The following is a 48,568-nucleotide window of genomic DNA, read 5'->3' as shown; positions in this document are numbered from 1 at the left end:
CGGCGGGACGGCCGTCGAGGGTTGCGTCATCGGTGGTTCCTCAGGTGCGAACGGGCGGCTGGACGCCGAAGTCGATGCCTGCATCAGGCATGGGTCAGCGGAAAAGACCAGTTCAGGGCGGCCGGATTGGGCGCGGCGCTCAAGCTATCTGGTATACCGAATACCAAGCAAGGGTGTACGGAACCTTTCCGGAATCTGCGATGATCACGGCACGGGAGCCGGAAGAGACCGGCTCCGACGGGCAGGAAGCGAGTCCATGAGCAGCAGCCGAACCGCCGGCCTCACCGCCACCATCGGTGCGGCACATCAGTCGCTGCGCGACCAGGTCTATGTGGAACTGCGCGAGAGGATCATCGACGGCCGCTACCCCTCCGGGCACCGGGTCGTCGAACGGGAACTCGCGGACGAGCTGGGGGTGTCCCGTATCCCCGTACGGGAAGCCATCCAGCGACTGGAGACCGAGGGATTCATCGCCGCCCAGGCACGAAAGGGCGCGTTCGTCGCCCCGCTCGGCCCGGCCGAGGCCGCGGACTTCTTCGACATCCGCGAACACCTGGAGGCGCTGGCGGCCTCGCTCGCCGCCCGGCGCGCCGACCGGGACGGCCTGCGCACCCTGGAAAGACTCCTGGACCGCGCCCGCCGCGTCGCGGGCTCCTCCCGCCGGACCCGCGAACTGGGCTCGGTCCATGCCGACTTCCATCAGCAGATCGTCGTCATGTCCGGCAATCCGCTGCTCCAGGGCCTGATGGCGCCGCTCGACGGCCGGTTGCGCCGGCTCTTCAGCCTCACCTCCGAGCCGGGCGACGGTCCCGTGATGTGCGGCGAGCACGAACTGCTCTACGAGGCGATCAGGAGCGGCGACGCGGATGAGGCGGAACGGATCGCCCGCCGTCATGTGGCCGGAACGCGCGAGACCGCGATGCAGATGCTCGCCGCCGCCACCGCCACCGATGAACCCACGGATCCCGGTCCCCGGCGCCGACCCTGACCAAGACGCCCATCCAGCGCACGACGTCGCGCACCACCGAAGGAGCCCCCGCCCCATGGCGACGCCCGCCCCCGCCTGCCCCCATGTCCTGTTCACCACCGTCCGTTCCCTCGACGGGCGCACCCGTGACCTGCTGGTCTCCGACGGCCGGATCGCCGCGTACGACCCGGCGGAGCTGCCCGACGGCTGCGTGACCGTGGACGCCGCGGGAACCCTCGCCCTGCCCTCGCCCGTCGACGCGCACATCCACCCCGACAAGTCGACCTGGGGCGGGCCCTGGCTGAGCCGCGAACCCGCCGGGACGCTCCGTGACCTGATCGAGGGCGATGTACGGGCCAGGACCGCCCTCACGACCCCGGTGGAGGAGCGGGTCGGGGCACTCATGGACCGGGCCATCGCCCGTGGCACCCGCGCCATGCGGGCCCACGTGGATGTCGCCCCCGTCCACGGCCTCTCCGGGGTGCACGGGGTGCGGGCGGCGGCCGATGCCCGCAAGGACCTCGTCGACGTCCAGATCGTCGCCTTCCCCCAGCTCGGCCTGTTGAGCGAGCCCGGAACCGCCGAACTCATGGAGCAGGCCCTGTCCGAGGGGGCCGACGTCGTCGGCGGCCTCGACCCGATCGGCATCGACGGCGACATGGACGGCCAGTTGGACTTCGTGTTCGGGCTGGCCGCCCGCAAGGGCGTACCGGTCGACATCCATCTGCACGACGGCGGGCCCGCCGGTCTGCGCCAGGTCGCCGAGATCGCCCGGCGTACCGTCGCCGCCGGGATGCAGGGACGCGTCACCCTCGGCCATGCCTTCGCCGTGGCCGAGCTCGAGGGTGACGAACGCGACGCCGTGGCGGCGCGGTTGGCCGACGCCGGCGTCTCCCTGGTCACCTGTGCCCTGGGCGGTGACCCGGTCCTGGACCCCGCACGGCTCACCCCGCACGGCGTGCGAGTGGCCGTCGGCTCGGACGGAGTGCGCGATGCCTGGACGCCGTTCGGTGACGGCGACATGCTTGCCCGGGCCCATCTGCTCGCCTACCGCACGGATGCCCGCACCGATGCCGAACTCGCCTCCTGTTACGAGGCGGTGGCCCAGGGCGGCGCCTCCCTGCTCGGTCTGCCCGCCTCCCGGCTGGAGACCGGGGACCCGGCCGACTTCGTCCTGGTGGCCGCCGGTTCGCTGCCCGAGGCAGTCGTGGACCGCCCGATTCCGTCCATGGTGGTACGGGCCGGCCGGGTCATCGCCCGCGGGGGCCGGCTGATCTAGGGCATCTCGTTCGGATCAGGCCGGGCTCGTGTGCCCCGGCACCGCACCTCGCCGCGTTGTCGTCGGTCTTCTCCGAGCTCTCGGCTCCGCTCGAGCAAGGGAGACCCCAGCGGCTCCGCCATGACTCCTTCGTCCGCCTTGCGATGCACGGCACCACGGTGGCATCAGCCGCTCCGCGGCGGGCCGCTCCCTGATCCGGCCTGATCCGAACGAAAGACCCTGGCCAGGGTCTACCGGGCCGGTCAGCCGCGGTCGAGCGCGCGGTCGGTGAGCGGGCCCGCGCAGCCGGTGTAGCGAGCGGGATCGGCCAGTTCGGACAGGTCGAGACCGGCGAGTTCGGGCTCCTCGTCCAGCACGTCGGCGAGGACGTCGGCCAGATCCGTGGTCTCCGCGCGGGCCCGGGCGGCGGCGTTCAGCAGGACCTCCTTGGCACGCTTGCGGCCGATCCGCTCGGCGAACACGGCGGCCAGCCGCTCCGCGACGATCAGCCCGTCGGTGAGCTGGAGATTCTCCCGCATGGCGTACGGGACGACCCGCAGCCCGTCGGTGAGTTCGGCCGCCGCGTACGCGGCCCCGCCGACGAGCCTCAGCAGCTCGCGCAGCGGCTCCCATTCCGCGTGCCACGCCCCGGCCGGCCGCTCGTCCTCGGCGACCAGCGAGCCGTACAGCGTCGCCGCCAGGGCCGGAGCGCGACGGGCGGCCGCCACGATGAGGGTGGCGCGCACCGGGTTGGCCTTCTGCGGCATGGTGGACGAGCCACCGCCCTGCCCCTCGGTCACCTCGCCGATCTCGGTACGGGACAGGGTGAGTACGTCGGCCGCCAGCTTGCCGAGCGCACCTGCCGTGAAAGCGAGCGCGCCCGCCAGGTCCGCGATCGGGGTCCGCAGACTGTGCCACGGCAACAGCGGTTCGGCCAGACCGAGTTCGTTCGCGAATGCCTGGAGCAGGGGTAGCCCCCGGCCGTCGTCCTCGGCGGCGCCGGACGCATCGGTGCCGGAAACGCCCGCATCGGCTACGCCGACGGGCGTGAAGGCGTCGAAGACGGCCAACGTGCCTGCCGCGCCGCCGAGTTGTGCGGGAAGTGACTCCCGTACGGCGGACAGGCGGTCCCGTGCGTCGAGGATCAGCGCACGCCACCCCGCAGCCTTCAGTCCGAAGGTGGTCGGCACGGCGTGCTGGGTGAGCGTACGGCCGGCCATCGGGGTGTTGCGGTGCGCGACGGCCAGCCGTGCCACCGCGTCCGCGGCCCGCACCAGATCGTCGAGAACCGGGGCCAGCGTCCGCGCGGCGACCAGCATGGCGGCCGTGTCGAGGATGTCCTGGCTGGTGGCGCCCCGGTGCACGTACGGCCGGACGCCCGGCTCCACCGCGGCGGCCAGGTCGACGACCAGCGGGATGACCGGATTGCCGTCCGTGCGGGCGCGCAGCGCCAGACTCCGCACCTCGAACCGGCTCGCGTCGCCCGCCGCCGCGGTCACCGCCCGCCCGGCCTCGGCGGGCGCGAGTCCGCAGCCGGCCTGGGCGCGGGTGAGCGCGGCCTCGGCGTCGAGCATCGCCTGCAGAAAGGCGCCGTCGCCGGTGGCGGCCTCGGCGGGGGAGCCGGCCCGCCCGGGGGCGAGCAGTCCGGCATCGCTCTCGTACATCAGCTGAACTCCAGGAAGACCGTTCGCCGTTCCCGCCGGCAGGCGGATGTCGAACCGATGGATACGCGGGTCCGTGGGTGTCGCGATCAGTGGGGCACCAGGGTCTGTCCGGCCGTGATTCCCCGGCCAAGATCCTCAGCGCCCTCCTAGCCTTCGTCGCCCGCCCGGTGGATGCCGAACGCAGCGCCCTGCGGGTCCCGGACCACCGCGATCCGGGGACCGCCCGGAACGTCCGTCGGCGGCATCAGCAATTCGCCGCCCGCCCCCTGCGCGGTGGCCGCCGCCGCGTCGACGTCCGGCACGGCGAAGTACGGCAGCCAGTTCGGCGGCGCCTCCTGCGGGAACCTGTCGTCCATGACCAGCAGGCCGCCGAAGTCCTCGCCGTCCACGCCCCACTGCGGGTAGCTCGCGGAAGCGGCGTTCACCGTCCACCCGAAGACCGCGGGATAGAAAGCGAGCGCCGGGTCGGCCTGTCGGGTGACGAGTTCGACCCAGCCGAGCGCGCCGGGGGCGTTCATCAGCTCGGCACCGGCGAAAGCGCGCCCCTGCCACAGCGAGAACACCGCGCCCGACGGATCCGCGACCACCGCGAACCTGCCCTGGTCGAACACGTCCATCGGGCCGACCAGCAGCGAGCCGCCCGCCGACCTCACCTTCTCGACCGTGGCGTCGGTGTCCTCGGTCGCGAACGAGACCGTCCAGGCGGGTGGCTGCCCCGGCTGGTAGACGGGACTGAGCGCGGCCACGCGCGCGTCTCCGAGATGCGCCATGGTGTAGCCGCCCGCCTCCTCGCGCGGGTCCGTCTCGGGGCGCCACCCGAAGAGCGCCGCGTAGAACGACTTGGCCGCGGGGATGTCGGGGGTACTCAGCTCGACCCAGCAGGGACCGCCGGGCACCGGAGACGTGAGCTTCATTCGGTTTCCTCCATGGACGGGCGGATGCGTGGACGTACCGATGCGTGACTCTCTGTCCTTGTGCTGAACGTATTGCCTAGCGGAGAGGTCAGCCATCGGTGTCGTACGGCAGGGGCACCGGGAAGAGGGGATGTTTTACAGGTGTAATACCTGCTAAAGTATTTGGGTGAGTGATACAGCCATCCGATCTCGTCAGCCCTCCGTCCGCAGACTCCCGCTGGCGGCCCCGCTGCGCCTCGCCCGGCCCTCGGACATGTGGTTCAAACCGGCGCTGAGCGTGGTCGTCGCCACCGCCGTACCGGATCTGGTGCTGTTCGCCATGGACCGGCTCGACCTCGTGATGTACACGATGGCCGGTTCGCTCTGTGCGCTCTACGGCCACAATCTGCCGTATGCCCGCCGGGCCCGAGCCGTCGCCGGGGTCGTCCTCTCCATGGTCATCGGCATGGCGATATCCCTGGTCGCGGCCTCGCTCACCGGATCGACCGCCGTGCTGATCGCGGTGGGCGCACTCCTCGCGGCCGGACAGAAGGTGCTCTGCGACGCCACCCGCATCGGCCCGCCCGGACCGTTGATCTTCACGTTCATCACCTCGGCCGCGCTCTTCGCCCCGCAGCACCTCGGACAGGTCCCGGGCCACCTCGCGCTGACCCTGGCCGCGGGCGCGGTCTCCTGGCTGGTCGCGGTCGGCCCCGCGGCGATCCGCAGGGAGGGCCCCGAGCGCCGGGCGACCGCCCGCGCACTCGACGCGGCCGCGGCATACGTCACGGCACCCGGCCACCGCACCCGGCACGCCGCGGTCGCCGCCGTGCACGCGGCCTGGCAGACCCTCCTCGCCGCCGGACGCCCCACCCCCGTACGCCGGGCGCTCGAACGCCTCGTCGTCCACGCCGAAGCCGTCCTCGCCGGCGGCGCCCTCGGCGGCTCCCCGGCCGACCCCCTCTCCGCAGCCGCCCCCACCTCGGCCGCCGATCCGGACCTGCTGCGCGCCTGGGCCGGGCAGACCCGTGCCCGCGGACCCGTCCCCATCGCGCCGCCCGCTCCGGGTACGGCGGCGGAACTGTTCGGCATCGACGCCGAACGGGCCGCCCGGCGTACCGGAAGCCGCCGCGACGCCCGCCGCGCACTGCTGCGCAGCCTCGCCCCGGGCTCCCCGCTACTGCCCATCGGCGCCCGCGCGCTCATCGGCTGCGCCCTCGCCGGATACGTCTCCCAGGCGGCCGGCGTCGGCCGCCCCTACTGGGCGATCGTCACCGCGGCCTCCCTCTACCAGGCCAATGTGACCCTGACCTGGAACCGGGCCCTCCAGCGGACCCTCGGCAATCTGCTCGGCGTTCTCGTCTTCGCCGCCGTCCTCCCGGTCAGCCGCACCGGCCCCCTGGCCCTCATCGGCTTCTGTCTGCTCTTCGGCTTCGCGGCCGAGGCCCTGATCACCCGCAACTACTGGCTCGGCTCCATCGCCGTCACCCCGATGGCCCTGCTGGTCCTGGAATTCGGCGGCACCCACCCGGCCGGTGAACTCATCGGTGACCGGGTCCTGGACACCGTGATCGGCGCCGCGGTGGGCCTGCTCGCCGCCATGCTGGTGACGAACCGCCGGGCCTCCGGGCGCCTGGAGAAGGCCCTCGCCGCCACCGATCGGGCGCGCGCCCACGCCGTGCACGCGCTGGCCGCCCCGCAGCCCACGCCCGCCGCCCTCGACGCCGCCCGTCGCAGGCTGACCGGTTCGCTCGTCGAGTTGCGCGAAGCCGATGACACCGCGGCGGGCGAATGGTGGCAGCGCGCCCTGCCCCAGGAGCAGGTCCTCGCGGCCGAGCAGGCCGGACACCGTACGCTCGCGGCGACAGCAACGCGGCAGGGGCTCATCGCCCCTGCCCAGGAGAACGGAGCGGTGTGACCGACGACATCGTCGCCTCGGTGGTACGGCAGTGGCAGGCCGTCAACCCGGAGCTGGACACCGGACCGATGGAACTCATCGGCCGCATCAACCGCTGCGCGGCCCTGCTCCAGCAGGCGGAGGACGCTCCGTTGCGCGCCGCCGGCCTGACCCGCGCCGAGTTCGACCTGCTCGGTGCGGTACGCCGTACCGACCGCGAACTCACCCCCGGCGAGCTCGCCAGGGAGACGTTCTCCTCCGGCGCCGCCGTCACCAAGCGCCTGCGGGTCCTTCAGGAACGGGGCCTCGTCGAGCGCCGCAGCGACGCCCGCGACCGGCGCGTCGTTCATGTCCGCCTCACCGAGGAGGGACGCGAGATGGTCGATCGGCTGCTGCCGCGCCAGCTGGCGTACGAACGCACGGTGCTGTCCGGTCTCGACGAGCAGACCCGCAGCCGACTCAGCGCCCAGCTCAGCGAGTTGCTGGTGCAGCTGGAGGGGCGCATCGGCGGCGCCGGACGCTGAACCGGTGGCCGGCGCCGAACCGGGGCCGGGCGGCCCGGCGAATATTCCCGCGCGGACATCGGTACGCCGCTGCTAACGTCCCCCGCATGAAGCGCGCTGCCATGACGACGACGCCGGAGAGTGTCCCGGCGCGCTGACAGCTGTTCAGTCCGAAGCCCCGGGGCGAGTGCCCCGGGGCTTCGCCTTGCGGTCACCCGCCCGACGACCGCGAGGAGACCGCCATGCACGACCACCGCAAACTCGGCCGCGAGCTGGACCTGTTCGACACCGATCCGCTGATCGGCGCCGGGCTGCCGTACTGGCTGCCCGACGGCGCTGTCGTACGCCACACCCTGGAGGAGTACATCCGCACCGCCGAGCGGCGGGCGGGCTACCGGCACGTGTACTCACCGGTGCTCGGCAAGCGGGAGCTGTACGAGATCTCCGGGCACTGGTCGCACTACAGCGACGACATGTTCCCGCCGATGGAAGTGGGCGGGGAACAGGTCGTGCTCCGGCCCAGTCTGTGTCCGCACCACGCACTCATGTACCGCTCCCGCTCCCACAGCTACCGCGAACTTCCCTTGCGGATGGCCGAGTTGGGAGGCATGTACCGCTCCGAACTCTCCGGGGTGCTCGGCGGACTGACCCGGGTGAGGGCCATCCAGCTGAACGACGCGCACATCTTCTGCACCCTGGACCAGGCCGCCGAGGAGGCACGGGCCGCGCTGGAACTGATCCGCCGGGCGTACGGGGCGCTGGGCATCGGCCCGGCCCGCTACCGGCTCTCCCTGCCGGGGCCAGGCGGGAAGTATGTCGCCGCCCCCGAACTGTGGCAGCGGTCCACCGCTCTGCTGACCGACGTCCTCGACCGCTCCGGGCTGCCCTACGAGGCGGCCGAGGGAGAAGCCGCGTTCTACGGCCCCAAGATCGACGTCCAGCTCGTCGACAGCGCCGGCCGGGAGTTCACCCTCTCCACCATCCAGGTCGACTTCCACCAGCCGGCCCGGTTCGACCTGCACTACATCGGTGCGGACGGTGCGAAACACCGGCCGGTGATGATCCACCGCAGCATCATCGGCAGCGTGGAGCGTGCCGTCGCCCACCTCATCGAGGAGCACGGCGGGGCCTTCCCCGCCTGGCTCGCCCCCACCCAGCTGGCGATCCTTCCGGTCTCCGAAGCCGAACTGCCGGACGCGGAGGCGTTCGCCCGGCGCTGCACCGGCCTCGGGCTGCGGGCCGAGATCACCGGACCGGACCGCGGCACCCTGGGCGCCCGCATCCGGGAAGCCCGCCTGGTGCCCTACCAGGCCGTCATCGGTGCCAGGGAAGCCGCCGACGGCCAGGTCGCCCTGCGCCTGCGCGACGGACGCCGGCACGATCCGCGGCCCGCCGATGAGGTCCTCGCCCGCATCGCCGCCCTCATCGACGCCCACAGCACCGACCTCTGGACCTAGTGCCGTGACCGGCGGTGTCTGCCCGGAAGGAGCGTCGTCCGGTGCGTGCGATCGCGAGGCGGCCGGAAGTCCTTGGCTGGGTCTCCCCTGCTCGAACGGAGTTGAGAGCTCGGGGAAGGAGCTACCAGGGCTTTCGGCCAACGCGGAAGGGGGTCCCCCTGGCCCTCAAGGCCTTGGGGGAGTGCGTGCTGGGCGGCGCGACGGGGCAAAGCCTGCCGGGAGGGGCACCAGGGTCTTCTGTTCGGGCCCGGCCGTCATCAGGCCCCGCCGAACAGCGCGGCCGACCGGCGCAGTTCGCCCACCAGGCGGGCGAGCGCCGCGTCGTCGCCGCGGTCGGCGGGTGCCGAGGTCACCAGGGCGAGCCGGTCCCGGCGGCTCGACGCGGCCAGCGCAACGGCCACGGCGTGCAGGCCCGGGACCGACTCCCCACGGCTGAGGGCGTATCCGAGGGAGCGGATCGCGTCGAGCTCCGCGAACAGCGCGGACCGTGAGGTGAGGGAGTTCGGCGCTGCCTTTGGAAGTCCCTCCTGCGGATAGAGGGCGTGGAGCTCTTCCGCTGACATCCGGGAGAGCAGCATTTTGCCGCCGGCGGTGGCGTGGGCGGGGTGCGTACGGCCCCTCTCCGGCATCACCCGGACCGGGTGCGGCGACTCGCGGCCGTCGGTGATCAGGATCCGGTCGCCGATGAGCGCCGCGCTCTGCACCGTCTCGCCGGTGCGCCGTAGCGCGTCGTCCAGTACGACTCCGAGCTGTTCGCGGACGGCCGCGCCGAAGCCCGCCGGACGGCCGAGCCGCGCCAGCTCCGGACCTGCCGAGTAGCCGCGTCCGGAGGATTCCCGGACCGCGAAGCCGCGTCCTTCGAGGGTGCTGAGTACCCGGTGGGCGGTGGACCGGCCGATGGAGAGCAGCCCGGCCGCCTCGGAGACGGTCAGCGTGTCGTGCGTCAGGAACAGCCGCAGCAGCCGGAGTCCGGTGTCGAGCGACTCGATGGTGTACCCGCGCGCCGGCCCCGTACCGCTCGTGTCCTCCGTACCGCTCGCGTCCGCCGTACCGCTCGCTTCCCCCGTACCGCTCGTGTCCTCCGCACCGGCGCCGGCCGTATCTTCCGCACCGCCCGCACCGCCCGCACCGTCCGTCGCTGGGGCGACGTTGCCGTACATCCGTCCTTCGGTCATCAATGCGCTCCTTTTGATCCGCTTCGATCACGCGTGCGCGCGTCCCTCGTCGCGGGACGACTGGCATGGCGCGCGGGGCAATTCCCCGCGCAGTTGTGAAAACGTCCCGTACCGCGGGACGGCAAATGCTCCGGGTTGGGGATCTCCCTTGATCGTCACTCCCTGCGTACGCGTGGAGGCGGTGCGTACAAAAACTCGTGAGTGTATTACCGCGGGAGCGCTCGCGCAGGGGGTTGGGTGAATGCGCCGAAGCCCTGATTCGATCTGGCTAAGCTCACGCGCAGCGAAGTCGAGTTGAGACGAATTCGAGCGCTTGTTCCTGGATGTCCTGCAAGCGCGTTTACCTCCCGAATCAACCGCCAGAGGTTTTAGATGGTTCGTGTTGAATCACCGCCGATCGAACGAGAAATCCGCGTCGTCCGCGCCATGTTGCTGCCCGTGCTTCTGATGGGCGGCGCAACCACCGCCGCGGTGGCGCTGGTTTCCGCGGCCGCGCGGATGCCAGTCGTCTGGTGCGGCGCGCTCGCCACCGTCGTGGTCACCGCACTCACCGTTCGACTCGCCCGCCGGGCACGCGATATGCGCGCCCAGCGCGCGGCGTACGAACGGCGCTTCGCCGACCTGGAACGGCGCATCGCCGCCCACGACGACGAGACCGTGCGGATCAGCAAGGAACTCCTGCCGGCCGCCATCCACCGGCTGCGGGTGGGCAATTCACCCGAAGAGGTGCTCCGGGACGTCGTCGACGCGGACGAGGCGTACCGCGACCTGCCCGACTCCCAACGCACCCTCGTCTACACGGTGCTGAACATCATCGACAACGAAGAGGCGATGCGCGACTCCGCGCAGCGCGCCTTCGTCAACGTCGCCCGGCGCGTCCAGGCGATCGTTCACCGCCAGGCGAGTGAACTGCGGGAAATGGAGGAGCACCACGGGCGCAACCCCGACGTCTTCGACGACCTGCTCCGCATCGACCACGGCACCGCGCTGATCGGTCGTCTCGCCGACTCCATCGCGGTACTCGGCGGCGCCCGCCCCAGCCGCCAGTGGCCCAAGCCCGTACCGCTGTTCAGCGTGCTGCGCGGCGCCATGTCGCGGATCCTGGAGTACCCGCGGATCGATCTGCACTCGATCGCCAAGGTCGCCGTCATCGGCACGGCCGTCGAGCCGCTCATCCACGCCTGTGCCGAACTCCTCGACAACGCCACGCGCTACTCGCCGCCGCAGACCCGGGTGCACGTCACCGCCGTCGAGGTGCAGACCGGCATCGCCATCGAGATCGAGGACGGCGGCGTCTCGCTCAGCGAGGAGGCCCGGTCACGGGCCGAGAACATGCTCGCCCGGGCCCAGGCCGGCTCCAACATGAACGACCTCGGCGAGTCCCCCCGGCTCGGCATGGCCGTCGTCGGACGGCTCGCGCGGATGTACGACCTCCAGGTCTCGCTGCGGCAGTCCGCGTACGGCGGTGTCCGCGCCGTGCTCATCGTGCCCCGCGCGATGATCACCACCGGCCCCGCCCCCGGTATCGCCCACGGCATCGGCGCCACGTCGAGGCCCACCAGCGACATCGACCAGGAGGCGATGAAGCACGTCGTGCCGCCCCGCCGCAAGCCCCGTCCCGTGGCCCAGCGCCTCGCCACCGGCCCCGTCGCACCCGTCACCCGGCCGGTGCTCCCCGCGGCCGCCGTGGAGGAGGACGTCCCCGTGGTGACCGAGTGGACCGCCGGGGGGCTCCCGCAACGCCGCAGCCGCGGCCGCGCCCCCCTGGGCTCGCACAACCTCCCCGCACAGCCCGTCGACCCCACCGCAGGACAGCGCAACGGCCACGGCGGGACCGACGGCGGCAAGGAACAGCCCCCCGGACTCTGGCTGGAGGCCTTCACCAACGCCGTCAACGGCGTGCCGCAGGACCCGAAGACCGACGAAGACTCTGACGATGCCTGGGACAAGGGAGACCTGAAGTGATCCAGCAGCGGGGAAATATGGACTGGATGCTCAAGGAACTGGCCGACGACGTGCCGGACATCCACCAGATCGTGGTGCTCTCCGCCGACGGCCTGCGCATCGCCCGGCACGGCGGCGATCCCGATGTCGCCGACCGCCTCGCGGCGGCCTGTGCCGGACTGCAGAGCCTGGCCGCCGCCGTCGCCTCCGAAATCCCCTACAGCGACGGACTGATGCGCCTCGTCGTCATCGAAGTCACCGGCGGCTTCTTCTACTTGATGGCCGCCGGAACGGGCGCGTACCTCGCCGTCCTGGCCGGTGACACGGTCGACGCGGGGCTCGTCGGATCACGGATGCGCGACATGGTCGTCAGGATCGGCGCCCACCTGACGAGCCCTCCGCGCCATGACGGGCAGACCGGATGAAGGCTCCCCGACGAGAACGCCGAATGGCCGATCCGGCACCGAGCGATCCGGAACGGCTGTACGTGATCACCGGCGATCCCGACGGCAACGAGCGGGCGCCGCTCGACCTGGTCACGATGGTCGTCGCGCAGGCCCAGCCGACGCCGACGGTCCAGCCCGAGCAGGCCGTGATCATGAGGCTCTGCCAGGCGCCCTTATCCGTTGCCGAGATCTCGGCGTACCTCGGTCTGCCCTTCAGCGTGGTGACATCGCTCCTCACGGAACTCCTCGCGGCCGACCTCATCGAATCGCGCGCGCCCATCGTCCGCGCCACCCTCCCGGACAGGTCCCTTCTCGAAGCGGTGATGCATGGACTTCAGAAGCTCTGACACGATCACCGGCCCCCGGCGCGAGGATGTCCTTCCCACCACGGCGACCGCCGCGGTGAAGGTCGTGATCGTCGGTGGGTTCGGGGTCGGCAAGACGACCATGGTCGGATCCGTCAGCGAGATCCGGCCACTGACCACCGAAGAGACCATGACCCAGGCCGGCGTCGGCGTGGACGACAACTTCGGGGTGGAGAGCAAGACCGCCACCACCGTCGCCATGGACTTCGGCCGGATCTCCATCAGTGAGGAACTGATCCTCTATCTGTTCGGCACCCCGGGCCAGGAAAGGTTCTGGTTCCTGTGGAACGGCCTGTTCGAAGGTGCCCTCGGCGCGGTGGTCCTCCTCGACACCCGCCGCCTCGAAGTCAGCTTCGACGTCATCGGGCGGCTGGAGGAGCGCGGAGTCCCGTTCGTCGTCGCTGTCAACACCTTCCCGGACGCCCCGAAGCACCCGGTCGAGGCGCTGCGCAGCGCCCTCGACCTTCCTGAAGAGGTTCCGATGATCGACTGCGACGCCCGGCTGCGCGCCTCCAGCCGCGACGTACTGATGACGCTGATGCGCTATCTGCACAGTCTGGCCCTCCCGCTCGCCTGACCGCAGTACACATCCCCCGCGCGTCCCATCCGCTTGGTCCTTGGAATCCTGATCCCTGGAGCGATTGTGACAACCCCATTCCACTACGAGCCCGGAGCGGCCCAGGGGCCGGTTCCGCCCCCCGAGTGCCCGGCCCACGGCCTCGGTACCGGCCCCGGCGGGCTACGCCGGATCTACGGCCCGGAGGCCGAGCGAGACCCCAACGGGCTGTACGACAAGCTGCGCGCCGAACACGGCAGCGTGGCCCCCGTCCTGCTGCACGGGGACGTGCCCGCCTGGCTGGTCCTCGGCCACAGCGAGAACCTGCACATGACCCGGACCCCCTCGCAGTTCTCCCGCGACTCGCGGCGGTGGCGGGCCCTGCAGGACGGCACCGTCGCCCCGGACCACCCGCTCGCCCCGATCTTCACCTGGCAGCCGGTCTGTGTCTTCGCCGACGGCGCCACCCACGAGCGCCAACGCGGCGCGGTCACCGACAGCATGAGCCGCATCGACACCCGCGGGGTGCGCCGCCACGTCAACCGCTACAGCAACCGGCTCGTCAACGACTTCTGCCAGGAAGGCCGCGTCGACCTGGTCAGGCAGTTCGCCGAGCGGCTGCCGATGATGGTGATGTGCGCGATCCTCGGCATGCCCGAGGAGTACAACGACCGGATGGTCCAGGCCGCCCGCGACATGACCCGTGGCACGGCGACCGCCGTCGCGAGCAACGCGTACGTCCTCGACGCGCTGACCCGGCTCGTCCGGCGCCGCCGGCGCGAACCCGCGGACGACTTCGCCACCTGGCTCGTCGAGCATCCGGCGGGGATGACCGACCAGGAGGTCAGCGAGCATCTGCGGCTGGTCCTCATCGCCTCGTACGAGGCGACCGTCAACCTGATCGCCAACGTCCTGCGGATGGTGCTCACCGACCCCCGCTTCCGGGCCCGGCTCAGCGGCGGTCACATGACGGTGCCCGAAGCGGTCGAGCAGACGCTGTGGGACGAGCCGCCGTTCACCGCGGTCTTCGGCCGCTGGGCGGTCGGCGACACCGAACTGGGCGGTCAGCAGATCAAGGCGGGCGACGCCCTGATCGTCGGCATCGCACCGGCCAACACCGATCCCGTCGTACGGCCCGATCTCAAGGCCGACATGGAGGGCAACCGCGCCCACCTCGCGTTCAGCGGCGGCCCCCATGAATGTCCCGGGCAGGACATCGGACGCGCCATCGCCGACGTCGGCGTGGACGCCCTGCTGATGCGTCTCCCCGATCTCGAACTCGCCGTCGACGAGAGCGAGCTGAGCTGGATCGGGAACTTCATGAGCCGGCATCTGGTGGAGCTCCCGGCGGACTTTGCCGCGCGTCCGCCCCAGGACGACAAGGAACCGCCGTCCATGGGAAGGCCGAACCCGCAGCGCCAGGACTGGGAGGTCCAGCCGACGGTCCGGCACACCGCCCCTACACCCGGCCGCGCCCCCGCTCCGGCCCCTGCCGCCACGGGCACGGCGGCGGGTGCGACACCCGCGGCGTCGACTGCCGACGAGCCCGGAGGCACCACTGGCGGGCAGCCCGCCGGACAGTCCGCCGCCGGGCGCATTCCGCACCAGCGGGGCAAGACCGCACCGGGGCGGCTGTGGCGTGCCGTTTCGCGCTGGTGGACCGGCGACTGACCTCGATCCGTCCGCCGCGACGGAGACGAGACCGATCAACGGCCCGGTGGCCGTGGACCCGTGCATCCGTGGGTTCCCGGCCGCCGGGCCGGCCGCCGTGCGCGCCGGGTGGGGGCCGCCGTCCGGAGTCGCTCGGGCCCCGTCCGGACCCGGCCCCGTACGATGCGGAAGCGTGAAGCTGACAATTCTGGGCGGCGGCGGATTCCGGGTTCCACTCGTGTACGGGGCGCTGCTCGCCGATCACGCCGAGGGCCGCGTCACCGCGGTCACCCTCTACGACACCGACGCGGGCCGGCTCACCGCCGTGGCCCGGGTGCTCGCCGACCAGGCCGCGACCGTCCCGGACGCCCCCGCCGTCAACGCCACCACCGACCTCGACGAGGCATTGCGCGGCGCGGACTTCGTCTTCTCGGCGATCCGCGTCGGCGGCCTCGAAGGCCGGGCGGCCGACGAACGGGTCGCCCTCGACGAAGGCGTACTCGGCCAGGAGACGGTCGGCGCGGGCGGCATCGCGTACGGGCTGCGCACCGTGCCCGTCGCCGTCGACCTCGCGCAGCGCGTCGCGCGACTCGCCCCGAACGCCTGGGTCATCAACTTCACCAACCCGGCGGGCCTGGTGACCGAGGCCATGTCCCGTTGCCTGGGCGACCGGGTCATCGGCATCTGCGACTCCCCGGTGGGCCTCGGCCGCCGGATCGCCCGGGTGCTCGGCGCCGACCCCGACCGGGCCCGGATCGACTACGTCGGCCTCAACCATCTGGGCTGGGTCCGCGCACTGCGTGTCGACGGCCGCGACGAACTCCCGCGCCTGCTGGCGGACCCGGAACTGCTCGGCTCCTTCGAGGAGGGCCGGCTGTTCGGCGTCGACTGGCTGCGGTCGCTGGGGGCCGTCCCCAACGAGTATCTGCACTATTACTACTTCAACCGGGAGGCCGTGCGCGCCTACCAGGATGCCGAGCAGACCCGCGGTGCCTTCCTCCGGGAGCAGCAGGAGAGCTTCTACGACCGGATGAAGGACCCGGCCGTCCCCGCGCTGCAGGCCTGGGACCGCACCCGCGCCGAACGCGAAGCCACCTACATGTCGGAGAACCGGGAGGTCGCCGGGGTCGGCGAGCGGGACGAGAGCGATCTGGAGTCCGGCGGCTACGAGAAGGTGGCGCTCGCCCTCATGCGGGCCGTCGCCCGCAACGAACGGACCTCGCTGATCCTCAACGTCCGCAACCGCACGACGCTTTCCGTGCTCGACGCGGACGCCGTCATCGAGGTGCCGTGCCTCGTCGACGCGAACGGCGCCCATCCCATGGCCGTCGACCCGCTCCCCTACCATGCCATCGGTCTGGTCACCGCGGTCAAGGCGGTCGAACGCGCGGTGCTGCAGGCGGCGGAGAGCGGTTCGCGGGCAGCCGCCGTGAAGGCCTTCGCGCTGCACCCGCTGGTCGATTCGGTGACGGTGGCCGGCCGTCTCCTCGACGGGTACCTGAAGGTCCATCCCGGGCTGGCCTATCTGAACCGCCCTTAGGGCCGGTCCGGCGATGAGAGCGGCTGGTCAAGCGCTGTGTACGAGCTCTTCCCCCGTGCACGGCGCGAGCGAATCGCAGCCCCGGGACCAGCCGTTCCACCTCGTCCACCGCCGCGCTCCCGAGCCGCTCCGGCTCATTGCCGAGCGAACCCGCCGGATGCGGCGTCAGGGAGGCGCCCGGCAGCGGGTGTGAGCTGCTGTCGGTTTGCTGAGCCGGAGTGCGTTGTGGCGAAGGGAGGGGGCGGGGTTTCCTGAAAGAACCCCGCCCCCTTCTCCCTGACGCGGCCGGGAGCGGACCGGTCGCGTCAGGGAGCGGAGACCGCGTGGGCGCCACCGGACGGTGCCCACGACGGCGTAACGCCAGTGACCTGACAGACCATCAGGAAGAGCGGGATCGGCGGCGTGTACGGCGTGCGGTTGTCGGGCTGGTGGATCAGCCGGGGCCGTACCGCCGGAACGAACGCCCCCTTCGCGTAGGCGGCCTGCGGGGGCCAGTCCAGATCGAGGTCGGAACCCGCGGGCACGATCCACCACCAGCGGTCGGCGTCCGCGAACACGCAGCCGGTGCGCGGCAGATGAGACATCAGCCGGAAGCCGTACCGCGCCGGAACCCCCACCGCGTCGTAGCCCAGGCTCGCCGACAGTGCGGGCGGCAGCGGCAATTGCACCATGCCCGTGTCGAGGGCGCGCCGGGGCTCGTGGGAGCGCCGCGCTCCGAGCAGATGGGACATCGCGTTCTTCAGCATGACTGCTCCGTGCCGTGCGGTAGTTCTGCCCAGACGATGCGTCCCGAGCCGTTGCCCGCGCCACGGGAACCCCAGGAACTGCTCATCGCGTCCACGAGCAGCAGACCGCGTCCGTGCTCGTCATCGGCGGTGCGGCACAGCTGTGGCCCGCCGGGCTGATGTCCTTGGTCCTGTACGGCTATCCGCAGTCGTCTGTCCAGGCAGCGCAGTTCGCACACGACGCGCGCGCTCATCGTGTGCACCACCGCGTTGGTGAACAGCTCCGAGACGATCAGGACCGCGGCTTCGTGCGCGTCCTCGTCCAGCCGCCACTCGTCGAGTCTGGCCCGCGTCAGCCGCCGTGCACCGGCCACCGACTCCGGGTGCGCAGGCAGCGCGAAGCAGTACCGGAGCGCCTCGGCGCCGGGCCTGAGGTCCATGAGCCGGGGGATGAGCGCACTGCCGGGTGCCACAACCGATTCCTCACAGTGGGGGCTGCGTCACACTCCGCCATCCCACGCGAATAGGAGCGGACGTGACTACGTGAACTGGTTCACTCACCAACTCTCCCTCTGTCGAGAACACTTGGCAAGGGGCACTCTGAAAAATTCAGAGTGGTTCTGTCGTGGGCGGCCCGCGCATGGCACACTGCTGCCAAACAGCGCATCGGGAGGTCTGAAGTGAGCGAACCGCGGTCCGCCCCGACCGTGGGTCAGGTCGTTCTCGGTAAACGCCTGCAGGATCTGCGGGAGCGCGCCGGCCTGAGCCGTGACCAGGCTGCCAAGGTGCTGCGGGTCGCACCTGCGACGATACGCAGGATGGAGACCGCCGAGGTCGCTCTCAAGATCCCCTATGTCCAGCTCCTGCTGAAGGCGTACGGGATCACCGACGTCGAGGCCGACGCCTTCGTGGAACTCGCCGAGGAGGCCAATAAACCCGGCTGGTGGCAGCGCTACCACGATGTGCTGCCCGACTGGTTCAGCATGTACGTCAGCCTGGAGGGCGCCGCGAGCCTCCTGCGCATGTACGAGCCGCACTTCGTCCCCGGACTGCTGCAGACCGAGGACTACGCGCGCTCGGTGATGCGCACCGGAGCCGTCGGCCAGACCAGACCCGATGACATCGAACGCCACGTGGCGCTGCGGATGCGGCGTCAGTCCCTGCTGGCAGGGCCGGACGCCCCGAAGCTGTGGGTGGTGATGGACGAGACGGTGCTGCGCCGTCCCGTCGGCAGCGCCGACACCATGCGCGGACAGATCGACCGGCTGCTCGAAGCGACCGAGATGCCCCATGTGACGCTGCAGATCGCGGAATTCTCCACCGGCCACCACCCCGGCACCTACGGCCCCTTCGTCCTCTTCCGATTCGGCGTCCCCGAACTCCCCGACATGGTCTACAGCGAGTACCTGACCGGAGCCGTCTACTTCGACGCGCGCCCCGAGGTGGCCTCCTACCTCGAAGTCATGGACCGCATGGCGGCTCAGGCCGCAACTGCACAACGCACGAAGGAAATCCTCCGGGACTTCCGCAAGGAGCTGTGATGGATCCCATATACAACGGCATGCCGGCCGCCGAACTCGGCTCCGAGGGCTGGTACAAGCCGTGGAGCGGTGGGAACGGAGGCAATTGCGTCGAAGCCATGAAGCTGTCCGACGGCAGGGTCGCCGTACGCCAGTCCGCCGATCCCGACGGGCCCGCCCTGATCTACTCCCCCCGTGAGATCGCCGCCTTCATCCAGGGTGCCAAGTCCGGCCAGGCGGACTTCCTTCTGACCTGAACCGACTGCCCCTCGGCCGAATCCACAGCCATCCGAACCGAATCGACGGCCTTCCCACCCGAATCCGCAGCGCCGGAGCCCGTCCCGCCCCACACTCTTCTCGTTCGCCGGCCTATGAACCCATGGAGCGCGCTATGACCGGGCAAGACCCTCAAGCCATCGAGATCGACACCAGCAAGCCGCATCCCGCCCGGATGTACGACTGGTTCCTCGGCGGCAAGGACAACTACCCGGTCGACGAACAGATGGCCCGGCAACTGCTGGCGCTCGACGCCAGGGGACGCGACATGGCCCGGGTCAACCGGGCGTTCATGCACCGGGCCACCTGGTGGCTGGCCGAGAACGGCATCCGCCAGTTCCTCGACATCGGCACCGGCATACCCACCGAGCCGAACCTCCACCAGATCGCCCAGCGGACCGCCCCGGACGCCCGCATCGTCTACTGCGACAACGACCCGATCGTCCTCGCCCACGCCGCGGCCCTGCTGCGCTCCACCCCGCAGGGCGCCACCGAGTACATCCAGGCCGATGCCCGCAAGCCGGAAATCATCCTGGAACAGGCCGGCAGGGTCCTCGACTTCGACAAGCCGATCGCGCTGTCGCTGCTGGCCCTGCTGCACTTCGTCGACGACGAGGACGGCGCGGCCGAACTCGTCGACCGCCTGGTCGAGCGGCTCGCCTCCGGCAGCTATCTGGTGCTCTCGCACACCACGGGGGACTTCGACCCGGAGAGTGCGGCGAAGGCGTCCGCCCTTTACAAGGCCCGCGGGATGACGCTGCGCCTGCGTTCCCATGCCGAATTCACCACGTTCTTCGACGGACTCGAACTCGTCGAGCCGGGCGTCTCACTCTCCGCGGACTGGCACCCGGAACTCGGCGAGCCCGTGGACGTCGCCGGCGACGAGCCGATCCCGGGCTACGCGGGCGTGGCCCGCAAGGCCTGACCACCGGCCGGGGCCGGGGCCGCTCCACCCCGGTCCGCCGGGCCGACCCGACCGCGGGTGACAATGGACGCATGTCACGACGCACCACACGACCGAGGCGCTCGGCCACCGCCGGAGCGCGGCCTTCCGCGATCACCGCGGAATCGCCGTGCCCGTGCGGCCTGCCCGCCGCCTACGCGGACTGTTGCGGCCGCCTGCACGCCGGGACCCTCGCCGCGCCGACCTGTGAGGCGCTGATGCGCTCCCGGTACGCCGCGTTCGTCGTCCGGAACGAGGCGTATCTGCTGCGCACCTGGCACCCCGGCACCCGGCCGCCCGCCGTCGACTTCGATCCCGGGACGCGGTGGGTCCGCCTGGAGATCCTGGAGACGACGGACGGCAGCGCGTTCCACACCACGGGCACGGTCACCTTCCGCGCGCACTACACGGAGAACGGGCGGCCCGAATCGCTCCACGAGAAGAGCCGCTTCGTCCGGCACGAGGGCGCCTGGGTGTACGCGAGCGCGGTCTTCGCCGACTGACCCAGGGCCCCTCGTTCGGACCGCGCCGGGCTCGCGTGCCCCGGTGTCGCGCCCCCGCTCCCTGATCCGGCCTGATCCGAGCGAAAGACCCTGGCCGCGCGGCGGCGCCCGTTTCAGACGGCGGCTCCCACCCGCGACCTCTCCGGCGAGAGCTCCTGCGTCAGGTCCTCCGCCAGCAGCCGTTTGGCGATCCGGTCCACCGCCGCCCGCAGCTGCCGGTCGTCCGGGCGGGCCCCGTGTTCGTCCAGTCGTTCATTGAGCCACCGCGCCCACGCGCCGTTGATCGCCGCGGCCTCCCGGCTCCCGGCGGCCGTATGCGTGAACAGATGACCGTCGCCGGTGAGATAGCCCTCCTCGATCATCCGGTCGAAGACGGGCACCAGCACCTCCGGCGGGATCCGGTGCCGGGCCGCGATGAGGCCGAGACCCGCATGGCCCACCATGCGGGTGAACAGCTCCACCTGCATCACCGCCCAGGCCCCCGCCATGTCCAGCCGGGTGTCCGAGTCCGCGACGATCCGCCGGGCCGTGTCGGGACCCGCTTCGCGCAGGATCTTGGCCACGGCGAATTCCAGGACCTTGGCCGAGTCACCGGCGCCGGGCTGGGCGAAGCCCTCGCCCATGTCCGTCGATCCGACGCGTGCCGTGTCCCGCAGCTTCACCTGCTTCAGGAAGAGCGCCACGACGAACCCCAGGATCGCGACCGGCACCGTCCACAGGAACACGGTGTGCAGTGTGTCGGCGTACGCCCGGGCCAGCGGTGCCGACTGCGCGGCGGGCAGAGCGTGCAGCCCCGCCGGGCTCTGCGCGGCCTTCGCCAGCACAGCGGGGTCACCGCCCGCCCGCGCCGCCGCGGCGATGCCGTCGGACAGGTTCGGCTTCAGCGCGTTGGCGTAGATCGTGCCGAAGACCGCGGTGCCGAAGGAACTTCCGAGCGTACGGAAGAACGTCACACCCGACGTGGCCGTACCCAGATCCGCGTAGTCGACCGTGTTCTGCACGGCGATCGTCAGCACCTGCATGGCCAGACCGATGCCTACACCGAGCACCAGCATGTAGAGGGACTCCAGCCCCACCCCGCTGTCCGGACCCATCCGGGAGAGCAGGAACAGCCCGACCGCCATGATCAGCGAGCCCACGATGGGGAACATCCGGTACTGCCCGGTCTTGGAGACGACATTGCCGCTGAAGATCGAGGCGACCAGCAGGCCGAGGACCATCGGCAGCGTCCGCACCCCCGACAGGGTGGCCGAGTCCCCGTCCACGTACTGCAGATACGTCGGCAGGAAGATCATCGCGCCGAGCATCGCGAAGCCCACGATGAAGCTCAGGATCGAGCAGACGGTGAACACCGGGTTGCGGAACAGCCGCATCGGCAGCATGGGTTCCTGCGCCCGGAACTCCACCAGGCAGAACAGGGCCAGCGCCACGGCGCCGCCCGCGAAGAGACCGAGGATGACGGGCGATCCCCACGCGTACTCGTTGCCGCCCCAGCTGGTCGCCAGGATCAGGGCGCTCGCGCCGACCGTGACCATCGCGATGCCCAAATAGTCGATCACCGGCCGTCCGGCGGCCTTCACCGACGGGATCGTCCGGGCGGCGGCGATGACCACCACGATCGCGATCGGCACGTTGACGTAGAACGCCCAGCGCCAGCTCAGATGGTCGGTGAAGAGTCCGCCGAGCAACGGCCCGATCACCGTCGACACCCCGAAGACCGCGCCGATCGCACCCTGGTACTTGCCGCGCTCGCGCAACGGGATCACATCGGCGATCAACGCCATCGAGGTGACCATCAGCCCGCCCGCGCCGATGCCCTGCAGTCCGCGCCAGACGATCAGCAGCGTCATGTTGGTCGCGAAGCCGCACAGGAACGAGCCGGTGATGAAGATGATCGCCGACAGCTGGAAGATGATCTTCCGGCCGAACAGGTCGCCGAACTTGCCGACCAGGACCGTCGCCACCGTCTCGGCGAGCAGGTACGCGGTGACCACCCACGACATGTGGGCGGCGCCACCGAGGTCCGAGACGATCGTCGGCAGTGCGGTGCCGACGATCGTCTGGTCCAGGGCGGCCAGCAGAATCCCCAGCACGATCGTCGCGAAGACAATGTTCCGGCGGCGCGGATCGAGCACGGGCGGCGCGGCGCCACTCTGCTCGGCGGGGGCGGTCTCGCTGGCAGTGGTCACGCTTGCACCCTCACACCGGCCCCGCTCCGGCGCATGTGGGGGACGGCCGGACGGGGCGTCAGGCCAGCAGATCCCGTACGGACGCCTTCATACGGGTCACGAACGCCTCCCGTACCGGCTGCGCCACCCGGTCCAGCGAGAGATACGGATTGAGGTCCTCCAGCTCCACGAGCAGCAGTTCGCCCTGAGCCGTCCGGCAGGCGTCGACCCGTTGGATGCCGTGGTCGAGGGTGTTCCACTCCACGAACTTCCGGGCGAACTCCAGATCCGCCGCGCTCGGCGCGTACGGCTCCAGCACCCACCGCTTGTCCGGGTGCGGCGCGTACAGCGCGTACTGGAAGTCACGGTCGATGAAGTAGAAGGACACCTCGTGGCGGAAGTCGATCCGGGGCTGGACGAGCAGCTTGCCGTCGGCACCCTCCGGCAGCGCGGCCTCCCGTACGAACCGCAGGCCGACCGAGTCCGCCCCCAGCTTCGGCTTGATCACATACTCCGGAGCCTCGGGCAGCAGCCCCAGGTCCGCGGCCCGGTCCACGGTGGGGATCACCGGAAATCCGGCCCGGCTCAGATCGACCAGATACTGCTTGCCCGCCATGTCGCCGCGGCCGTGCAGCGGGTTGTAGACCCGTGCGCCCAGCTCTCGCGCCCGCGCGCGGAAGGCGTCGTACGCCTCCTGGTAGTGCAGCACCGGACCGCTGTTGCGTACGACGACCGCGTCGAACCCGTCGAGCAGCGCTGCGGCGTCCCGGGGGTGACAGAGCGCGACATCGAACTCCTCGCGCAGTCGGGATGTCAGATGGATGTCCTCGTCGCAGTAGCGGCGCCCGCGTGCCTCGTAGGCGAGGTCGGTGACGTAGAGGACGGACGGACGCGGGCCGGCGGGCATGGTGTTCCCCCAGGGGGTGTGTAGGTGGACGGCTGGTCAATAACCTTGACGGCGTTGCCCGTTCACGACCCTGGAGCGTCATGACGTCTGCCCCGCACGAGTCGGCCGCATCGCAAGCGTCGCCACTGCCCGACATTCTCTCGCCCGCCTTCGCGGCCGATCCCTACGGGGCGTACCGGATCATGCGCGAGAGCGCCCCGCTGATCCGGCACGAGGCCACGAACAGTTACATAGTCTCCCGGTACGAGGACGTGGAGCGGGTCTTCAAGGACAAGGCGGGGGAGTTCACCACCGACAACTACGACTGGCAGATCGAACCGGTCCACGGCAGGACGATCCTCCAGCTCAGCGGCCGGGAGCACGCCGTGCGCCGGGCGCTGGTCGCCCCCGCGTTCCGCGGCACGGACCTTCAGGAGAAGTTCCTGCCGGTCATCGAGCGCAACGCACGCGAACTGATCGACACCTTCCGGCACACCGGCGAAGCGGATCTCGTCGACGCGTTCGCGACCCGGTTCCCCGTCCTCGTGATCGCCGACATGCTCGGCCTGGACCGGGCCGACCACGACCGCTTCCACGGCTGGTACACCACTGTCATCGCCTTCCTCGGCAACCTGGCCGGCGACCCCGAGGTGGCGGCGGCTGGTGAGCGGACCCGCCAGGAATTCGCCGCGTACATGATCCCGATCATCCGGCGACGCCGGACCGCGCCCGGCGACGACCTGCTCTCCGCGCTCTGCGCCGCCGAGGTCGACGGGGTGCGGATGAGCGACGAGGACATCAAGGCGTTCTGCAGTCTGCTGCTCGCGGCGGGCGGCGAGACCACCGACAAGGCCATCGCCTCCCTCTTCGCCAATCTGCTCACCCATCCCGAGCAGCTCGCGGCGGTGCGGGAGGACCGCACCTTGATCGACCGGGCCTTCGCGGAGACCCTGCGCCACACCCCGCCGGTCCACATGATCATGCGCCAGACGGCGACCGAGGTGGAGCTCAGCGGCGGTACGGTTCCGGCCGGTGCCACCGTCACCTGCCTGATCGGTGCCGCCAACCGCGACGAATCGCGCTACAGCGAGCCCGATCGGTTCGACATCTTCCGCACCGACCTGACCAGCACCACCGCGTTCTCGGCGGCGGCCGACCATCTGGCGTTCGCGCTCGGCAGGCACTTCTGCGTCGGTGCGCTGCTGGCCAGGGCGGAGGTGGAGACGGGGGTGAACCAGTTGCTCGACGCGATGCCGGACCTGCGGCTCGCGGACGGCTTCACCCCTTCCGAGCACGGCGTCTTCACCCGGGGCCCGCGGTCGCTGCCGGTGCGGTTCACCCCGGTCGCCGGCTGACCGGGACGATGCCCCGGCCGGGGCGGACCGGCCGGGGACGACGGGTCAGCCGATGCGCGTACAGACGTTGTCCGCGGAGCCGTGGACCATGTGCAGCGTCCTGTACCCGGTGGGGCCGATGGCGAGGGTGCAGACGCCGTCGACGAGGTACTCGCCGCGTGGCAGATTGCCGTTGTTCTCGCCGACACCCGCGAGCACCGGCCCGACGGCGTGCCGGAGCTGCGAGCCGTCGGTGCGGTAGTCGACGATCGCCCTGCCACTGGCATCGGCGTCGCAGTGGGCGCCGGTGTCGGTGTCGGTGACGCGGACGACCGGATCGCCCTTGTACGCGACCCTGGCGGGCGACCCGTCCGGGTGGGTGGACAGCAGTGAGTGCCGGGCGAATCCTTCGCAAGACGCGTGTGGGGAGTCACCAGGAACTGCCGGGGCGCACCGCCAACCGGGGGTGGTGGGCGGCCAGGATCTTGTTGGCGCGCGCCAGCTCCGAGAGGGCCTGCTCGCGATCGGCCTGGTCCTCGACGCAGAACCGCGGGCCGCGGAAGCTGCGGACCTCGCGCGCGGCGCACTCGGCGTCGAACTCCGCCTGGAGGATGTGCGGCGGGATGCAGGACCCGATCAGCGCGGCGACCCGGTCGGGGATCGGCACGGGGACGAGGAGGTGGGAGGCGGTCATGGGGGCCCTCTCGGATGGTTGGCCAGGAGGTGGACGTCGGTACGGCCGCCGGGTGGGCGGCCGACTCCTCCATGTGTACGGGACGCAGTTCCAGGTTTCTCGTCGAGAACGTCTCCGTGTGGCAACCGTTTGCGAGTGACCGGGTATTTCCCCTTACCCGTAGGTAAGTTGACTCATCGTGACGTACGTGCTGCGGCTAGATGGACGCTTCGGTGCCGCGCTCACGCAGCTGGAGCGCCCGTAGTACGGCCTCGGTCGAGAACCGGCTTTCGGGATCGACCAGTTGTTCACCGAAGATGGTCTCCAGATTGCGCATCCGGTAGCGGACGGTCTGAGGATGCACATCGAGCAGCTCGCCCATATGGGCTGCGGTCCCTCGGGTTTCGAGCCAGACGCGGAGCGTTTCGATCAGCCGCTCGCGCCGAGTGGTGCTGATCCCGGCGATCGGAGCCAGCTCGCGGCGCGCGAGCTGATCGAGGAGGGCTGGGTCGGAGAGGAGCCACAGCGTGATGAGGTGGTCCTCGCACAGGACGAGCGGCGCGTCCGTGATGATCCCGGCGTCGATGAGTTCGAGGAGCCTGCGGGCCCAGCGGATCGAGTCTGAGGCGAGCGCTGTGGGGACGGTCAGTCCGATGGCGGCCCGGGTGCCGAGAAGAGTGCGTTCGAGCATCTGTCTTCGCACGTCGTCGAGCGGCCCCGGAATGAGTAAGTGGGGCTGTGGGTCGCTGAGATCGACCAGGACATCGCGGTCCAGGCCGGCCCGGTCCAGGCCGGCCCGGTCCAGGCCGGCCCGGTCCAGGCCGGCCGGGGCTTGGGCGGCGACCAGGGTCACCTCTTCCGGCAGCGCCCAGCCGGTCTGTTCGCAGAGCTCGGCGATGGCGCTACGGGGTACCGGCCGCCCGGCGAGAATCAGATGCAGCAGACGCCGGCGCATGGCCTCGCTCTGCTCGCCGGACTGCGACTGCACCTCGAGGAAACCCTCACGGGACAGCGATTCCAGCTCGTCGATGTAGGCGAACAGCGCGTCGGCGAAGCTGAGCATCAGAGTGGGCGAGAAGCTGTAGCTCCGGCCGACCTTCTTGGCCCGGCGCAGCGCCACCCGGGCACCGAGCCGATAGGCACCCTGCAGCGTTTCCATGGTGCGGCCCTCGTAGGCCTCGAAACGTCCGAAACGACGGCACATGTCGTCGCGAAGAGTGGTGGAGGTGGAGGGCTCGGCGACCAGATCGACGAACGACGCGAGGCTTTGTTCCACGCCGACGCGAATGGCCTGACCGTTCGGTCCGTTGAGCAGACGCGCGTATTCCGGATAGGCCCGGGTGACCTCGACACCGATTTCCTTGATCAGGCTCGGCAGTTCGGGCCGCATGATTGCGGCGAATTCCTGCGGGAGCGGGCCCAACGGGTCTCCGGTATCCGAAGGCTGTATAAGTCCTGGCATGACTGTCCCCTTGCTTTCCGGCGCCCGGTGGGGGTGAGGCGGTGGGGGGAAAGCGCTCCCATCAACCGGCAGGTGCGTACCAAGTTCGCGATGAAGATAGACCAAGTGAGCTGCGCTGCCCACCACTTGCGCAAGATCGAAGTGCAGGGGGCACGCATCTCGGCCGCATGGTGGACTTCGGTGCAGGTGGGCGGCAGTGCTCACTTTCGGACAATGTATTTCGGCCGCTTGTTCCTCGACGACAAGAGGTCGGCGCCGATGAATCCGGGGTGGCAGTCGGTGCGCGGTGAACGGCGGGCTCGACCGGAGCGGTGGTCGACGGTGTCCGTCGCATGTTCACGCCGTCCCGGGCCGGCCTCCCCGGCCCCCTGCGACCGGGCGCCGCCGCCCGGTCGGGCTTGTCTCCATGGGAGGTGTCCCGTACCCCGCGAGCACGCTCTCCGCGCCCCTGAATGCGCATTCGTTGACAAGCCCTCGGCGTCCGTCTGCTCATTTCTGGATCAAAAACCGGGTATCGCAAAAGATCTTAACCGACAGGATTGTGTCGTCGTGTTTCCCGCAAGTAACATCACGGCTCGGCCAATTAAGGCATGCAATTCGCCGGTAAATCACTGCGCGGTGTTCCGGCTCCGGATGCACCCGCGACGTACTACCGAGACCGGGCCGTCAGCGTTCAACCGACGCAGTCGTGCCCCAGAAAGTCCCGCACACAACGCACGCAGTCACTCTTGGCGCCGATGCCGCCTGCGTTGAAACCGGCCAACTCCATGTACGACGCCGTCCAGCGGGGCGGCAGTCAAGAGGGGACGACATGAGAATCGCTTCGACCGGAGCGCGCATGGGGCTGCTGGCAGCCTGTACCGCGTTCGTCGCCGTGCTCTCCACCGGAACAGCCACCGCGGTCACTCAACTGAACGGGCACTGGGCGCCGTTCAACCGGTGCCCGGTGGATGCGCCCGTCATGCTGGCGGCCGACGGCGTGACGAACATCGCGACCTGCATCTCCTCGCATTCGGCCGGCGGGTCTATCAAACTCGGCAATACGCAGGTGGCGACCGGCAACACCGACCTCCAACTCGGAGTCATCCAGCACAGCGACGGCACCACGTCGCTGGTCGCTCCCCCGGAGGGTGCGCTCGTCGCCGACTCCGCGGATCTGCCGGGTGGTCTGCTCGGTCTCATGTGCCCGAGCGGAATTCCCGTCGTCTCGGGAATCTGCAACCAGATCACCAACAGCACTCTCAACAAGGTGACCGCCACGATCGAGCCGGCCGGTGCTCCGAGGGACTTCGATATGGCCGCGAGCTTCGGCACCGGCCGGCCGATCCTGTCGATTCCGGTCCGCATTCATCTGCGCAACCCGTTCCTCGGCGACAAGTGCTACATCGGGACCACCTCGAACCCGATCGTGCTGAAGCCGCAGAACACGACGGTCCCTTCCCTCTCGCTCCAGCAGTTTGCCGGCGACGGGACGCCCAGTGACACCGGCGAGATGGGGCGTTACGTCTTCGAAGGCGCCGACCAGGGCGACTTCGGCTACGCGGTTCCGGGTGCCAGCGGTTGTGGCGCCGGCCTGCTGGACTGGGCGGTCAACCTGAAGACCAGCCTGCCTTCGGCGGCGGGCAGGAACAGCGTCGTGCTGAACGACACCGCGACGTACTTCGCGAGCCCGTACGACCCGGCGGGTCTGGCCCCGGACGAGGGCAAGGCTCTCTCGCGGTACTGGCACTCAGCGGCACGGTAGAGCCCGTTTTCCGCAGCCACGGCAGGCACCGCCCCACGAATACAGAGCGAAAGAAAGGAAAGGACGCATCTCTTCTCAACTCCGAATCGGTGGAGTACCGTACCGCCCGGTAGTCGGGAAGAAACCACATCGACCAATGGCATCGGCCGAATCTGAACAAAGCGTTCCGGTGGAATAGCGGCTACGCCGGAACCAGTCGCACACATGATGTGTCCGAAAGATTTCCGGCGAATCAGCAACCCGCTCGCTACATCGGCGGGAGCACCTCACCAAGAAAATTCCACGGTGGGTCGTGACAGTCCTTTCCTTCTGCGTCGCCCCCCACTGATTCAGCAACGGGACAGGAAAAAGGAGAAGTTCTATGCGCAAGAGGACGAGCATCCTGACAGCGGCCGCCGCCGCTGCCGCCGCGGTCGCCCTGACCGCCCCTTCGGCGATGGCCGGGCCCACCGCGGCCTGGAACATCACGCCGACGGGCAACTTCACCGGCGCCGCCGGCCAGACCATCCTCACCGACAACGTCGGCAACCAGATCAAGTGCGCAACCGCCACGGCCAACGGCAACGCCCCGGCCTCGCCCGTCGCCGGGCCCGTGCTCGCCCAGATCACCACGGCCACGTTCAACGCGCCGTGCACCGGCCCGTTCAGCAGTACGTGGACCGTCACCAGCGAGACATCCGGAGCCAACGGTCCGTGGCGGATCAACGGCAATACGCCGGGCGGCTACACGGCGGGCGCCGGTGCCAACAAGACCGGTCTGACCAAGGGATACATCGACAACATCAAGGCCACGGTCACGGGTTCCAGCGTGCTCGGCCCCTGCACCTTCGTGGTGACGGGCTCGGTGGACGGTGAGTACAACAACCCGACCGCCGGGGGTGCCAACGGCACTCTCGCCGTCGCGCCCGCCGCGACCAGCCCGCGCACACTGACCATCAGCAACAAGGTGGGTGGCGGCTGCGGGATCGTCGGTGCGACGGCGACCTTCAAGGGCACCTACACCGTCAAGAACGGCAGCGCCTCGCCCGTCATCACCTACAGCTGACCGGCCACGCGCTCGATCTCCCGCTCGGAGCGGATGGCCCGGCCACAGCAGTGACGGCCGGGCCATCCGGTGTGGCGCCGGTGCCCCCGGACGCGTGCGCGACACTCAAGAACTGACAGTTTCCCGCCCATCGATTGTCACGGATTGCCAAGAAGAACAGCGGTCGTCGTGCCTCATGAATCGTTCAGGATTCACTGCTTCCCCTCGGTTGTGACGGCGCGTACCGTACCGTCCAGTAAGTCGGGCGGTGCTGCCGGTGGATCAAAAGTCCACGCGATGTTCTGAATGTGAGCCCCGGAGGTATCGAGACATGGCAAGCAACGTGCGCTGGACAACTCGTCAGCCCGCGCGATTTGCCGCAGGTGGCCTCCTGGTCGTCGCGGCCACCTTTCTTCCGGGCGCGGATTCGGCGGCCGATTCTCAAAGGGTGGAGATATCCCTCGGCTACAACTGCCGATTCCCGGAAGGTTCGTATGCGATGACGGCCGTCGTCGCGGGGCGATTCCCGGCAGGCGGCAGAGTGGGCCGACCGGTGGAGCCCAGAGATGTGACGGTGGAGGTCGACCTGCCCAAGGCCGCGCTGGACGAGTGGGTGGGCCTCGACGCCACAGCGGTGTCGGCCGTCGTGCAACTGAAGGTCCTGCACGCCATGTCGAAGGAGTCCGCCACCGCCGACTGGTCCGGACTCGAGGCTCCCGCGCAGGACATCGCCGGGCGGGACGGTCTCGAGCTCGAAGCCGCGGGCGCCGTCCCGACGGCCACGTTCGGTTCGCCCGGCACCGCCACCCTGTCCGCCTCGGACCTGACGATGGCCCTGAGCCCGTTGAAGGAGGACGGCTCGGCCGCCGTACCGGACGGCATCGACGTCGCCTGCCGGCTCGCGGACGGAGCGGACAGCACGCTCGCCTCCTTCACCATCGACGGCCCAGCGGCAAAGAAACCCGTCGAGCCCACCCCCGACCTTCCCGACCTCGCCGGGAAACTCCCGCCCAGCCAGCGGGAGAAGCTGGACGACGCCCGTCGCGCGGCCAGGGCGGAGGGCGACGCCGATCCCGAACCGTGCCCCTTTCCGCCGTTTTCCGTTCCCACGCCGGCCGAGACATATGTGGCAGGGTTCACGAACGTCAAGAAGCTCGACTCGGCGGCGCTGCTCGGGCCCGCACATCTGAACGTCGTTCTGATGAAGACGTACATCGCCGATCCGTGCACGGACACCTTCACGGTGCTCAGCGAGGCGGACTTCGACTACAACGGGCGTCGCCAACTGCCGCCGTCGCAGGGGACATTCCTCACCTACGGATTCATGCCGACCACCGCGACCATGGTGTTGTCCCAGGTGGGCCGGCCCGCCCTCATCAAGTCCGTCAGCCACAACTCCGACCCCAGGATCCCGGAGGACACGACCGTCACCGCCGACTTCGAACTCACCATCAGTGATGTCCGTGTCAATGGCGAACCCCTCGACGTGGGCCCCAACTGCCGGACGGTCAAACCGATCAAACAGACACTTTACGCGTTCGGTACGGGTAATCCGCCCTCGGGATACACGGTCAACCGCGGCGGCACCATGAGTGGTGAAACCTATATCCCGGCATTCACGGGCTGCGGTGTCGACGAGGACCTGTCACCACTGATGACGGCATCCATATCCGGCGGCGGAAACTACATCAAGATGACGCAGGCCCCGCTGTGCGTGGTCAGCAACCCCGACAGCCCGGACTGTCCCGCGAAGAAGCCCATTCCGGAACGCTGACCCCGTCCGACCGCCGCCGGCCCCGACCCTGCAAAGGGCCGGGGCCGGCGGCCGTGCTGCTGTGCGGCCGGGCGTGCGCTTCTGTGTGGATACCGCACGTGCGGCAGGTGCCAATCCCCGAGCGGACGGCCTTCCTGCGCCCTTCGGAATTCATCACCCCCGGACAGCTTTCTCCCGCCGACCACTCACTCGATTACAAGTGATCGCTGCTCCTCGGGCATCGTGGAGAAAGTTCGGCGTCCAGTATTGCGAAGTCAGGTTACTCAGTCGTAGCGTCCCGTATGGCCGGCACGGAAATGCGTCAGTATCCGCTTGTCGGGGCCCCGCGGCTCCGGCGCGTCGGGCCGTGGGCCCCAACCTCTCCACCCGGGTGCTTGCGCATGTTTCGACAAAGTCGGGCGACTGCTTTGTCAACGAGTGACAAGTGATCCACTCCCAGCACATGGTTCGTTGAATTCCGCTGTTCAACGGCTTGTCCTGGCGGTTTCAGCGGACATACCGTGCGCCTCCTGGTGCACGGGTGACGAGCCGCCATGGGATTTCTCAGAGCCGGAGCGCTGACAGATGACTACGTTCACCACAACGTCGAGGGAGGGCCGATGGGAATCGAAGTAGTCGTCGAGGGCCTGACGAAGTCTTTCGGCAAACAGAACATCTGGCAGGACGTCAGTCTCACACTGCCCGCCGGTGAGGTGAGCGTGATGCTCGGCCCTTCCGGTACCGGAAAGACCGTCTTCCTGAAATCCATCATCGGCCTGCTCAAGCCCGAGCAGGGCCGCGTCCTCATCAACGGCGTCGACATGGTCAACAGCCCCGAGCGCGAGATCATGGAGACCCGCAAGCTCTTCGGCCTCATGTTCCAGGACGGTGCGCTCTTCGGCTCGATGTCGCTGTTCGACAACATCGCCTTTCCCCTGCGCGAGCACACCCGCAAGAAGGAATCGGAAATCCGCCGGATCGTCATGGAGCGGATCGACATCGTCGGTCTCCTCGGTGCCGAGGGCAAACTGCCCGGCGAGATATCCGGCGGCATGCGCAAGCGCGCCGGCCTGGCCCGAGCCCTCGTCCTGGACCCCCAGATCATTCTCTGCGACGAACCGGACTCCGGACTCGACCCGGTCCGCACCGCCTACATCTCCCAGCTGCTCATCGATCTCAACGCGCAGATCGACGCGACGATGCTCATCGTCACCCACAACCTCGACATCGCGGCCACCGTCCCCGACAACATGGGCATGCTGTTCTGCCGCAACCTCGTCACCTTCGGGCCGCGCGAGGTGCTGCTCACCAGCGATGTGCCGGTCGTCGCCCAATTCCTCGCAGGGCGCCGCGAAGGCCCCATCGGGATGGCCGAGGAGAAGGACGCCGCCACCCTCGCCGCCGAGGAGATGAACGGCTACGGCGTCGGCATCAGTTCCGCCAACGGCCCGCGCACCGTCGTACCGCAGCTGGAGCCGTCGCCCGGCATGCCCGTACGGCAGGCAGCGCTGCGCCGCCGGGAACGGGTCCTCTCGATGATGGGCCAGCTGCCGGAGGCGGCCCGTACCGCCATCATGAAGAGCTACACCCCGGCCGCGGGCGGTGGACGCCCGTGACGGCTCCCATGCCGGTGCGGCCTCCCGAGCCGCCGACGTCCGGCGCGGCCGACGCCACCGGCCCGAAGACACCGGAGCAGCGGCCCCCCGTGCGGCTGCTCGCCCCGCTGCGCGAGACCGGGAAGCTGTTCTCCCTCGCCGGGACCGTGAGCCGCGACATCTTCCGCAGGCCCTTCCAGGTAAGGGAGTTCATTGAACAGTTCTGGTTCGTCGCCAGCGTCACCATCCTGCCCGCCGCCCTCGTCTCCATCCCGTTCGGCGCGGTCATCGCCCTGCAGGTCGGCTCGCTGACCGAGCAGCTCGGCGCCCAATCGTTCACCGGCGGCGCCAGTGTCCTCGCCGTCATCCAGCAGGCCAGCCCCATCATCGTGGCGTTGCTGATCTCCGGTGCGGCGGGCTCGGCGATCTGCGCGGACCTCGGCTCGCGGAAGATCCGCGAGGAACTCGACGCGATGGAGGTCATGGGCGTCTCGCCCATCCAGCGCCTCGTCGTCCCGCGCGTCCTCGCCACCATGCTCGTCGCCGTCCTGCTCAACGGACTGGTCTCCGTCGTCGGCACGCTCGGCGGCTACTTCTTCAACGTGATCCTGCAACACGGCACCCCCGGTGCCTACCTCGCCAGCTTCTCCGCCCTCGCCCAGCTCCCCGACCTGTACATCAGCGAGGTCAAGGCGCTGATCTTCGGCTTCATCGCCGGCGTCGTCGCCGCCTACCGCGGACTCAACCCGCGCGGCGGCCCCAAAGGCGTCGGTGACGCGGTCAACCAGTCGGTCGTCATCACCTTCATGCTGCTCTTCTTCGTGAACATGATCCTCACGGCGATCTACCTCCAGATCGTCCCCGCGAAGGGGAGCTGACCGATGTCCATGCTCAGCTGGCTGGATCGATCCGGCGAACAATTCACCTTCTACGTGCGGGCGTTGATCTGGATTCCGCGGACTCTGCGCCGCTACCTGCGCGAGGTCCAGCGACTGCTGGCCGAAGTGGCGTTCGGCAGCGGCGGTCTGGGGGTCGTCGGGGGCACCATCGGCGTGATGATCGCGATGACCCTATTCACCGGCACGGTCGTCGGCCTCCAGGGGTACGCCGCGCTCAACCAGATCGGCACCTCCGCCTTCACCGGCTTCATCTCCGCCTACTTCAACACCCGTGAGATCGCCCCGCTCGTCGCCGGACTCGCGCTCTCCGCGACCGTCGGCGCCGGCTTCACCGCCCAGCTCGGCGCGATGCGGATCAACGAGGAGGTCGACGCCCTGGAGGCGATGGGCGTGCGGTCCATGCCGTACCTCGTCACCACCCGGATCATCGCCGGAGTCGTCGCGATCATCCCGCTGTACGCGATCGGGCTACTCTCCTCGTACCTGGCGTCCCGCTTCATCACGATCCTGTTCAACGGACAGTCCGCGGGCACCTACGACCACTACTTCAATCTCTTCCTCTCCCCGGACGACGTGCTGCTGTCGGTGCTCAAGGTGCTGATCTTCAGCGTGATGGTGATCCTCGCCCACTGCTACTACGGCTTCCACGCCACCGGCGGGCCCGCCGGAGTGGGGGTGGCCGTCGGCCGGTCGGTGCGCAACGCCATCGTGCTCATCAGCGTCACCGACTTCTTCCTCTCGCTCGCCATCTGGGGCGCCACGACGACGGTGAAGGTGGCCGGCTGATGAATGCCCACCGGGCGCAGACCGTGCGCCGCAGACTCGCCGGAATCACCTTCGTCCTCGTGCCCGCCGTGCTCGTATGGGTATCGGTCTCCGTGTACAACAAGGACTTCACCGACGACGCCACCGTGACCGTACGCACCGGCAGCGTCGGCAACGAGATGCACGACAACGCGGATGTCAAGCTGCGCGGCGTCGTCGTCGGCCAGGTCCGCGCCATCTCGGCCGACGGGAACGGGGCCCGGCTCACCCTCGCGATCCAGCCCGACAAGCTCGACCGCATCCCCGCCGACGTGACCGCGCAGATGCTGCCCACCACACTCTTCGGGGAACGGTTCGTGGCGCTCGTACCGCCCGAGATGCCGTCCGCGCAGCCCCTGCGGGCCGGGGCCGTCATCCCGCAGGACCGCTCCAGCAACGCCATCGAGCTTGAGGAGGTCCTCGACAACGTCCTGCCGCTGCTGACCGCCGTCGAGCCGGAGAAGCTCGCCGCCACCCTCGGCGCGGTCTCCCAGGCTCTCGAAGGACGCGGCGAGAAGCTCGGCGACACCCTCCTCACGCTCGACGCCCACCTGAAGAAGTTCAACCCCCAACTCCCCACGCTCAACGCCGACATCAAGGAACTCGTCAAGGTGAGCAAGGTGTACGGGGATGCCGCGCCCGATGTCCTGGACGCGCTCACCGACTTCACCACCACCAGCGGCACCATCGCCGAACAGCAGGCGGAACTCGCCGACCTGTACGGGTCCACGACCGCCTCCGCGCAGGACATCACGTCCTTCCTCCGGGAGAACAAGGACAACCTGATCCGGCTCTCCGCCACAGGCCGGCCGACGCTGGAACTGCTGGCACGGTACTCGGACGAATTCCCCTGCACCCTGCGGACCATGGCCGGCTTCGTCCCGGCCATGGACAAGGCGCTCGGCAAGGGCACGAACCGGCCCGGACTCCACGTCACCGTCAAGGCCGTGAAGTCCAGGGGCAAGTACGTGCCCGGCAAGGACACCCCGGTGTACGACGCGACCGGCGGACCCCACTGCTACTCCGTGCCGTACCTCGGCCGGACGGTACCGACCGCGGACGCCCGCACGGCCGAGACGGCCGCACCGGCCGGCCGGCCACGCACCGACGAGCCGGCCGGCACCGCGCCCCGGGACACGGACTCCGCCCTCGGCATGCCCAATTCCCCGCAGGAGAGCCGGCTCGTCAACGAACTGGTCGCTCCCTCACTGAAAGTCCAGCCGCAGACCCTGCCCGACTGGAGCAGCGTGCTCATCGGTCCGGCCTTCCGCGGTGCGGAGGTGAAGCTCAAGTGAAGCGCCGCTCTCTCGCCGGGCCGCTCGCGAAGTCGATCGTCTTCATTCTGGTGACCGTTCTGGCCACCACGGTCCTGGCCCTGTCCATCGCCAATACCGGCGTCGGCGACACCACCCCGTACAAGGCCAGGTTCACCGACGTCACCGGACTGGTCGTCGGTGACAGCGTCCGGATCGCCGGGGTGAAGGTCGGGCAGGTCGAGTCCATCGAGGTGGCCGACAAGCGGCTCGCCGAGGTCGGCTTCGCCGTCCGCAAGGGGCGCAAGCTGCCCGCCTCGGTGACCGCCTCGATCAAATACCTCAACATGGTCGGCCAGCGGTACATCGATCTCGGTCAGGGCGCCGGACCGGTCGGCCGCAGCTTCGCCGCCGGGGCGACCATTCCGCTCTCCCGCACCACTCCGGCGCTCGATCTCACCCAGCTCTTCAACGGCTTCCAGCCGCTCTTCGAAGGGCTCTCCCCGCCGGACGTCAACCAGCTCGCGGGCTCCATCGTCCAGGTGCTCCAGGGCGAGGGCGGCACTGTCGACAGCATCCTCCAGCACGTCGGCTCGCTGACCGGCACGGTCGCCGCGAAGGACAAGGTGATCGGCGAGGTGATCAAGAACCTCAATACGGTCCTCAAGACCGTCAACGACCGCGAGGCAGGCTTCAACGACCTCGTCGTCACCCTCCAGAAACTCGTCACCGGATTCTCCGGCGACCGCAAGCCGCTCGGCCGGGCGGTCACCGCGATGGGCGCGCTCACCACCGTCACCGCGGACCTCCTCGACGACGGCCGTAAACCCCTCAAGGACGACATCAGACAACTCGGGCGCCTCTCCGGCCAGTTGGGCAAGGGCACCCCGCAGATCGAGAACGTCCTGCGGAAGACCCCGGCCAAGATGGAAGCGATCAGCCGCCTCGCCTCGTACGGCTCGTGGCTCAACCTCTACCTCTGCGAGGCCAAGGTCAGCGGTGTGACCAACGACGACGGCAGCGCACCGCCCACCGGCATCGTCGTCGCGAAGCCGAGGTGCCAGGCATGAGAATCAAACCCCTCCGGGAACGCAACCCCGTCGCCGTGGCCCTCGTCGGACTGATCGTCCTCGTCCTCATCGGCCTGGCCGCCTACCGCGCCGACTCGCTGCCCTTCACCGGCGGCGGCACCACCTACAGTGCCGACTTCACCGAATCCGCCGGGCTCGACGAGGGCGACGAGGTACGGGTCGCCGGAGTGAAGGTCGGCGCGGTCACCGGCGTCTCGCTCGACGGCTCCAAGGTGAAGGTCCGCTTCAAGGTCAAGGACGTCTGGATCGGCAACTCCTCCACCGTCGGCATCGCCATCAAGACGCTGCTGGGCGAGAAGTACCTCGCCGTCGACCCGCTCGGCGACGCCCCGCAGAACCCGCACGAACGGATCACGGTCAGCCGCACCACCTCCCCGTACGACGTCACCCAGGCGTTCAACGGACTCGGCGAGACCATCGGGGAGATCGACACCCAGCAGCTCGCCAAGAGCTTCGAGACGATCTCCGCCACCTTCAAGGACTCCCCGCCGGACGTGAAGAGCGCCGCCGACGGGCTCTCCGCCCTCTCCAGGACGGTCTCCGAACGCGACGCCCAACTCGCCACCCTCCTCAAGGGCAGCAAGCAGCTCACCAAGACCCTCGCCGGCAAGAAGAGCAGCTTCGAAACCCTGCTGGAGGACGGCAACCTGCTCCTCGGCGAGATCCAGGCGCGCCGCGACTCCATCCATCTGCTGCTCACCGGCACCCGGAGCCTGGGCACCCAGCTCACCGGCCTCGTCGAGGACAACAACAAACAGCTGAAGCCCACCCTGGACTCGCTCGGCCGGGTCACCGCGGTGCTGGTGAAGAACCGCAAGAGCCTCGACAAGGTGCTGTCGCTCGCCGGTTCGTACAACCGGCTCGTCGGCAACACCCTCGGCAGCGGCCGGTGGTTCGACAACTACGTCTGCGGGGTCGTCCCGAAGAACTACCTGCCCGCCGGAACACCCGCAGGACCCGAATGCAAGCCACCCAAGCAGCAAGGCGGCCGATGAGATGAGAATGACGCGCATCGTCGGCATCGGCGCCGGACTCGCCGTCGTGGTCGTCGCGGCCACCACCGGTGTGATGGCCATGGACGACGAAGGAACGACGACCATCACCGCCTACTTCGACCAGGCCACCGGTGTGTACGCCGGATCGGACCTGCGGATCCTCGGCGTCAGGGTCGGCCGGGTCGAATCGGTCACGCCGCGCGGCGGCGAGGTCCGGGTCACCCTGCGGGTCGACAAGGGCGTCAAGGTCCCCAAGGAGGCGCACGCCGTGGTCGTCGCCCCCAGCCTCGTCGCCGACCGCTACGTCCAGCTCGCCCCCGCGTACGACGGCGGACCGCAGATCGCGGACAACGCCGTACTGCCCGCCGCGAACAACGCCACCCCCGTCGAGGTCGACCAGCTGTACGAATCCATCACCAAGCTCTCCACGGCCCTCGGCCCCGACGGAGCCAACGCGGACGGCGCGCTCTCCGGGCTCCTCGACACCGGCGCCAAGAACCTCGACGGCAACGGAAAAGCCATCGGGAACTCCATCGAACAGTTCGGCAAGGCGACCAAGACCCTCGACAAGAGCAGCGGGAACCTCTTCGACACGCTGTCCTATCTGCAGACCTTCACCACCGTGCTGAAGGACAACGACGGCAATGTGCGCGCCGCCGAACAGCAACTGAACTCCGTCACCGGCTTCCTCGCCGACGACAAGGAGAACCTCAGCGCGGCACTGAAGGAGCTGGGCACCGCCCTGGGTCAGGTCAAGAGCTTCATCCAGAAGAACCGCGGCGCCCTGAAGGCGAACGTGGACGCACTGGTGCCGCTCACCCAGACCCTGGTCGACCAGCGTGCCTCGCTCGCCGAGTCGATGGACACGCTGCCGCTCGCCGCGGACAACGTGGTCAACGCCTACGACCCGGTGAACCGCACCCTCAATGGCCGTACGAACCTCAACGAGCTCTCCATGGGAGGGCCGCTCACCGAGACCCCCGCACTCGCGGGCCTCGCACCCGTGGACACCGCGCGCCAGAAGGCGCTGCCCGCCCTGCCGCTCCCGCCCGTCGGCACCGTCTACGGCACCCCGGCGAAGATCGCTACGCAGAAGAGGGGGGCGAACCGATGAGCCGCGCCCTGCGCAGACCCGGAGCCCGCACGACCGGCGTCGTCGCGGTGCTGGCCGTGGGCGTCGGCCTGGCCCTGGTCGTCACCGGCACCGGCCTGCCATCGTTCACCGGCATCGACCAGGTGCCGCTGCCCGGCGGCGCCGACCTCGGCGACCACCCGTACGAGATCACCGCGGAGTTCGCGGACGTCCTCAGCCTCGCCCCGCAGTCCTCGGTCAAGGTCAACGACGTCGCCGTCGGCCGTGTCACCAAGATCTCCCTGACCTCGGGCAGCTGGAACGCCAAGGTCACGATGAGGGTCAACGGGAAGGTCGAACTGCCCGAGAACGCCTACGCCCACCTCGAACAGTCCAGCCTCCTCGGCGAGAAGTACATCCAGCTCTCCCCGCCCGCGAGCGGCACCGCCCGGGGCAGGCTCGCCGACGGAGACCGGATCCCGCTGACCCGGACCAACCGCAACCCCGAGGTCGAAGAGGTCTTCGGCGCACTTTCGATGCTCCTCAACGGCGGTGGCGTCAACCAGCTCAAGACCATCACGACCGAACTCAACAAGGCACTCGCCGGACAGGAACCCCAGGTCCGTTCCATGCTCAACCGCGTCGACACCCTCGTCACGAACCTGGACGGCCACAAGACAGACATCACCGACGCACTCGACGGCGTCAACCGGCTCTCCGCCACCCTCGCCACCCGCAAACAGGACGTCGGCACGGTCCTCACCGGGCTCAGCCCCGGCCTCAAGGTGCTGGAGAAACAGCGTGGCTCGCTCCTCACCATGCTCCGCTCGCTCGACACCCTCTCCGCCGTCGCCGTCGACACGGTCAACAAGAGCAAGGCCGACATGATCGCCGACCTCAAGGCTCTCGCCCCCACCCTCAAGGCGCTCGCCGATTCCGGGAGCGACCTGCCGGACTCTCTCCAGGTGCTGCTCACCTACCCGTTCACGGACGAGGTGCTCCGCGGGGTCAAGGGCGACTACCTCAACGTCTACCTGGATGTGACGGCCATGCCCGGCACGCAGCTCATCCCGCCGCTGGACCCGGACACCGCACAGCCCACCGCGAGCGGCACGAGCGCGGCGTCCGGCTCGGCGCTGCCCCTGCCACTGCCCTCGGTCTCCACGGCGGTCACGGATGGGAGCGGCCGGTGATCACCCTCGCCATCCGGCTGAAGAACATCGCCTTCCTCGTCATCGCGGTGCTCGTTCTCGGCTACCTCGGGGTACGGTACGCCGACCTCGGCCACTACATCGGTCTGCGCGGCTACTACACCGTCACCGTCCAACTCCCGCGCACCGGCGGCCTGTACACCCACTCCGACGTCACCTACCGAGGCGTGTCCGTGGGCCGGGTCGGGCCGATCGAGCTCACCGACGACGGAGTCGAGGCCGAACTGCGCATCGACAAGGATGCTCCGAAGATCCCGGACAGCCTCACGGCGGTCGTGGCCAACCTCTCCGCGGTCGGTGAGCAGTACGTCGATCTGCGGCCCACCCACACCGACGGCCCGTACCTCGCGAACGGCTCGGTCATCGACCAGGCCGATACCACCGTCCCGGCCCCCGTCACCAACGTCCTCACCAGCGTCAACGACCTGGCGGGGTCCGTCGATCTGGAATCCCTGCGCACGGTCGTCGACGAGTTCGGCACCGCGTTCGAGGGGCGCGGCGACGACCTCCAGGTCCTCCTGGACACCGGGAGCGACTTCGTCCGGGCGGCCGACGACGCACTGCCCGTCAACACCCGGCTGATGGCCGACGGCCAGACCGTGCTGCGTACCCAGGCCGAACAGGGCGAAGCACTCAAGGGCTTCGCCTCCGGTGCCGAGCAACTGGCCGCCGAACTCAAGGGATCGGACACCGACCTGCGCAGACTGATCGCGGTCACTCCCGACGCGACGGGCCAGATCAGCGGACTGCTGCGGGACCTCGACCCGAGCTTCGGTGTCGTCGTCGCCAACCTCCTCACCACCTCCGAGGTCGCCGTCACCCGGCAGCGCGGCCTGGAGGAACTCCTGGTGAAGCTGCCCGCGGTGGCAGCCGTGGGATCGAGCGCGGTGGACGAGAACGGCGCCCGGTTCGGCATGTCGGTCACCTTCTTCGAACCGCTGCCCTGCACCGCCGGATACGGTTCCACGGTCTACCGCAGCGGTCTCGACACCTCGGCCGGACCACCCGTCAACACCAAGGCCCGCTGCACCTCGTCGCCCGGCACCGGCATCAACGTCCGAGGCAGCGCCAACGCGCCGAAGGGCGGCGCGGTGCCCGCGCCCGCCAAACCCGGATCGATGCTCCTCGGATCCGGCTCCGCGCACCGGCTCCCGGGCACGCTCGGCGTCACCGGGGCCACCCCGCCGACCGCCGACGGCATGGCCGGCCTGCTGGGACTCGGACCGGGAGGCGGCGAATGACGCCCCGTACGAAGACCCTGAGCGGATGGGCGGCGCTGCTCGCCGCCGCGGCGATCTGCGCACTCGGCGGCTGGTCGTACGCCGACGCGCGCGGCGACGAAGACCTGTCGTACGCGAAGAACCGCGATGTCGCGCTGGCCGACGGAAAGCGCCACCTCGCCCGGCTGAACAGCCTCGACGGGAAGGACGCCAAGAGTGTCGACGCCGGCCTCGACGCCTGGCTCGACTCCTCCACCGGGCCGTTGCACGACCAGCTGGGGCGCACCCGGAGCAAGGACGCGAGCGAACTGACGAAGTCCGGCTCCACCGCCCGCGGCAAGGTCACCGACGCGGCGCTCACCGCACTCGACGAGCGCACCGGCACGGCACAACTGATCGCGACGGTCGATGTCGACGTCACCCCGCGCACCGGCAAGGGCGGCACCGAACGCAAACGCTTCGAGGCCACGCTCGCCCGTACCGCGGACGGCTGGAAGGTCAAGGCCCTCACGGCGATTCCGGTCGGGGGCGGCGCATGAAGGAGCGGGGAGGGGCGGCGGTCATGAGCACGGACGTCGACGCGGAGGCCGTCGAGGACACGGAGGGACCCGACGCGACCGCCGGTGAGGACGCCGTCGAGGGCACGGAGAATACCGACGCGTCGGCCGGTGAGGACACCGTGGAGGACACGGAGGAACCCGACGCGGCCGCCGGTGAGGAAGGCGCGGTCCCACCCGGCGCGGGCCGCCGGTGGCCGCGCGCCGTGGCAGCGGTTCTGGTCGTGGCACTCCTCGCGGCCGGCGGCGGCCTCTTCGCCAAGGGGAGGCAGTTGCGTGACACCCCTGCCACCTCGAACCGGGCGCTGACCGACAGCGCGGCGACCACCCGGGTCGCCGGCGATGTCAGCAACGCGCTCGGCAAGGTCTTCTCGTACAGCCCACAGGCCACCGGCGTCACCAAGGAGTCGGCGAAACAACTCCTGGCGGGGACTGCGCTCAAGCAGTACGCGGCCCTGTTCGGCCAGGTGGAGAAGCAGGCCGCCGACCAGAAGCTGACGCTCACCACCCACGTCGTACGCGCCGGGGTGACCCGGCTGACGGACAGCAGCGCCCACCTGCTCGTCTTCCTCGACCAGGTCTATGAACGCGAAGGCAAGCCGGCCACCACGGCGGCGGCACAGCTCTCCGTCACGGCCGAACTGCGGGACGGCCACTGGACCGTCGTCGAGATCACCTCCAGATAGCAGCGCCCACACTCGTCCAGCTCAGCACGGATCGGCCGCAGGGGAGAGACAACAATGGCACGGGTACGGATGACGAGGAACCCGCTGGTGGCGGTGGCGATCGCGCTGACAGCCGCGGCGGCCGTCGCGGCGGGCTGGGGCGGAGTGTCCCGGTACGACGCCGCGCACGACGAATCGGCGGCGTACGCACAGGCCCGCGACGACGCGCTGGCCGCGGGCGAACAGGCCGTGCAGAACATGAACACCCTCGACCACCGCAAGCTGGCGAAGGGCCTCGACGGTTGGGAGGACTCCACCACCGGCGATCTGCACCAGCAACTCGTCGATGGACGCGACGCGTTCGTGAAGCAGATCCAGCTGGCGAAGACCGTCAGCACGGCCCAGATCCTGTCCGGGGCGGTGACCGAACTCGACGACCGGGCCGGCAAGGCCGGGGTCATGGTGGCGCTGCGGGTGACCGTGACCGCGCCCAAGGGCAAGCCCGCGGTGAAGGAGAGCCGGATGCTCGGGCAGCTCACCCGTACCTCCGAAGGGTGGAAGCTCAGCGCCCTCGGCCAGGCGCCCGTCGGAAACACGGCCGGCTGACGCCACCGACTCCCACCCCGCCACCCGAGAGGACCCCGGACATGTCGACGACCCGTCACCTCGTCAACCGTCAACGCCGTCTGGCCACCGTCGCCGCGGAACGCGCCACCGCCACCGCTGCCGCCCCGCCGAGCAAGCCCGCGCCCCCCGGCACCTCACGGGACGAGCCCGCAGGGACCACGATCGGGGAAGACACCACAGTCGAGGAAACGGTCACCGACGACGCCGATACGGTGGAGGAGGAGGGGGAGGAGGAGGCGCCGCGACGCAAGCGGCCGCCCCGCGTCCGTCTCCGGCTGCCCGCCGTCCTCTGCGCCCTCACAGTGCTCCTCGGCGCGTTCGCCGCCTGGGCGTTCGGCTCGGCCGCGAGCCTGCGCGACGACCCGGCCCGCCGGAACACGGCCCTCACCGACATCGGCCGCACCAGCGAGCTGAAGGGGCAGATCTCCGAAGCGGTGGGCGCGGTGTTCTCGTACAACTACGCCTCGCCCGCCAAGTCCGAGCAGGCGGTAAAGAGTTACCTGGTCGGCAAGGCGGTCCAGCAGCACGCGGACATGCTCGCGCAGGTACGGGCGCAGGGGCAGAAGCAGAAGCTCGTGCTGACCACGACCGTCACGGACAGCGGTGTGGAACTCCTCGACGGCGACCGGGCCCGGCTGCTGATCTTCGCCGACCAGAGCAACACCCGTACCGGCACGTCGGACGAGACGACCTACGCGGCGGCCATGTTCGCCGTGGACGCTGTTCGCCGCGGCGACACCTGGCGAATCTCCGGCATCGACACGTATCCCCGGTGACCCGGGGGAGAGGGGAACACGCATGAGGTTCAACGGCACCGTGCGCCGCGGAATCGGCGGCACGGCAGCCGCGGTCGCCGCGATGGCCGCGCTCACCGGGTCCCAGGCACCGGGGCTGGTCCACCTCGGACAGACCGCGAAGGAGCGCCAGGAGTCCGACGAGGTCAAGTGGTCGCACGTGCCGAACGACGACTCCTACCACACCGAACTGCCACCGCTGCGGTCGCCGACGCCGCCGAAGGCCGGTGTGAAGCAGAGCCCGGCCGTCGCGCGGTCGTGGGCCGAGGCGGGCATCCCGGCCACGGTGCTCGCCGCGTACCGCAAGGCGGAGAGCGCGCTCGCACGTGCCGACCCCGGATGCCATCTGCCGTGGCAGTTACTCGCGGCGATCGGCAAGGTCGAGTCGGGCCAGGCGGGCGGGGGACGGGTCGACGCCCACGGAACGACGCTCGGCCCGATCCTCGGACCGGTCCTCGACGGCGCCGGATTCGCCAACATTGCGGACACCGACGGCGGCGCGTACGACGGCGACAGCACCTACGACCGGGCGGTCGGCCCGATGCAGTTCATCCCGTCCACCTGGGCCCACTGGGGCAAGGACGGCAACGGCGACGGCCGTCGTGATCCGAACAACGTCTACGACGCCGCCCTCGCCGCCGGGTACTACCTCTGTGCCGGACCGCGTGATCTGACGGTGAAGGCCGACCTGGACCGCGCGATCCTCAGCTACAACCACTCGGACACCTACCTGCGCACCGTGCTGTCCTGGCTGGAGTTCTACCGCAAGGGCGTTCACCCGGTGGCCGACGGCAAGGGCACGGTCCCGAAGAGCCCCGGCGCGGGTGGACCGAACAAGCCGAAGCACCCGGTGGGCGGTCCCGGAGCCCCGGGCGGCGGCATCGTCATCGGCCCGCAGCCCGGCGGTTCGCACGGCCCGTCGCCCGCCACGTCCCCGAAGCCCTCCGGCCCACCGACAAGCTCCCCGGGCCCGACCGGCTCCCCGGACCCCACCGATCCGGGCACCGCTTCCCCCGCCCCGACCGGCAGCGGACCGGCCTCCCCGGATCCCGGCACCAGCCCCGACCCCCACCCCAGCACCTCGGCCCCCGAACCCGGCACGGACCCCGGCTGCCCGAGCGGCTCGCCGTCACCGGACCCCACCGGCTCGACCGGAACCACCGAGTCCCCGACACCCGACCCGGGCACGACCGAGGAACCGTGCGCCACGCCCTCGGGCTCAGCGCCCGCCGGCTGACAGCACCTCGGCCAGGTCGTACCGCACCACCTCTTCCAACTGCGCGTACGTGCAGCCGTCCGGGGTGCGGTCCGGCCGCCACCGGCGGAACTGCGCGGTGTGCCGGAAACGGTCGCCCTCCATGTGGTCGTACGCCACCTCACAGACCCGCTCCGGGCCGATCGCCACCCAGGAGAGGTCCTTCTTGCCCGACCAGCGACTCGGTGCCCCGGGCAGCCGTGACCCCTCGTGCGCCGCCGCGTCCGTCCAACCCGCCCACGGGTGATCGGCCGGCTCGACGCGCAGCGGTTCCAGCTCCGCCAGGAGCTCGGCGCGCCGCTTCATCGAGAAGGCCGCACAGACGCCGACGTGCTGCAGGACGCCCGCGGTGTCGTACAGGCCGAGCAGCAGCGAACCGACGACGGGGCCGCTCTTGTGGAGGCGGTAGCCCGCCACCACGCAGTCGGCGGTCCGCTCGTGCTTGATCTTGTACATCACCCGGGTGTCGGGGCGGTACGGCAGATCGAGCGGTTTGGCGACCACACCGTCGAGCCCCGCGCCCTCGTACTGGTCGAACCACTCCTGGGCGAGTGCCGGGTCCGTGGTCGCCGGCGCGAGGTGGACGGGCGGCGACGCGGCCGACAGGGCTTCCTCCAGAACGGCACGCCGGTCGGACTGCCGGACAAAGAGCAGTGAATCGTCGCCCAGCGCCAGGATGTCGAAGGCGACCAGACTGGCCGGGGTCCGCTCGGCGAGCAGCCGCACCCGGGAATCGGCGGGGTGGATGCGCTCGCTGAGCCGGTCGAAGTCCAGCCGGTCCTCGTACGCCACGACGATCTCGCCGTCGATCACACAGCGCGGCGGCAGATTGTCGCGGACGGCGGTGACCAGCTCGGGGAAGTAGCGGGTGAGCGGCTTACCGGTGCGGCTGCCGATCACCACTTCGTCGCCGTCGCGGTGCACGATCGCGCGGAAACCGTCCCACTTGGCCTCGTACTGCATACCGGGCGGGATCTTCGGGACGGATTTGGCGAGCATCGGCTTCACAGGCGGCATCACCGGCAGATCCATGACCCCGATTCTTGCCGACGGACGCGCCTGCGTCTCCCGATATGCGGCATATGTGGACCCGGCCTACCGTGACCGTCATGGGTGCAGCGGGAAATGCGGTGGAGCTCGAAGCCGGTGGGCGGGCCGTACGGCTGTCCAGTCCGGACAAGGTCTACTTCCCGGCGAAGGGCTATACGAAGAGGGACGTGGCCGAGTACTTCCTGGCCGTGGGCCCCGGCATCACCCGCGCCCTACGCGACCGGCCGACCACCCTCCAGCGCTTCGTCGACGGTGTCGAGGGCGAGTTCTTCTACCAGAAGAGAGCCCCGAAGAACCTCCCCGACTGGATCCCCACCGCCAGGATCGACTTCCCCAGCGGCCGTTCCGCCGACGAGATCTGCCCCACCGAACTCGCGGCCGTCATCTGGGCGGCCAACCTCGGCACGCTCACCTTCCACCCCTGGCCCGTCCGCAGGGCCGACACCGACCACCCGGACGAGCTGCGCATCGACCTCGACCCACAGCCCGGAACGGACTACGCGGACGCGGTGCGGGCCGCCCACGAGCTGCGGTCCGTCCTCGACGAGCACGGTCTGCGCGGCTGGCCCAAGACCTCCGGCGGCCGGGGCATCCACGTCTTCGTCCCCATCGAGCCGAAGTGGACCTTCACCGCGGTCCGGCGTGCCGCCATCGCCACCGGACGGGAACTGGAACGCCGGATGCCGGACCGGGTGACCACTGCCTGGTGGAAGGAGGAGCGCGGCGAGCGGATCTTCGTCGACTACAACCAGACCGCCCGCGACCGCACGATCGCCTCCGCCTACTCCGTGCGCCCCTTCCCGTACGCCCCGGTCTCCGCCCCGCTTCGCTGGGAGGAGATCGACGACGCCGAGCCGCGCGATTTCGACATCAGGACCATGCCCGGGCGCTTTGCCGAGGCCGGCGACGTGCACGCGGACATGGACGAGCACGCGTTCCGGCTCGACGGGCTGCTGGAGCTGGCCGACCGGGACGAGCGGGAGCACGGGCTCGGCGAACTGCCGTACCCGCCGGAGTACCCGAAAATGCCCGGCGAACCGAAACGGGTCCAGCCGAGCCGGGCCCGGCACGGCGAGGACGGCGCTGCATGAGCGCACCCGACCTGGAGCCCTCCGCACCGCACGGGGAACACGCCCGGCCCCCGGCCCGCGGTGACCGATGGGCGGCGTTCAGGGCGTCCCCGTACCTGCCCGCCGTCGTGCTCCTGTTCATCATCGCGGCCTCGGCCGGTCTCTTCGCGGGCTCCTACACGTACGCGATGGCCAACCCGACCCCGCGCAACATCCCGGCCGCCGTGGTCGGCCGGCTCGACACTCCGCGTGACAAGGTCTTCCTCGACCGGCTGGAGGGCGCGCTCGACACCTCACTGGTGCTGCACGAGTACGCCACCGGTGCTCAGGCCCGAACCGCGCTCGAGGAGCAGAAGGTCTTCGCCATCCTGCGGTCCGAGAACGGCGGGGTCGGCATGGACATCGCGAGCGCGTCCGGAGCGTCGGTCGCCCAACTGCTCACCGATTCCACGCTGAAGGTGGGGGCGGCGGTCCATGTGCCGGTGAAGGTCACGGACGTGAAACCCCTGCAGCGGGGCGACCCGCGGGGTCTGGCTCTTTTCTACATCTCGCTCGCCGCGGTGATCGTCGGGTTCGTCGGCGCGATCCAGCTGAGTGTGCACGCCAAGGGGCTGGAGCCCCTGGAGCGGATCGGGTTCACCGTCGCCTACGCCCTGCTCGGCGGGTTCTCCATCGCCGCCGTGGTGGATTGGCTGCTCGGCTCCGTCGACCTGCCCTTTGTCCAGTCGTGGTTCATCCTCGCCTTCACCATGTTCACCACGGGCATGGTCTTCACCATGTTCAACACCCTGATCGGGCGCTGGGCCATGCTTCCGACCTGGGGGTTGATGGTGATGCTGGGAAACCCGTCCTCCGGTGGTGCGGTGTCCTGGCCGCTGCTGCCGTCGGTGCTCGGCTTCATCGGCCGCTGGCTCCCACCGGGCGCCTCGGTCAACGCCCAGCACGCCGCCGTCTACTACCAGGGGCACCAGCGGGTCTTCCCGTATCTGGTGCTGGCCGGATGGGCGCTGGTCTCCTGCACGGTGTTCTGGGTGTGGCGCCACCGGCACCCGGGAGGCCGTGACCGCATGCCTCAGCATGCGGC

Annotated in this window: 46 protein-coding genes; 35 read left to right on the top strand and 11 right to left on the bottom strand. The window is 69.9% G+C overall.

Going from position 1 to position 48,568, the window contains the following annotated elements; translation table 11 throughout:
• Positions 1-256: 256 nt before the first annotated feature.
• Complete coding sequence (locus ACFU8Q_RS05985; protein WP_384448385.1) at positions 257-988, top strand: GntR family transcriptional regulator; 732 nt, start codon at positions 257-259, stop codon at positions 986-988.
• A 55-nt stretch (positions 989-1,043) separates the two neighbouring features.
• On the top strand, positions 1,044-2,246 hold the full coding sequence (locus ACFU8Q_RS05980) for an amidohydrolase (RefSeq protein ID WP_384448382.1): 1,203 nt from the start codon (positions 1,044-1,046) through the stop codon (positions 2,244-2,246).
• 242 nt (positions 2,247-2,488) lie between these two features.
• Here the strand turns inward: ACFU8Q_RS05980 and pcaB are convergent, their stop codons facing one another.
• Positions 2,489-3,889 carry a 3-carboxy-cis,cis-muconate cycloisomerase gene (gene pcaB / locus ACFU8Q_RS05975; protein WP_384448379.1) on the bottom strand — a complete coding sequence of 467 codons (1,401 nt, stop codon included), beginning with the start codon at positions 3,887-3,889 and terminating at the stop codon, positions 2,489-2,491.
• 146 nt (positions 3,890-4,035) lie between these two features.
• Complete coding sequence (locus tag ACFU8Q_RS05970; RefSeq protein ID WP_384448376.1) at positions 4,036-4,803, bottom strand: VOC family protein; 768 nt, start codon at positions 4,801-4,803, stop codon at positions 4,036-4,038.
• A gap of 166 nt (positions 4,804-4,969) precedes the next feature.
• Between ACFU8Q_RS05970 and ACFU8Q_RS05965 the strand changes: the two genes are divergently transcribed.
• From ACFU8Q_RS05965 to thrS, 3 genes are all read left to right on the top strand, one after another.
• A complete protein-coding gene (locus tag ACFU8Q_RS05965; protein ID WP_384448373.1) occupies positions 4,970-6,700 on the top strand; it encodes an FUSC family protein in 1,731 nt (576 codons plus the stop codon).
• Positions 6,697-7,203, top strand: coding sequence for a MarR family winged helix-turn-helix transcriptional regulator (locus ACFU8Q_RS05960; protein ID WP_384448370.1), 507 nt, complete (start codon positions 6,697-6,699; stop codon positions 7,201-7,203). Before ACFU8Q_RS05965 ends, ACFU8Q_RS05960 begins: the two co-directional genes overlap by 4 nt.
• 221 nt (positions 7,204-7,424) lie before the next feature.
• A complete protein-coding gene (gene thrS / locus ACFU8Q_RS05955) occupies positions 7,425-8,639 on the top strand; it encodes a threonine--tRNA ligase (protein WP_384448367.1) in 1,215 nt (404 codons plus the stop codon).
• A gap of 257 nt (positions 8,640-8,896) precedes the next feature.
• On the opposite strand, the gene ACFU8Q_RS05950 is transcribed toward thrS, so the two are convergent.
• On the bottom strand, positions 8,897-9,814 hold the full coding sequence (locus ACFU8Q_RS05950) for an IclR family transcriptional regulator (protein WP_384448364.1): 918 nt from the start codon (positions 9,812-9,814) through the stop codon (positions 8,897-8,899).
• 372 nt (positions 9,815-10,186) lie between these two features.
• Between ACFU8Q_RS05950 and ACFU8Q_RS05945 the strand changes: the two genes are divergently transcribed.
• From ACFU8Q_RS05945 to ACFU8Q_RS05920, 6 genes are all read left to right on the top strand, one after another.
• A complete protein-coding gene (locus ACFU8Q_RS05945) occupies positions 10,187-11,779 on the top strand; it encodes a sensor histidine kinase (protein ID WP_384448361.1) in 1,593 nt (530 codons plus the stop codon).
• Positions 11,776-12,183: a roadblock/LC7 domain-containing protein gene (locus ACFU8Q_RS05940; protein WP_384448358.1), complete on the top strand. Its 408-nt coding sequence runs from the start codon at positions 11,776-11,778 to the stop codon at positions 12,181-12,183. Before ACFU8Q_RS05945 ends, ACFU8Q_RS05940 begins: the two co-directional genes overlap by 4 nt.
• Complete coding sequence (locus tag ACFU8Q_RS05935) at positions 12,180-12,551, top strand: DUF742 domain-containing protein (RefSeq protein WP_384448355.1); 372 nt, start codon at positions 12,180-12,182, stop codon at positions 12,549-12,551. The genes ACFU8Q_RS05940 and ACFU8Q_RS05935 overlap by 4 nt, the downstream gene beginning before the upstream one ends.
• Complete coding sequence (locus ACFU8Q_RS05930; protein WP_384448352.1) at positions 12,532-13,146, top strand: ATP/GTP-binding protein; 615 nt, start codon at positions 12,532-12,534, stop codon at positions 13,144-13,146. Before ACFU8Q_RS05935 ends, ACFU8Q_RS05930 begins: the two co-directional genes overlap by 20 nt.
• 66 nt (positions 13,147-13,212) lie before the next feature.
• Positions 13,213-14,796: a cytochrome P450 gene (locus tag ACFU8Q_RS05925; RefSeq protein ID WP_384448349.1), complete on the top strand. Its 1,584-nt coding sequence runs from the start codon at positions 13,213-13,215 to the stop codon at positions 14,794-14,796.
• A gap of 172 nt (positions 14,797-14,968) precedes the next feature.
• Positions 14,969-16,315, top strand: coding sequence for a 6-phospho-beta-glucosidase (locus ACFU8Q_RS05920; RefSeq protein WP_384448346.1), 1,347 nt, complete (start codon positions 14,969-14,971; stop codon positions 16,313-16,315).
• Positions 16,316-16,620: 305 nt separating this feature from the next.
• Here ACFU8Q_RS05920 and ACFU8Q_RS05915 read toward each other — a convergent pair whose 3' ends face one another.
• Both ACFU8Q_RS05915 and ACFU8Q_RS05910 read right to left on the bottom strand, forming a co-directional pair.
• Positions 16,621-17,061, bottom strand: a complete 441-nt coding sequence (locus ACFU8Q_RS05915) for a hypothetical protein (RefSeq protein ID WP_384448343.1) — start codon at positions 17,059-17,061, stop codon at positions 16,621-16,623.
• Positions 17,055-17,513: an ATP-binding protein gene (locus ACFU8Q_RS05910; protein ID WP_384448341.1), complete on the bottom strand. Its 459-nt coding sequence runs from the start codon at positions 17,511-17,513 to the stop codon at positions 17,055-17,057. The genes ACFU8Q_RS05915 and ACFU8Q_RS05910 overlap by 7 nt, the downstream gene beginning before the upstream one ends.
• 207 nt (positions 17,514-17,720) lie before the next feature.
• On the opposite strand from ACFU8Q_RS05910, the gene ACFU8Q_RS05905 reads away from it, so the two are divergent.
• The 4 genes from ACFU8Q_RS05905 (at position 17,721) to ACFU8Q_RS05890 (ending at position 20,282) form a co-directional block, all read left to right on the top strand.
• Complete coding sequence (locus tag ACFU8Q_RS05905; protein WP_384448338.1) at positions 17,721-18,581, top strand: helix-turn-helix domain-containing protein; 861 nt, start codon at positions 17,721-17,723, stop codon at positions 18,579-18,581.
• Entirely contained in the window at positions 18,581-18,817 is a 237-nt protein-coding gene (locus ACFU8Q_RS05900) for a DUF397 domain-containing protein (protein WP_266750243.1), read from the top strand. The genes ACFU8Q_RS05905 and ACFU8Q_RS05900 overlap by 1 nt, the downstream gene beginning before the upstream one ends.
• 134 nt (positions 18,818-18,951) lie before the next feature.
• The gene (locus ACFU8Q_RS05895) at positions 18,952-19,761 is read left to right on the top strand and encodes an SAM-dependent methyltransferase (protein ID WP_384448335.1); all 810 of its coding nucleotides are present in this window, start codon (positions 18,952-18,954) and stop codon (positions 19,759-19,761) included.
• A 71-nt stretch (positions 19,762-19,832) separates the two neighbouring features.
• Positions 19,833-20,282 (top strand): YchJ family protein, encoded by a 450-nt coding sequence (locus tag ACFU8Q_RS05890; protein WP_384448332.1) that lies wholly within the window; start codon positions 19,833-19,835, stop codon positions 20,280-20,282.
• Positions 20,283-20,395: 113 nt separating this feature from the next.
• On the opposite strand, the gene ACFU8Q_RS05885 is transcribed toward ACFU8Q_RS05890, so the two are convergent.
• Positions 20,396-22,471: an MDR family MFS transporter gene (locus ACFU8Q_RS05885; RefSeq protein WP_384448329.1), complete on the bottom strand. Its 2,076-nt coding sequence runs from the start codon at positions 22,469-22,471 to the stop codon at positions 20,396-20,398.
• Positions 22,472-22,529: 58 nt separating this feature from the next.
• Positions 22,530-23,357 (bottom strand): hypothetical protein, encoded by an 828-nt coding sequence (locus tag ACFU8Q_RS05880; RefSeq protein WP_384448326.1) that lies wholly within the window; start codon positions 23,355-23,357, stop codon positions 22,530-22,532.
• 80 nt (positions 23,358-23,437) lie between these two features.
• On the opposite strand from ACFU8Q_RS05880, the gene ACFU8Q_RS05875 reads away from it, so the two are divergent.
• Positions 23,438-24,691 carry a cytochrome P450 gene (locus ACFU8Q_RS05875; protein WP_384448324.1) on the top strand — a complete coding sequence of 418 codons (1,254 nt, stop codon included), beginning with the start codon at positions 23,438-23,440 and terminating at the stop codon, positions 24,689-24,691.
• Positions 24,692-24,736: 45 nt separating this feature from the next.
• On the opposite strand, the gene ACFU8Q_RS05870 is transcribed toward ACFU8Q_RS05875, so the two are convergent.
• From ACFU8Q_RS05870 to ACFU8Q_RS05860, 3 genes are all read right to left on the bottom strand, one after another.
• Positions 24,737-24,889: a hypothetical protein gene (locus ACFU8Q_RS05870; RefSeq protein WP_384448321.1), complete on the bottom strand. Its 153-nt coding sequence runs from the start codon at positions 24,887-24,889 to the stop codon at positions 24,737-24,739.
• 211 nt (positions 24,890-25,100) lie between these two features.
• Complete coding sequence (locus ACFU8Q_RS05865; protein WP_384448318.1) at positions 25,101-25,364, bottom strand: hypothetical protein; 264 nt, start codon at positions 25,362-25,364, stop codon at positions 25,101-25,103.
• A gap of 196 nt (positions 25,365-25,560) precedes the next feature.
• Positions 25,561-26,805, bottom strand: a complete 1,245-nt coding sequence (locus ACFU8Q_RS05860; RefSeq protein WP_384448315.1) for a PucR family transcriptional regulator — start codon at positions 26,803-26,805, stop codon at positions 25,561-25,563.
• An 811-nt stretch (positions 26,806-27,616) separates the two neighbouring features.
• Between ACFU8Q_RS05860 and ACFU8Q_RS05855 the strand changes: the two genes are divergently transcribed.
• The 17 genes from ACFU8Q_RS05855 to ACFU8Q_RS05775 all read left to right on the top strand — a co-directional run bounded on the left by ACFU8Q_RS05855 (position 27,617) and on the right by ACFU8Q_RS05775 (position 45,346).
• Complete coding sequence (locus tag ACFU8Q_RS05855) at positions 27,617-28,549, top strand: hypothetical protein (RefSeq protein WP_384448309.1); 933 nt, start codon at positions 27,617-27,619, stop codon at positions 28,547-28,549.
• A 361-nt stretch (positions 28,550-28,910) separates the two neighbouring features.
• On the top strand, positions 28,911-29,594 hold the full coding sequence (locus ACFU8Q_RS05850) for a hypothetical protein (protein ID WP_384448306.1): 684 nt from the start codon (positions 28,911-28,913) through the stop codon (positions 29,592-29,594).
• A gap of 310 nt (positions 29,595-29,904) precedes the next feature.
• A complete protein-coding gene (locus ACFU8Q_RS05845) occupies positions 29,905-31,347 on the top strand; it encodes a DUF6801 domain-containing protein (RefSeq protein WP_384448304.1) in 1,443 nt (480 codons plus the stop codon).
• Between the two features lie 599 nt (positions 31,348-31,946).
• Positions 31,947-32,942 carry an ABC transporter ATP-binding protein gene (locus ACFU8Q_RS05840; RefSeq protein WP_384448301.1) on the top strand — a complete coding sequence of 332 codons (996 nt, stop codon included), beginning with the start codon at positions 31,947-31,949 and terminating at the stop codon, positions 32,940-32,942.
• On the top strand, positions 32,939-33,799 hold the full coding sequence (locus ACFU8Q_RS05835) for an MlaE family ABC transporter permease (protein WP_384448298.1): 861 nt from the start codon (positions 32,939-32,941) through the stop codon (positions 33,797-33,799). Before ACFU8Q_RS05840 ends, ACFU8Q_RS05835 begins: the two co-directional genes overlap by 4 nt.
• 3 nt (positions 33,800-33,802) lie before the next feature.
• A complete protein-coding gene (locus ACFU8Q_RS05830) occupies positions 33,803-34,606 on the top strand; it encodes an MlaE family ABC transporter permease (protein WP_384448295.1) in 804 nt (267 codons plus the stop codon).
• On the top strand, positions 34,606-35,919 hold the full coding sequence (locus ACFU8Q_RS05825; protein WP_384448292.1) for an MCE family protein: 1,314 nt from the start codon (positions 34,606-34,608) through the stop codon (positions 35,917-35,919). Before ACFU8Q_RS05830 ends, ACFU8Q_RS05825 begins: the two co-directional genes overlap by 1 nt.
• Positions 35,916-36,947 carry an MCE family protein gene (locus ACFU8Q_RS05820; RefSeq protein WP_384448289.1) on the top strand — a complete coding sequence of 344 codons (1,032 nt, stop codon included), beginning with the start codon at positions 35,916-35,918 and terminating at the stop codon, positions 36,945-36,947. The genes ACFU8Q_RS05825 and ACFU8Q_RS05820 overlap by 4 nt, the downstream gene beginning before the upstream one ends.
• Positions 36,944-37,963 carry an MCE family protein gene (locus ACFU8Q_RS05815; RefSeq protein ID WP_384448286.1) on the top strand — a complete coding sequence of 340 codons (1,020 nt, stop codon included), beginning with the start codon at positions 36,944-36,946 and terminating at the stop codon, positions 37,961-37,963. Before ACFU8Q_RS05820 ends, ACFU8Q_RS05815 begins: the two co-directional genes overlap by 4 nt.
• 1 nt (position 37,964) lies before the next feature.
• Positions 37,965-39,077 carry an MCE family protein gene (locus ACFU8Q_RS05810; protein WP_384448284.1) on the top strand — a complete coding sequence of 371 codons (1,113 nt, stop codon included), beginning with the start codon at positions 37,965-37,967 and terminating at the stop codon, positions 39,075-39,077.
• The gene (locus tag ACFU8Q_RS05805; RefSeq protein WP_384448281.1) at positions 39,074-40,228 is read left to right on the top strand and encodes an MCE family protein; all 1,155 of its coding nucleotides are present in this window, start codon (positions 39,074-39,076) and stop codon (positions 40,226-40,228) included. Before ACFU8Q_RS05810 ends, ACFU8Q_RS05805 begins: the two co-directional genes overlap by 4 nt.
• Positions 40,225-41,487 carry an MCE family protein gene (locus ACFU8Q_RS05800; RefSeq protein WP_384448278.1) on the top strand — a complete coding sequence of 421 codons (1,263 nt, stop codon included), beginning with the start codon at positions 40,225-40,227 and terminating at the stop codon, positions 41,485-41,487. The genes ACFU8Q_RS05805 and ACFU8Q_RS05800 overlap by 4 nt, the downstream gene beginning before the upstream one ends.
• Entirely contained in the window at positions 41,484-42,005 is a 522-nt protein-coding gene (locus ACFU8Q_RS05795; RefSeq protein ID WP_384448275.1) for a hypothetical protein, read from the top strand. Before ACFU8Q_RS05800 ends, ACFU8Q_RS05795 begins: the two co-directional genes overlap by 4 nt.
• A 23-nt stretch (positions 42,006-42,028) precedes the next feature.
• Positions 42,029-42,709 carry a hypothetical protein gene (locus tag ACFU8Q_RS05790; RefSeq protein WP_384448272.1) on the top strand — a complete coding sequence of 227 codons (681 nt, stop codon included), beginning with the start codon at positions 42,029-42,031 and terminating at the stop codon, positions 42,707-42,709.
• 54 nt (positions 42,710-42,763) lie between these two features.
• Positions 42,764-43,294 carry a hypothetical protein gene (locus ACFU8Q_RS05785; protein WP_384448270.1) on the top strand — a complete coding sequence of 177 codons (531 nt, stop codon included), beginning with the start codon at positions 42,764-42,766 and terminating at the stop codon, positions 43,292-43,294.
• Between the two features lie 41 nt (positions 43,295-43,335).
• On the top strand, positions 43,336-44,091 hold the full coding sequence (locus ACFU8Q_RS05780; RefSeq protein WP_384448268.1) for a hypothetical protein: 756 nt from the start codon (positions 43,336-43,338) through the stop codon (positions 44,089-44,091).
• A 22-nt stretch (positions 44,092-44,113) separates the two neighbouring features.
• Positions 44,114-45,346 (top strand): lytic murein transglycosylase, encoded by a 1,233-nt coding sequence (locus ACFU8Q_RS05775; protein ID WP_384448265.1) that lies wholly within the window; start codon positions 44,114-44,116, stop codon positions 45,344-45,346.
• Here the strand turns inward: ACFU8Q_RS05775 and ACFU8Q_RS05770 are convergent.
• Positions 45,329-46,396 carry an ATP-dependent DNA ligase gene (locus tag ACFU8Q_RS05770; protein ID WP_384448263.1) on the bottom strand — a complete coding sequence of 356 codons (1,068 nt, stop codon included), beginning with the start codon at positions 46,394-46,396 and terminating at the stop codon, positions 45,329-45,331. The genes ACFU8Q_RS05775 and ACFU8Q_RS05770 overlap by 18 nt on opposite strands.
• A 98-nt stretch (positions 46,397-46,494) precedes the next feature.
• Here ACFU8Q_RS05770 and ligD point away from each other — a divergent pair, with 98 nt between their 5' ends.
• Entirely contained in the window at positions 46,495-47,505 is a 1,011-nt protein-coding gene (gene ligD / locus ACFU8Q_RS05765) for a non-homologous end-joining DNA ligase (RefSeq protein ID WP_384448388.1), read from the top strand.
• Positions 47,502-48,568, top strand: a 1,067-nt coding sequence (locus tag ACFU8Q_RS05760; protein WP_384448260.1) for an ABC transporter permease, incomplete at its 3' end; no start/stop codon positions are given. The genes ligD and ACFU8Q_RS05760, both read left to right, overlap by 4 nt.

Origin of the sequence: Streptomyces sp. NPDC057543, assembly GCF_042801895.1 — a bacterium.
Taxonomy (GTDB): Bacteria; Actinomycetota; Actinomycetes; order Streptomycetales; family Streptomycetaceae; genus Streptomyces.
This window is presented reverse-complemented; position numbering and strand designations above follow the sequence as displayed.

Excerpts from the sequence above, each read along its gene's own strand:
- ACFU8Q_RS05985 (WP_384448385.1), top strand. The coding sequence starts at position 257 with ATGAGCAGCAGCCGAACCGCCGGCCTCACCGCCACCATCGGTGCGGCA.
- ACFU8Q_RS05980 (WP_384448382.1), top strand. The coding sequence starts at position 1,044 with ATGGCGACGCCCGCCCCCGCCTGCCCCCATGTCCTGTTCACCACCGTC.
- pcaB (WP_384448379.1), bottom strand. The coding sequence starts at position 3,889 with ATGTACGAGAGCGATGCCGGACTGCTCGCCCCCGGGCGGGCCGGCTCC.
- ACFU8Q_RS05970 (WP_384448376.1), bottom strand. The coding sequence starts at position 4,803 with ATGAAGCTCACGTCTCCGGTGCCCGGCGGTCCCTGCTGGGTCGAGCTG.
- thrS (WP_384448367.1), top strand. The coding sequence starts at position 7,425 with ATGCACGACCACCGCAAACTCGGCCGCGAGCTGGACCTGTTCGACACC.
- ACFU8Q_RS05950 (WP_384448364.1), bottom strand. The coding sequence starts at position 9,814 with ATGACCGAAGGACGGATGTACGGCAACGTCGCCCCAGCGACGGACGGT.
- ACFU8Q_RS05945 (WP_384448361.1), top strand. The coding sequence starts at position 10,187 with ATGGTTCGTGTTGAATCACCGCCGATCGAACGAGAAATCCGCGTCGTC.
- ACFU8Q_RS05935 (WP_384448355.1), top strand. The coding sequence starts at position 12,180 with ATGAAGGCTCCCCGACGAGAACGCCGAATGGCCGATCCGGCACCGAGC.
- ACFU8Q_RS05930 (WP_384448352.1), top strand. The coding sequence starts at position 12,532 with ATGGACTTCAGAAGCTCTGACACGATCACCGGCCCCCGGCGCGAGGAT.
- ACFU8Q_RS05915 (WP_384448343.1), bottom strand. The coding sequence starts at position 17,061 with ATGCTGAAGAACGCGATGTCCCATCTGCTCGGAGCGCGGCGCTCCCAC.
- ACFU8Q_RS05900 (WP_266750243.1), top strand. The coding sequence starts at position 18,581 with ATGGATCCCATATACAACGGCATGCCGGCCGCCGAACTCGGCTCCGAG.
- ACFU8Q_RS05895 (WP_384448335.1), top strand. The coding sequence starts at position 18,952 with ATGACCGGGCAAGACCCTCAAGCCATCGAGATCGACACCAGCAAGCCG.
- ACFU8Q_RS05890 (WP_384448332.1), top strand. The coding sequence starts at position 19,833 with ATGTCACGACGCACCACACGACCGAGGCGCTCGGCCACCGCCGGAGCG.
- ACFU8Q_RS05880 (WP_384448326.1), bottom strand. The coding sequence starts at position 23,357 with ATGCCCGCCGGCCCGCGTCCGTCCGTCCTCTACGTCACCGACCTCGCC.
- ACFU8Q_RS05875 (WP_384448324.1), top strand. The coding sequence starts at position 23,438 with ATGACGTCTGCCCCGCACGAGTCGGCCGCATCGCAAGCGTCGCCACTG.
- ACFU8Q_RS05865 (WP_384448318.1), bottom strand. The coding sequence starts at position 25,364 with ATGACCGCCTCCCACCTCCTCGTCCCCGTGCCGATCCCCGACCGGGTC.
- ACFU8Q_RS05860 (WP_384448315.1), bottom strand. The coding sequence starts at position 26,805 with ATGCCAGGACTTATACAGCCTTCGGATACCGGAGACCCGTTGGGCCCG.
- ACFU8Q_RS05855 (WP_384448309.1), top strand. The coding sequence starts at position 27,617 with ATGAGAATCGCTTCGACCGGAGCGCGCATGGGGCTGCTGGCAGCCTGT.
- ACFU8Q_RS05850 (WP_384448306.1), top strand. The coding sequence starts at position 28,911 with ATGCGCAAGAGGACGAGCATCCTGACAGCGGCCGCCGCCGCTGCCGCC.
- ACFU8Q_RS05845 (WP_384448304.1), top strand. The coding sequence starts at position 29,905 with ATGGCAAGCAACGTGCGCTGGACAACTCGTCAGCCCGCGCGATTTGCC.
- ACFU8Q_RS05840 (WP_384448301.1), top strand. The coding sequence starts at position 31,947 with ATGGGAATCGAAGTAGTCGTCGAGGGCCTGACGAAGTCTTTCGGCAAA.
- ACFU8Q_RS05830 (WP_384448295.1), top strand. The coding sequence starts at position 33,803 with ATGTCCATGCTCAGCTGGCTGGATCGATCCGGCGAACAATTCACCTTC.
- ACFU8Q_RS05825 (WP_384448292.1), top strand. The coding sequence starts at position 34,606 with ATGAATGCCCACCGGGCGCAGACCGTGCGCCGCAGACTCGCCGGAATC.
- ACFU8Q_RS05815 (WP_384448286.1), top strand. The coding sequence starts at position 36,944 with ATGAGAATCAAACCCCTCCGGGAACGCAACCCCGTCGCCGTGGCCCTC.
- ACFU8Q_RS05810 (WP_384448284.1), top strand. The coding sequence starts at position 37,965 with ATGAGAATGACGCGCATCGTCGGCATCGGCGCCGGACTCGCCGTCGTG.
- ACFU8Q_RS05805 (WP_384448281.1), top strand. The coding sequence starts at position 39,074 with ATGAGCCGCGCCCTGCGCAGACCCGGAGCCCGCACGACCGGCGTCGTC.
- ACFU8Q_RS05795 (WP_384448275.1), top strand. The coding sequence starts at position 41,484 with ATGACGCCCCGTACGAAGACCCTGAGCGGATGGGCGGCGCTGCTCGCC.
- ACFU8Q_RS05790 (WP_384448272.1), top strand. The coding sequence starts at position 42,029 with ATGAGCACGGACGTCGACGCGGAGGCCGTCGAGGACACGGAGGGACCC.
- ACFU8Q_RS05785 (WP_384448270.1), top strand. The coding sequence starts at position 42,764 with ATGGCACGGGTACGGATGACGAGGAACCCGCTGGTGGCGGTGGCGATC.
- ACFU8Q_RS05780 (WP_384448268.1), top strand. The coding sequence starts at position 43,336 with ATGTCGACGACCCGTCACCTCGTCAACCGTCAACGCCGTCTGGCCACC.
- ACFU8Q_RS05775 (WP_384448265.1), top strand. The coding sequence starts at position 44,114 with ATGAGGTTCAACGGCACCGTGCGCCGCGGAATCGGCGGCACGGCAGCC.
- ACFU8Q_RS05770 (WP_384448263.1), bottom strand. The coding sequence starts at position 46,396 with ATGGATCTGCCGGTGATGCCGCCTGTGAAGCCGATGCTCGCCAAATCC.